Origin of the sequence: Streptomyces sp. NPDC046915 (genome assembly GCF_040644935.1) — a bacterium.
Lineage (GTDB): Bacteria > Actinomycetota > Actinomycetes > Streptomycetales > Streptomycetaceae > Streptomyces.
In genome coordinates, this window is sequence record NZ_JBEYXB010000008.1 from 57672 (window position 1) to 114112 (window position 56441).

Sequence of the window (56441 nt, forward strand, 5' to 3'; positions counted from 1 at the left end):
TAGGCGAGATCGACCTCAGCCACATGAAGGTGGAGAAGACCGGCGAGTACGACGTCTCCCTCACCTCCGAGGGGCCGACGACGATGAAGGGCTTCGGCGACGGCTCGGGCGGCGCGAAGGAAGCGGAGAAGTCGCTGCTCTCGCAGTTGATCGAGAAGTTCAACGAACGCTTCGGCACCGAGTTCACCGAGCAGGACGTCATCCGCCCGTTCGAAGAGGCCAAGGCAGATCCGAAGGTGCGGGCGGCGGCCGTCGTCAACGACGAGGAGAACTTCGGCCTCGTCTTCGACAACGTCTTCGCGGACAAGATGGCCGACCACATCGACACCATCGCGGGCATGGGCCGCCAGTACTTCGGCCCCGACAAGGGCTTCAAGTCCAGCCTGGACCGCAGCGCCCGCAAGGCCGCCTGGCGGATGATCCGCCGGGAGGAGGGCCTGGACGACGAGGTCTGATGCGTACGCCCCGGCTGGTCATGCCGGCCAGGGCACGCTTTGTGCTCCGTACACCGTAGCCGTGCGGAGAAGCCAGCTGACGAGTTGGTACGGGCTGCCGCGGCCTTCTACCCCCCAACTACGAGACGCCACTTCAGGAGCGGGCGATGGATAACGAGATTCAGCTGATCAGTGACGGCGATGGACTGGCGGTCATCGGGAATCCGACGGATGTCGATCGCTTCCTCGTCCCGGAGGGACTGTCATCGAAGGACCTCGGACTGCAACGGCTCAAGTCCGTTTTCGGCACCGGGGCTGCAGTCGCGCAGGCGGGTTCGGAGATCGCCGCCAACTCCGGTCGCTGGGTGAAGCTGACTCCGAAGTCGGCGGGGCTTGTCAAGAAGTACGGGCTGAGGGAAAGCTCGAAGACGGGTCTCAGCACAGGCGTGGTGAAGGGGCAGAAGGGCCAGATCAGGGGATTCGTCGAATTCGTGAAGTCGCCCCGGTCGCTTCTGACCAACCCGGCGATTCTTGCTGGTGCTGCGGGGATCATGGCGCAAGTTGCGATGCAACAGACCATGACCGAGATCACCGACTATCTCGCCACGATCGACGAGAAGGTCGACGACGTGCTGCGCGCCCAGAAGGACACTGCGTTGGCCCGCATGATCGGAGTGGGCTTTGTCATCGAGGAGACCATGACCATCCGCGAGAAGAGGGGCAGGGTCGACGAGATCATGTGGTCGAAGGTGCAGACCGCGCCGACTACGATCGCAGACACCCAGGCGTACGCATTGCTTCAACTCGACGCACTCGCGGAGAAGATGGAGCGCAAGAACGAGATCGGCGCTCTCGCCACGACGGCGAAGGAAGCCGAGTCCGTGGTTCGGGAATGGCTCGCTGTTCTGGCTCGCTGCTTCCAACTGCAGGACGCGATCACCGTGCTCGAACTCGACCGGGTGCTGGACGCGTCTCCGGAGGAACTGGACGGGCATCGCCTCGGACTGAAGGCTGCCCGGCAGAACCGACTGGAACACATCTCGCGGAGCACCGAGCGTCTGGTGGCCCGGATGACTGCGGCTGCCGGCACGGCCAACGCGAAGGTGCTGCTGCATCCGACCAAGTCCCCGGCTCTAGTCCGGTCGAGCAACCTTGTCGCGACCGGCGTCCATGACTTCCACGGGCGGCTCGGGATCGAGTCCGGTCGCCAGTCATCCGAGGAGAGACGATGGGTGGACGCGGCCACGGAGGCGAGGGACAAGGCGCTCGAGACAGGAGCAAAGGGCGTCGACGCCGCCATCAACCTCGGCAACGGGAGCCTCGACCAGGCCGGCTCGGCCATGGGCAAGCTCTCCAGCGGGATCGCCTCGCAAGCGCGCCGTTGGCTCGGGAACGAGGAGGAACGCAGCGAGAAAGGCTGAGTGAGCGCCGACCGTCTCGGCCAACCGGGCAAGTCGTGGGTGCCCAGCCGTCTGTGCGACTGGGCACCCACGAAGGCCACGAATGTAGGGCTCAGACGGTCTGATCGGCGGCCAGCCCGACGAACCCGGCCCACGCCTCAGTGGTGACCGTCAGAACCGGCCCGGATCGGATCTTCGAGTCCCGGATGTGTATGCCCTCGACGGCGGCTGCGATCTCTACGCAGTCGCCCCCCTCAGCGCCGCTGTAGCTGCTCTTGAACCAGGCGAGTTCCAGAGCGGCAGCCGAGCTGTCTGCGGTGTTCATAGCTCTCCCAGCAACTTCTCGATAAATCCCAGGGACTCTCGCGGAGTGAGAGCCTGGGACCGGATGATTCCATAGCGAGCGGCGGCGAGACGTACCTCTTCTCGGTCCGTCAGGAGGCTGCTGCGCCCTTGGACCTCCATGTACGTGAACTGCTCTCCGCCCTTTCGCGTAAGAACCGTGAACGGGCCGTCCACGCCGGCGTTGTCCTCACGGTCGAGCGGCATGACCTGGATCTCCACATTGCGCTTCTGGCCGATGAGCAGCAGCTGTTCGAGCTGGCCTCGCAGCACCACCTTCCCACCGAGTGGCTTACGCAGCACGGACTCGTCGAGCACGAAGCTGAGTAGTGGAGCGGGCCAACGCTCGAAGATCGCCTGCCTGGCGAGCCGCGCTGCCACCCGCAGCTCGATCGTCTCCTCGTCCAGCAGCGGGCGCCGCATGGAGAGCAATGCCCGCGTGTACTCCTCCGTCTGCAACAGCCCCTTGACCACGTGGGAGTCATAGGAGCACACCTCGACCGCCTCCGCCTCCAACCGCGCCATGTCCCGGAAGAACGCCGGATACTGTGCCCGCCCCACCTCCTCCTTCAGCGCCTTGAGGACGCCCCCGGCGTCCAGCACCTCGTCGGCGCGGTCGATGAACCTCGGCGAGGGAATGCGTCGCCCCTGCTCGAAGGAGGCGATCGACTGGGCCGCGTAACCCGTGAGCCTCCCGAACTCCGGCCGTTCCAGGCCCGCCCGTACCCGCAGCAGCTTCAACTGCCGTCCGAACGCGGTCACCACGCCGGATCCCGGCTCGTCCTCCGGCCTCGGCCCGGCGTCTTCCCCTGCACTCTCGGACTCGCCCCGCTCCACCGACTCCACCGCCTCCCCGGCCCCGTACCCCGGCCCAACGCGCCCGCCCCGAGCCGGTCACGTGGCGCGCCTCGTACAGGCCCCGCCCCGTCGCGTACAGCCGACACGCGACGGTGCGTCACCACTGTTCACGCTACGCCACCGCCGGGACCGTTGGGGCATGAACAGTGAGACCGCTCCCCCGGACTGCCTCCCCTTGCCTACCAGCACCACAGGCCACTTCGAGATGCGCTTCAGCTCCACCCCGCGCGGCGCGCGGCTGGCCCGGCGTCTTGCCGGGCAGCGGTCGACGTGTGGGGCATCCCGTACGACTGCGACACGCACCACCCGCTGACGCTGATCGTCGCCGAACTCGCCGCCAACGCCGTCCGGCACGGCCGGGTCCCCGGCCGCGACTTCCACCTCTCGTTGGCCCGCGGCGCCGCGACCTTACGGATCGAGGTCACCGACACCCGCACCGAAGGCGTACCGGTCGTGGCGACGCCCGCGGACCTCCTCGACACCGGCCGTGGCCTGCTCCTGGTGGAGCACCTCGCCGACCGCTGGGACTGGCACCCACGCCAGGGCGGACCCGGCAAGACGGTCTGGGCGGAGTACGTCCTGTCGGCGGGAGGCCCACCGGCCGCCGCGCCCTCCTGCCCGTCGTCCACCGCCACGCGCGTGCCCGTGTAGCACCGCGAGCTGCCCTGGACGGCAGCTCGACGCAACGGTCACACTTGACCCCTGACCGTGACTGTTCATCACGCAACCGGGGGCAAGGTGCCGCAGGAGGCGATCTCCGACCGTTACGAACTCCTGGAGGAGCTCAGCCACGGCGGCATGGGCGACGTGTGGCGCGGCTACGACGCCGTGCTCGACCGGCCCGTCGCCGTGAAGCTCATCCGGCAGGCGTCGGTCACCTCCCCACAACTGGCCGAGGAGTTCGCCAAGCGCTTCCGCCGCGAGGCCCGCATCACCGCGCGCATCCAGCACCCCGGCGTGCCGCAGGTCTACGACGCCGTGCTGGACGCGTCGTACGAGCGGCTGTTCCTGGTGATGGAGCTCGTGGACGGCGTACCGCTGTCCGCCTACCTCGACCCCGACCGGCCGCTGCCGGTCAGCTGGGCGGCCGCCGTCGCCGCGCAGGTCGCGACCGTGCTCTCGTACGCGCACGACGTGCCGGTCATCCACCGGGACCTCAAGCCGGGCAACATCCTCGTCGCACGTGACGGCACCGTGAAAGTCCTGGACTTCGGCATCGCGGCGATCCTGCGCACCGACGTCACCAAACTGACCGCAACCGGCAGCCCCATCGGCACCCACCAGTACATGTCACCCGAGCAAGTCCGCGGCGGACGCATCACCCCGCAGACGGACCTGTACGCGCTGGGCTGTGTGCTGCACGAACTCCTCAGCGGGCGCCTCGTGTTCGAGGCGGAGAGCGAGTACCTGCTGATGTACCAGCACGTCAACGCGGCTCCCACCCCGTTGCGACAACTGCGACCCGACGTCCCCGAGGCGCTGGAGGAGCTGGTCCTGCACCTGCTGCGCAAGGCGCCCGAGGCGCGGCCCGCCGACACGCAGGAGGTGTACGCGCGGCTGCTGCCGTTCCTCCCGCCGCCAGGCCAGGAGCCCGGCACGGCCGATGCCGGGCCGGCCGGCGCACCCGATCCGACGGGCGTGTTCCGTCGCCCTTTCGCGCCCCGCGCCCGCGCCGAGGCCCCCGCACCCGGCGGTTCGACGCCGACAGCCGTCCTGCCGGGGGTCCAGCCGGTGCCCGTCCCCGCCCGGCTGCGCGAGGACATCAAGGCGGCGTACGCCCACTCCGACGCCCTGCTGGAGGAGGAGCGGTTCGCGCAGGCCGCCGAAGTGCTCGGCGAGGTCATCGAACCCGCGGCCCTCGCCCTCGGCTCCGAGAGCAAGCAGGTCCTGGCGCTGCGCCGTCAGCGTGCGGCGATCCGCCTCCTCGGCGGCGACTACCGGGCCGCACTGCCCGAGTTCGACGCCCTTGCCGACGCGTACGCCCGCGCCGCCGGCCCCACCGGCGAGCAGGCCCGCGCCTGCCGCGCCCAGGCGGCCCGGTGCCGCGCCGAACTCGGCCAGGTCACCGACGCGCTGGCCGCGCTCCAGGGCGTGCTGAACGTCGTGCGGGCCGTCGACAGCGACGTGAGCGAGGAAGCCGTGGAGCTACGGCACAACATCGGGATGCTGCTGCTCGCCCAGGGCCGGGCCGTCGAAGCCCGGCAGGTCCTCGAACCGCTCCACCAGGACATGTGCATGGTGTTCGGCCCCGACGACGAGATGGCCGTCGAGATCGCCGAGGCACTCGCCGTGATCCGCCTCGACCTCGACGGATCGGCTTCCTGACCCGCTTCGTCCGGAAGCGGCATCGGCCGAACCCGTGCTGCTCGCGACGCGTTCGAAGCCGCGCCGCACCGGTGACCACAACTTTTGAGCCGGGTTTCCCGGGTGAGCGACAGCCTGCAGGCGCATGAGTCCTGCGGGCCGCTGTCCCTGACTCCTTACAGATCCCACTCGTCGACCAGCAGCCCCAGGAGTCGCCGCTGCCGCCTCTGCAGCAATCCCGGCGCCCACTCCTGGTGTTGCAACACCTGGCTGGTCAGGGCGAACGTGGATACGCCGTGCCTGCCGGTGAAGTACTTGGCCTTCTTCTCGGTGAAGTCGTAGTTCTGGGCGTAGGCGTTCTTCGTCCGGTTGAGCAGGACGAGGTTGCCCAGTCGGTGCGTCCACTCACTGCGCTGCTCGTCGGTGAAGTGTCGCAGCCACTGCGACTGCTGCTTAGGATTCTGCGGTAGCACGTGCTCGACGGTGATCAGGGTGTGGTCGTAGGAGACTCCGGGCTTTCCTGCCAGCATTTCGTCCAGGCGCAGCAGGACGTACTTACGGGTCTTGGTGACGAGGTAGATGTCCCCGTCCAGACGCGCGAGAGTCTCGGCCTTCTCCGTGTCCGTCAGGGCGAAGGACGTCGCGTCCAGGCCCTCGCCGGCGTTGAGTTCGCGCAGGAGGTCCGCGTAACGCGTGACGCGGGGAGTGGTGTAGACGCGGCGGATGAACATGCTGGCCGCCAGCCGTTCCAGTGCGCCGAAGAATCTGTCGAGCCAGGCCGGGTCGTCGCCGTGGTTACGCAGCGCCCACAGGGCCGCGGGCCGCCAGTCATTGTTGTCGATCTGCTGGAGGCGTTTGAACCAGGCGTTGACCTGCTCCGCTCCAGAGGCCGCCGCGTAGCCGGCGTCACGGATCTGCACGTAGGCGTCCGCGTACGGCACGACTACGTCATTGACGAACGACTCGGCCTTGCCGGGCAGGTAGCGGCTCAGCACCTGCCCGGGAAACTCTTTGAGCAGTTCCCGCTCTGCCCGTTTCATGGCGAACACCATGCGCAAGTGAAGAAAGAGGTCGGCGAAGTCGTCCCGGCCCAGGGCCTCCTCCGCGTCCTCCCACTTGCGGGCGCACTCCTCCGAGGTCTTCTCGTCCAGAGCACCGATGATGTGCGACTTGAAGATATCCGTGGGTGAGAGGTCCATGCCCCGGGAGTTCATCACGCTGAAGATACGGTGCGCGCTGTCCAGATCGGGGGTGCTGACGACGACCAGGAAGGTGCGCTCACCAAGCATCAGCACGAGGTCCAGCCGCCGCTCCTCCGACCAGTCGGCCAGTAGCGCGTGCAGCGCCTTCGCGTTGCGCAGGACGGCCTTCTGCGCGTCCGTCGGCAGCGTCTCCTCCTTCAGGATCCGCAGCGCCTCGGTGGCTCCTTTTGTCTGGACGTACTTCTGGAAGAAGCCGGCGTCACGGATTCGCAGGGTGAGCCTGGGCTTGGGATCGAGCCGGCGGACCTTGTTGCCGGGCTCCGTGACCAGTCTGTCGAGATCGCTGCGCAGGTCGGTGTCCGCCGTCAGGTCGCGAAGGAGGGCGAGCAGGATGGTCAGGGTGGTGAGGCGCTGCTGGCCGTCGATGACCTCGGCGGGCGCGTTGCCCTTGGCCTTGACGAGCACGATGGAACCGAGGAAGTACGGCTCGTCCGTCCCCCTGTCCAGCGACTCCTCCAAGTCGGTGAGCAGTTGGACGGCCTGCTCGACGTCCCAGGCGTACGGCCGCTGGTAGTCCGGAATCCTGAAGTCGTAGTCACTGCTGAAAACCTTGTGCAGGGACACTTCCTGCGCCTCGAGTTGCTGCATGTTCCAATGATGTACGGGCTGTTGCTGCCACGTCCCAGGGATCCCGTGAGCTGAGCCATGCACGGGGCCCTGGTCTGGGCACAGTAACGTCACGGAGCCGTGGGAGCGGGGGCTGGATAGCGTCGCTGCCGCACGAGTGCGGTTGCGTCGGTCGGTCCCAGATCGGCCTGGGCTCATTGCGTTGGCAGATCAACTCGGGCCACTCCTGCGCCCGGCGGCCCAGGCAGCGTGGCCGCGCAGATGACCGATGACCCCGGCCCCCTGCTTGTGCGGGGCCTTCGGCGCCCCCAAGTGGTCTGCGGTGCTCACCGTTTCAGCGCCCCCACCCGGTCTCAGCCGACTCCCCAGACGGCGTTCCCAGCGCCTGCGAGGGGCTTTCCTGGGAACGTCATGGGAACGGAAGGCCGTGTGAAGACGGGGAACGATCAGACAAGGGCGGAAGACCGCACCCCGCTGACCAGCAGAAACAGGCAAGCCAGAGAAAAGCCAACACAGACAGGGCAGGTCATAAGGCCTCTCCTAAAGCGGGTGTCGCAGGTTCGAATCCTGCCGGGGGCACCAGTTCAGAGGGCCCTTGCCTCCCGAATCCGGGAGGCAAGGGCCCTCTGACATCTACATCTGACACGTCTGACATCGGTGGTGGCGGTCCAGCGTCTGCCCGTAGCACGGTCCACGGACTGCTCAGCCTCGCGCCCGCGTGCGGCGGGGCTCCTGGACGGTGGCCGTGTCGGCATCGCTCTCCCCCTCCTCAAGCGCGGGCACGGCGACCCGTCTCGCTCCACGCCCTCCGCCAAGCCGAGTACAGCTGCCAGGCCGCCGGGCAGTCGGGGCGATCGCCCTGTGGGCGGTCAGGGTCGGGACGGCACCTCGGACATCGCATGCAGTGTTCAGCGAGGTCACTGAACGCCTGGTATGACGGCGTCACTGTGGCGGTCAATGGCCGTCCTCCACATCAGCGTCGGCAGCCTTGTTCAGCTCGTGCCATCCGGCGGCGATCAACCGCGCAACGGTGAGCGGGGCACACAGTGTTGCTGCCGAGGCCAAGGGAACCGACCAATACGAGGCCGCCGCCGCGTCGGGCTCTTCTACGTCCAGTCTCGGCACACCGAGGTATACGCAACGGCCCAGGCAGTCGACTTCCCGCGTCCGCCACTCCTCGGCTGCCTGATGCCACGTCCGGGGCATGCTGGCCGGCACGAGCGCGTAGTAGCGGTGACCGTGCGGGTCGCAGATGACGGGGCCACCGTCGAGGGCCTCGCCGAGGAACTGGTCGACCTCTCTCGAGAGCATCCTTTCACCGGACACGGCAAGCACGAGACGCCCAGGGAGTCGTACGGCTGAGAACAACGCCCCCAATGGCAGCACAGCGAGCCTGTATCGCTCCCACTCCTCGATGGCTCGGGGCCGGGAACGCTCCGGGAGAGTCGACAACAGCCAGTGCTCGACAGCCAGGCGGTGGTCGGCTCGGAGATGGTCGACTTCCCCCGGACGTCCGTCCGCATAGCGCAGCACGCCGGTCCCCAAGTGCGCCCCAACCTGCTGCGGTCGCGCGCGGCCTCACATGCCCTACGTGAGCGGCTTCCAGTCGTGTTGGATAGCGATGAACTCTCGTCGCGCGGGCGGCGGGAACTGGAGAGCATCCGGTACGCGATCCGCCTCGCCGAGGCGTGAGAGGAGCCCGACGGTGTCCGACGACCTGACCCCGGTAGCGAACTTCCTGTACGAGGCGGGCACGCTGAAGCACACCGCGCGCACCGGATGATGGATGGCAGGCGTACGCGCCCCCGAGACCGTTGCGGAACACTCCTGGCGCACCGCGCTCATCGCGTCGATCATCGCGAAGCTCGAAGGCGCCGACCCTGCCCAGGCCGCCTACCTCGCGGTCTGGCACGACTCGCAGGAGACCCGCACCGGCGACGTCAATCACCTCGGCAAGAAGTACGTCGCCGGCGAGGCCGACCCCCGCGACGTCACGGCCGACCAGATCGCGAACTTCCCCGAGGGCCTCGCGCAGGCCGTGCGGGAGTTGGTGGCCGAGTACGAAGCAAAAGAAACCCCAGAAGCCCTCTGCGCCCGGGATGCCGACAAGCTGGAATGCATGATCCAGGGCATCGAGTACAAGGCACAGGGTCATGAGAACGCCCAGCGGTGGATCGACAACAGCCGCAGCCGGATCGTCACCAAGAGCGGCCAAGCGCTCGCTGACACAGTCCTGGAGACCGGCTCCCTGAACTGGCTGCGCACCGCCCTGGGCGAGAAGCCCAGCTAGACCGAACAGGACGAAGGCCGCCGTACGACCGGCGAGAGGCAGAGGCAACGCTCGATCTCACCGTTCAGCACGACCCCAGCCCCTCCCTGCACGCGCCGATCCGACGCACCCAGCCAGGCCGAGGCAATCGACGTCAGGCATCAGGTGAAGCCACTGCGTCAAGACCGAGACAACGCGCAGGGCGGTGTCGGTGACATCGACGCTCACCACCGTGCGAGCGTCGCCCGCAGCGGAGCCGGGAGCTCACAGTCCCGGGGCTTGCCCCGTCCAGGAGCAGTAGCTAGTCCGATTTACTGATCTATGTAAGTTTTTCCGCATGGCTGCACCTTTGCTTCAGTCCGCGCCCGTCAGGCTCGCACTCGGACTCGGGGAAACACCCGAAACTCTTGGACAAAGGAGCAACCACATGAGTCCTGACCACGGGACGGCCTCGCAATTCGAGCCAGCGGCTCAAGGCGGGTCCAGGAACCTCCGAAGGCTCGCCGCGATTGCGGCGGCGGTGACGTTCGCGGTAGGGACCCCTGCGGTGGCGGTCGCCACCAGCATGACCGCTCAGTCGGGCACGACCTACGTCACTGGCCCCCACTGCGACTACGGCAAGCCGAATCACGGCGACTGCCCGACCAAGACCCCCAAACCTACCGTCACGGTCACCACAACAGCGACGGTGACGGCAACCGCGACGGTGACGGCAACCGCGACCGCATGCGGTACGGGCGTGGACTCGACGAAGCCGAACGGCAACGAGCAGTTCCTCGCCGCGCTGAGAAATGGGATTCCCTTCGCCGGCAGGCGTACCACCAACGGGAACAACCCGGACAACCCGAACATCGTTTCAGGTCCGGCCAACACTCCCGGCTGGACCGACCTCAGCACGATCGCCGGCTTCCCGACGAACTCCACGGTCTGCGGCGTCTCGGTCGACGCCCAGGGCAACGACGCGTTCTACAAGATCATCACTCAGGGCGGCACGGTCTACACGCTGCACTGTGCGGCCACCAACGCCCTCGTGTGCCCCGCTCCGGCGCAAGGGCAGCTCCCTGCATCGCAGTGGGTCGCGGTGACACCTCAGCCCTGATCGACGCCTGGCGCCGACGGCGACCGCAGGCCTGAGGACGGCGACCATCGCCACAGGTGAGAGGTGATGGGAACCGCAGGGAGCCACGGGCGCGAGTGGGCGTCGTACAGGACAACAGCCCCCGACCTGGCCGGTCAGGGGCTGTTGTCCGATGCGATCAGAAAGCACCCGTGCCCCGGCGAATACGTGAGGACCCCTGGCCGCCGGCTTGCGGCCCCCGGTCGAGAACCCAGGTCAGGGGCCGTTCTCAGGTCGTGCTCGGTCAGCGGGACGCGGGTGGGATGCTCTGGTCGTACTGGAAGACGTTGCGGGGGTCGTAATCCGCCTTGATCCTGCGCAGTCGGTCGAAGTTGGATCCCCAGTAGGCGGTCTCCCAGTCCTGCATGCCGATGTTCGGCACGTTGACGTAGGCGCCGTCCACGTAGGGGCGCAGTGCCTGGCTGAATTCGGCGATCCAGGCCTGGGCCTTCGGGGTGAGCGGGTCGCAGACGCCCGGCTGGTCACTGCGCTTGCCCCAGCCGGCGCCGGGCTCGGCGTAGAAGAGCGCGTCGCGGTGCGGGAACGCCGTGCCGCCGCGGGGGCTCCTCCTGACCGCACCCCCGAACGCCTGAACGAAGTAGTTGCTGTCGTCCGTGGGCGCGTCCTTCATGAACGAGGCGATCACGTCGATCGCCTTGGCCGAGAACGGCTTCTTGGTGAATTGCGAATGGAACTTCCAGTTCGCGGGTTCGACCGCGATCGGGGTCTGGAAGCCCGCATACACGTCGCCCCAGTTTCCCACCTGCACCGTCACCTTGGGGCTGCCGATCGACAGGACCGGGGCCAGCAGCTTTTTCGCCTCCGCGGGTATTCCTTCCGCGAGGACCGCGAACAGCAGGATCTGGTTCGGGTGAACTTCGAGTTGGGTGCCAAGGCGGTTGTCGACGTACGGCGCCGTGCGCTGGTAAGCCTCGAAGATCCTGCGCAGGTCGCCGACTCCGTCCCACGTGACCTGCATATAGGTGACGCTCTTGAGCGGGGCCAGTTTGTAGGTCAGTGAGGTGACGATTCCGAAGTTGCCGTTGCCCGCTCCGCGCAGCGCCCAGAGCAGGTCCGCGTTGTGGCTCGGATCGGCCTTGATCGCCTTGGCACACTCGCCGCCTTCCGCGACGACGATCTCGGCGCCGATCAGGCTGTCGCAGGCCATGCCGAGCCAGCGGGTGAGGAAGCCGAAGCCGCCGCCGAGCGTCGCGCCGGCCAGGCCCACGCTGCCTTCGGTACCGGTCGTCACCGCGAAGTTCTGCTTCGCCAGTGTGGTCACCGCTTCCAGCTGGTTGAGCCCGGATCCCACCGTCGCGACGCGAGCGGCGCCATCGATGTGGACCGACTTCAGCTCGCTGATGTCGATCACAAGGCCGCTGTCGACGTTCGACCAGCCCTCAAGGCTGTGACGGCCGCTCCGGATCCGCAGCGCGACGTCGCTCTGCCGCGCCCAGGTCAGGGCGTTGACCACGTCCTGGGTGTTCTGAGCGAAGACGATGACCAGCGGATAGTGGGAGAAGAGCCGGTCCCAGCCGAGGCGCGCATCCGTGTACCCGGGGTCGTCGGGGCGGACGATGCGGCCGGTCAGCTTCGCCGGCGGGCACTGTTCCCCGTACCCCTCGCTCACACCGGCCTCGGTCACGGCACTCGTACCGGGGGCTTCGGCCGCCGCAACGGCCGGCACGACGACCGCGCCGGCACTTGCGACCGCCGTCGTCTTGAGCAGTCTGCGACGGGAAAAGTCGTTCACGGTCCGCGTCCTCTCGCTCACCAATAGTTACAAATATGCCCCTTATGGACTATTTGCGCGAACCGGACGTAAGCGAGGGCGCTCCGTTCGAATCCTGCCGGGGGCACACGACGAAGGGCCAGTTCAGGGGCATGACGCCCTCGAACTGGCCCTTCGCCGTGATCACGGCCGTGCCACTCTCGTGCCACAAAGTCCGCTGCGGCTGGGGCGGTCGGCTCCGCGATTTCAGCCAGCCGCTTTGGCGCGAGCCTCGAAGATCACGGCCCCAACGTCGTGCTTCAGCCTGCCAACGCCCCGGCAGGCAAAACGGTCCGACGGGCGAACCGCCGGACCGCCGGACCGCTATGAATGATCAGCCTTTGAAGGTGATGATGTAGACGGGGCTGTTGGTGCTGCCCTCGTTGTGCACCACCGGGCAGGACGACTTCTGCTCGCTGTGCTCGGTCTTGACCTGAATTCCGCAGAAGGGCGAATCGTCCCAGTTCAGCGTGTTGATGTTGCTGAGCACGGGGATGTTGTCTCCCCCGCTACCGGTGTTGGCGCTGGCCCCGCCGATGCCGGCGAAGAGGATTCCGCAGGTGGCTACGGCCACCGCTGCGATCTTCTGGACGTTCCTCACGTGTTCTCCTCCGCTGCTCTGCCCCAGATCGGGCAGACACCTGGAGAACGATGCACAAATAGGATCAGAGCGTAACGTCATTCATGTTTTGATCACTCCTGCGGCCGTACACATCAAGGCGGGCGCCTGTCTGCTCGTGATCGATTCTCCGGGCTGCACGTGGATGCCTACAGGTTGACGATGAGTCAGAGCTGGTGCGCGGATATCTCACGTTCCACTCATGCGGTTGCGGCGGTCCCGGCTCGCCCAGGTCCATGACAACGTGGCTAGTGTGATCAGGTGACGGAAATCAGGATCCTCGGTGACCGCAAGGAATGGCTGAAGGACTTCGAGCAGCAGCTGCACGCTCGTTACACGGCGGCCGGACTCAGCGCCGTCGCGGCGGAGCGCAAGCTCGACAACGTACGCACCGATATCGGTGACTGGACCGTCGCCGAGATCACGGACGCCGGGACCCGGGTGGGATACGTCGCCGTGGTCGTGGCCGAGGACAACGGCGTGCTCGCGGGCCGTATCGGCGACCTCCGGGTGGACGCGCTGCACGCCGGCCAGGGGCACGAGCAGACCGCCCGGGACTGGGCTGAGGAATGGTGTGCAGAGCGCGGCGCGCGTCGGCTGGGCGTACTGCTGACCGAGCCCGCGGGCGAGTTGTTCAACGGTTACGGCGTCCGTGGCCAGCTCAGGATGCGGCGCGTCGGTTCTCCGCCGGAACCGCTCGACGGCGTCACCGCACGACCGATGACACAGGCCGAATATCCCGAGTGGCTCGCCTCCGAGAAGGCCGGCTACGTCAGCGGCATCGTCCGGGCGGGAGCTCTGAGCCCCGAGGAGGCCGTCCGCAAGTCCGATCGCGACTTCGCGAAGCTGATTCCCGAGGGCCTGGCGACGCCCGACAACACGTTCCTGGTGCTCGAAACGGCTCGCGAGCGGATCGGCACCGGCTGGCTGAAGCACGGGTACCTCCCGGGGGTCACCTACGGCTACTCGCTGCACATCCAGGAACAGCACCGCGGCAAGGGGTACGGCCGGGCCGCGATGACGGTCGGCGAACAGGCGGCACTCGCCGCCGGTGACTCGGCGCTGATGTTCACCGTGTGGGGCGGCAATGAGGTGGCGATGAGCCTTTACACGAGCGCCGGCTACCAAGTCATGGAAGAACACCGTTCCATTGACCTCCCCGGCTCCGCGGCCTGACGCGACTCACCACGACTGGGTGCTTCGGTGGCATCGTCACGCGCCGACCGCTGAGGTTCGTGCCACGACCGTGCCAGGATCGGTTACCCGCGTCGATGAGCCGCACTTGGCCGGCTTGCGGCCACCAGTACGACCGTGATGCTGATCAGCAGGGACCAGGCGCCGAACTTCTCCACGCCGACGGGCTGCCAGCCGTGGAGCTGGTAGGGGTAGCGCCAAGCGCCCACGTAGGTGGCGAGGTTCTCCGCCACCCACAGGAAGAAGCCGATCAGGACGAACGACAACGCCAGCGGCATCTGCCGGCGTGTCCCGCGCACCGTGAACCGTGCGGAGGTGCCCGCGGTGACGGCCACCAGCAGTGCGGCCAACGGCCAGCGCACATCGGGCAGCCAGTGGTGACTGAAGAAGTTGAGGTAGATGGCCGCGGCCACCGCCGCTGTCGCCCTGGGCCGGTAGCGGGTCAGTTCAAGATCGAAGAGATGCCAGGCCCGGCAGATGTAACTGCCTACGGCCGCGTAGAGGAACCCTCCGTACAGCGGTACGCCGGCGAACTTCAGCACGGCCGGCTCCGGGTAGCTCCACGAGCCGAGGGACACCTTCACCAGCTCGAAAGCCAGGCCGATGACATGGCAGACGGTGATGACAGCGATATCCCGCCCGCTCTCCCAGCCGCGCAGCCAGAACAGCAGGGTGAGCAGCACGCCGTAGACGACGAGCAGGTCGTATCGGGCGACCGGGAGGCCGGGCAGCAGGGTGGACACCGCCACACCGGACAGCAGCGCGATGGCGAAAGCGCAGGCTCTGGTCTGTGTCCAGGCGAAATGGAACAGCTGGCGAACCGATGAGGGCAGGGGGCCGGTGACGTATGCGCTGAAGCTGAACATGTTGCACTGGAGGACGAGCGTGCATGGAGGGAAGGTTCCAGTGAGCCCACGGCAGCGCCGGGCAATGCAGCCCGTCCAGCGCACTTGCATGCCACTGAGCAGCGCATCTACGGGAAGTGGCGCGTCGGTACGTCCTACTCCTCCGTGCGCAACAGGTGGACAGGAACTCGTCGACGCCGTCGAGGGCCACCTCGTCCGGCAGCTGCTGCGTCGATGCGGCCGACCAGGCCAGCAGGGCCTCGCGCTCCCGGGGCGCGGCCGGGGCGTCCTCCAGCGTGGACGACCGTTCGTCGATCAGCAGCAGCAGGTCGGGGAACTCCAGAGTCTTTTCCGGGGCCGTTCCACATTCATTTCCACCGCGGCCGTCCATCGCCTTGCTCCTACGACAGGGCAGCGATTTTCATGGCCGGCGCGGCGGCAGTGACCGGATCTCTGAGTTCCGGCCGTTCTGCTGGGACACCCTGGATGCCTCCTGCCCGTTGGGTCCCGGCCGGAGTGGGTCTATCGTCGGAATCATGGGGCCAGGACGAGGAGGACGGCCGGTGATGCCGCAGGACGAGGCCGTGATCGGCTGCACGGGGAAGGTGCTCATCGGAACGCGCGGTTCCACGGGCCCCGGCGAAGTCCTGGTGCGGGTCAGAGGCGGCTCCGAGACGTTCCTCGCCTGGTCGGAGGAGCCCCTGCCCGTGGGCGCGACGGTGCTCGTGATCGAATCACGGGGATGCCGCGAGGTCGGCGTCATCGAGTGGGTGGATCCATTGGACGCGCTCGGCGACAGCGCCGAGGCCGGCTGAGGAGTAACAGGAATGTTCGGATACCGCGTACCCGCTCCCGACGAGGCGATGTTGATCTCGGGGGGCAGGCGGGGACTGGGGGGCGCGCCGTTCCGAGTGGTCACGGGGCACGGCAAGTTCGTGCTGCCGGTCTTCCGGAAGGTCCGGTTCCTCACGCTGTCCATGTGTGAGTCCGAGGTCACCGAGACCTGTGTGACCAGGCAGGGCATCGCGCTGCACGTCCGCGCGGTCATCGCCTTCAAGGTCGGCAACGACCACGAGAGCATCATCAACGCGGGCCAGCGGTTCCTCTCCGACCAGGAGCAGATGTCGGTGCTCACCGGCCGGATCTTCGCCGGGCACCTGCGGGCCATCATCGGCTCGATGACGGTCGAGGAGATCGTCACCGAGCGGCAGAAGCTCGCCGCGGAGGTGCTGGACACGTCGAAGACGGAGATGGCGAAGATCGGACTGATCGTCGACTCGCTCCAGATCCAGTCGATCGACGACGGCGACACCGGCTACATCGACGCGATGTCCGCGCCGCACAAGGCGGCCATCCAGCGGCAGGCGCAGATCGCCCAGGCGCAGGCCACGCAGGTCGCGGTCGAGGCGGAGCAGGCGGCGGCCCGCAAGCAGGCCGAGTACGGCCGGCAGACCGCCATCGTCAAGGCCGAGTACTCGGCCGAGGTGGACCGCGCCCAGGCGCAGGCCGCGCAGGCCGGTCCGCTGGCGCAGGCGCACGCCCAGCAGGAGGTGCTCGCCGCCCAGACGGAGCTGGCCCAGCGCCAGGCCAAGCTGCGCCAGCAGCAGCTGGTGGCCGAGGTCGTGAAGCCCGCCGAGGCCGAGGCCGAGCGGGTCAGGATCCTCGCGGCCGCCGAGGCGCAGCGGATGAAGATACAGGCGGAGGCGGCTGCCTCGTACGACCGGGTCGCGCTCGACCGGATGCTGATCGACCAGCTCCCGCAGATCGTCAAGGAGGCCGCCGGCGGCCTCGCGGGCGCCAACGTCAACGTCCTCAACGGCGCGGACGGTCTCGGCGAGATCGCCGCCGGTCTCGTCTCCCAGGGTCTGACGATCCTCGACTCGGTCCGGCAGAACCTGGGCGGCCAGGACTCCGACGGCAACCGGTCCGACGGCAATCGATCAGACGGCAACCGGTCCGGCGGCGACCGCCGCGGAGAGAGCGGTAGCAGCGGTCTGCTCCAGCTGCCCACCGGCAAGGGGCGGAAGTCGGACGACGGTCCGGTGGACGTCGACTAGTCGACCAGGAGCGGCGACAGTTCTCCGGCCGCGCCCGCCTGCCGGCCTGCTGCCCGCCCGTCCGTACTGCGTGCTCGCCCGCCCGTACTGCGTGCTCGCCCGCCGGCCGATCAACGGCCGTCGGCGCCGAGTCGGCTGTGTGATGATGCACGGACGATGACCGGCCCTGGGGAGGGACCGGGTGTATGGGAGGGGACTGAGCCACCGTGGGCAAGGGCGGGTCGTCCATACCGGACGAGGAGTGGGAGCGCTTTCTGAGGGAGGCCGAGGCCGGGACTCAGGGGGCGCCCGAGGAGCCGTCGGCGCGGGCTCGGATGGTGGCGCGGCGGTTGCAGGAGGAGAACGGCCGTCCGGAGGGGTGGCGGACTCACCAGCCGGCCCGGCGGCGCCGGGGCAAGGGCTGGTACGCGGTCGGGCTGATCGTCGCGGTCGGCCTGCTGGTCGTGGCACTGGCTCCTGGGCGGGTGGCCGGCTGGTTCGGAGGCGGGAGCGGCGACGGTGACAGTGCGCCGCTCGCCGTCGAGTCGAAACGTCCGGATCAGGCGCCGCCGACCGAGGCCGCGGCCCAACTGCCCACGCTGAAGGAGCCGTTCAGGGGTTCACCCGCGGTGCGGTGGGGTGACGGGACGGCGGGGATCGGTATGCCGGCGGCCCGGGCGACCGGCTGGATGAGCAAGGAGCAGGTGACGCAGGCGCTCGATCGGACCCGGGACTTCCTCGCCGAGTCCAGTCTGGATCCTGGGGTGCTGCGCGGGGAACGGCCGCGGAAGGCCATCGCGTTGCTCAATCCGCATCAGCGGGACACCCAGGACTACCTCGCGACCGCGTTCCGCGCGCCCAGCAAGGAGGACGATCCCTTGCTGCTGTTCAGCCGGTTCCAGAAGGCGAAGGTGAAGCTGGTCGGGAACGTGGTCAAGACGCGCGGGCGGGTCACGTACCGGGAGGGCAAGCGTGGTGCGCTCGAGGTGACCACCGATGTCACGTACGTCTATCCGGTCGTGCGCGCCGCGGCGGGCAGCGACGAGGTCGTGCGGACCATCGTGCGCCGCGAGGTCGTGATGAGCTGGGACGACCCGGCGAAGGTGGTCATCGAGCCGGGGACGTTCTCCCTGCTCTCCTACAAGGTGGACACCACCAACGGCGGTTGCGACACCTTCACCGGCTACCTCACCCCCTCCTTCGGCGCCGACCGCGCGACCAAGAGTCCCGGAGACGGTCCCGAGGTCGACCCGTACGACCGCAGCAAGTCGCTGGACGCGCGTATGCGGGAGGGCGGCGACGCGGGGTGCGGTACCGCCTCACGGTCTTGAGCGAGGGGTGCCCCCTGGGCCTCCCTGGCCCCCCTGGCCCCATCTAAGTCATAGGCGGAACGACCCAGAGCCTGACCGTCCTGTCGTTGCTGCCGGAGGCGAGAACGCGGTTGTCGCCCGAGAACGCCACGACGGTGACGGGCTTCAGGTGGCCGGCCAAGGGCGCACCCAACTGCTTGCCCTGACGGACATCCCACAGGAGGACTTTCCTGTCGTTCGCGCAGCTGGCGAGGATGCGCCCGTCGGGAGAGAACGCCACGGAATTCACGCGCCTGCTGTGGCCGAGGAGGGGGTCACAGATCTGTTGACCGTCTTCCACGTTCCACAGCCGCACCGCCCTGTCGTTCCCGCAGGCGGCCAGGGTGCGACCGTCCGGGGAGAGGGCGAAATCCTCGAAGCAGACCTCTTGCCCTTTGAAGAACAGGGATGTCAGCAGATTGCCGCAGTGGACCGCGTCGCGTAACGGCGTTCCGGCAGCCTCTCCGCTCACGACGTCGAAGAACAGGATGTTGGTACGGGCCCGGTTCGTCGTGGCGACGAACCGCCCGTACGGCAGGTAGGCGAGCAGCGCCTTCCCCGGCGAGGTGGTACCACTGTCGGCCTCCGGCCCCAGGACCCGGTACCGCTTACCGGTGCTGATGCTGAGCAGGTGAACACGCCAGTCGCCGGCCACTCTTGCCGCGAGCGTCTCTCCGTCCGGCGAGAAGGCCAGGGCCTGCACGTTCGATGCGGTCTCGAGACGTGCGATCGGCTGCCCCGTGTCGAGGCACCACAGCTCCACGACGCCATGGCTGTCGGCGGCGCCGATGGCGAGGATGTCGCCTGTCGGTGACAGGGCCATGGCTCTTCCGAAAGCGGTGATGGGCCCGCCGGTCGGCTTCAGATCGACGGCGTTCCAGAACCGTACGTTCCCGTCCCCGTCGCAACTGGCGACGCTGCTGTCATCGCCCAGGAACCCGAGGGTCGCAATGGACGCGCCATGGCGGCGAGACGTGACGAGCGGGGCATCGCATCCCTTGTTCCAGACGTCTGTGAGGATTCCGCCCGCCAGCGCGCCGCTCTTGTCCGGCACGGCTTCCGCACTCGACTCCGACGTATTCGACTCCGCTTCCTTCTTCAAGGAGGGCAGATATATGTGCTGAATCAGCTTGCCGATCTGAGCGGCGGCCACGAGGGAGGCACCGTCGTGGTGCGCCGCGGTGACGCCACCGTCCGCCGGAGATCGCGGGCTTGGATCGGCCGGCCCGCTCAGCCCTGGGGCGGGTCCGGCAAACGAGGGTGGGCGAGGTGGACTCCTCCATGCACGACGGCGGCGGCGATGCCGTTGTCCGCCCTGATGTTCACGTCCCGGTGAGCGGCGACGCCACCTGGTGCGGACACGGTCCCGGCAGCGGCCGCCACGTACTCGCCCAGCAGGGCCCGCAGTTCGGTCGCGACCCGATGCCGTTCGGCCTCGCCCAGATCCTCCAGCAGGTCCGCGAAGCGGCCGCGCCAGGCCGCCTCCTCCTGGATGCGCAACGCCTCGGCTTCTTGGCCGCGAGCGGCCACCAGGGCGCCCGCGGTTCTGTCCAGCCGCTCCTCCACGGTCCGCTCGCGTCCGGAGTCCCCGCGGCCGATCAGCCGCACGAGTCCCTGTCTGAGACCCGACCACGCATCCGTCCCCGCTGCCTGCACCACGGCGGCACCACCTGCCGTGGCCAGCGCCGTGAACGCCTCAGCCAGCATCGCTCACCGTCCCCCTCCGCTGCCATGCGATGTCCGGACGATACGCCCGCACTCCGGGCGTGAGTGCCGTTTTCCACCAAGTCCCGCCACGGGAGGGGAGTGTGGGCCTACCTTGCCTCTCGCGGCCGGCTCGGTCAGTTAACTGTAAAGAACCTTGACAGTCTATTGGTCTAGTCCAAAGATGGGCGCGCCCCGCTTGCCCTTCCATCCTGGGAGCGTCAATGAGACGAGCTGGTTCTCTTCGCGCACTGCTGTCCTGTGCGGCCGTCACCGCCCTGTCCGCCGGACTCGTCGCCCTCGGGGGCGGTGGTGCGGTCGCCGCGCAGGGCGCGTCCTCGCGTCCCGCCGCGCCCAAGCCCATGCCCGCGCATGTCGCGGCGCCGTACGTCGAGACGTGGACCGGGGAGAGCCCGGCCGCGCTCGCCGCCGCGTCGGGGAACAAGTACCTCACGATGGCGTTCCTCCAGACGGACACCGCGGGCTCGTGCACGGCGTACTGGAACGGCGCCTCCGCGCAGCCGATCTCCCGGGCGAGCTTCGGCAGCGACATCGCCGCGATCCAGGCGCGCGGCGGCAACGTCATCCCGTCCTTCGGCGGCTACAGCGCCGACACGACCGGCACCGAACTGGCCGACAGCTGCACCAGCGTGGACGCCATCGCCAAGGTGTACGAGAGCCTCGTCACGACGTACGGCGTCACCCGGATCGACCTCGACGTCGAGGCCGACTCCATCAACAACACCGCCGGCATCGACCGCCGCAACAAGGCCATCGCCGAGGTCCAGCGCTGGGCCCGGCACACCGGCCACCGCGTGCAGTTCTCCTACACCCTGCCGACGACGAACACCGGGCTCGCGCCGAACGGTGTGGCGCTGCTGCGGAACGCCGTCGACAACGGCGCGCGCGTGGACGTCGTCAACATCATGACGTTCGACTACTGGGACGGCGCCACCCACGACATGGCCGCCGACACCGAGACGGCCGCCGCCGGGCTGCACGGCCAACTGGCCGCGCTCCACCCGAAGAAGAGCTCCGCGAAGCTGTGGAGCATGATCGGCGTCACCGAGATGCCCGGCATCGACGACTACGGCCCCGAGGAGACCTTCACCACGCGGGACGCCGTCACGGTGAAGAAGTGGGCGGTCGCCAAGGGCATCAACACCCTCTCCTTCTGGGCACTCCAGCGCGACAACGGCGGCTGCGTGGGCACCGCCGGCGCCAACTCCTGCTCGGGCATCGCCCAGGACACCTGGTACTTCAGCCACACCTTCGAACCGTTCACGCGTGGCGCCGGCCGGTGACCGCGCCGACCGGTGACGGCCGGTGACGGCCGGTGACGGTCAGGGGATCCTCGCAGGAGCGTCACACAGGCTGCACACAGTCTTTCGAATGACTCGTTAGCGTGCTGGACATCCGATCCCACGTGTGAGCGTGACCCGCTCGCGGCTCGCTGGGAAGACAGCACGTCAACTCAGGAAGACCGCAGACAGATGGACTACTGCTCCTCGTGCCGTCGGCATCTGAACGGCGCCCTGATGTGTCCTGGATGCGGTGCCTACGCTCCGGACCTCGCCGCCGACATCGCCGTCCTCACCGCCGACACCCGCCCCACCCCGGCTCCGGCTCCGGCTCCCGCCGCGATGACGGGAACCGCGCCGTGGGAGGCCGTGGACGAGGCACCGCGGACCGACCCGTCGGCCGGCCTTCAGGACGTGCCGCCCGCGCCGCAAGGGCGGGCGGCACGGCGTCGGCAGCTGGCCCGCTGGAAGAAGAACCAGCGCCGGGCCGTGGTCGCGACCGCCGTCGCACTCGTCGGAGGCGGCCTGACCGTCTCCGCGATGGACCGGCACTCCACCGACCGGGCGCAGGCCGCCACGGCGCCGGACACACCGAGCATGCCGACCACGCCCGCCGCGGACGAACCGACGTCGCGGGACACCCGCTCGGATGCGACCCGGCCCGACGCCCATCGGTCCTCGCCCACCCGTTCCGTCCCGTCCCCCGCGACCGGGCTGCCGCAGGGGCGGTCGACCCAGGTCCCGCTCCGTACCACCCTGCCGGGCGCCGATTCCCTGCCTCGTACGACTCCTACGACTCACCCGGCTCCGGCGGCTCGTACGGCGGCGACCCCCGCCCCGCAGCAGCACGCCGGCTCTCCGTCCTCCTCGGGCGGAACGGCGGCCGATCGCACCGGCACCTCCTCCCAGCAGACCTCCGCGCCCGCCTCCGGCGGCGGCACGGACCCGGGAACGCCTCAGGCGACCCCGTCCCCCGCAACGCCCTCGTCCCCGGAACTCTGCCTGCTCGTGGTGTGCCTCGGCTGACGTCGCGACGTTGCGCTGATCCTGCTCGGATCCTGTCACCGCCGCGTCACAGGTCGCCGGCCGGTAGAACCCCCGTGCCCGGCCGGTCTGTCTGCAAGGGCAGGTGCCGGCAGGACCGGTACCCCGTGCGATCCGAATTCGGGGGACGACATGCAGTACACCAGGGGCATCCGCAGCACCGTGCTGGCGATGGTCGCGGCCTCGGCCGCCGTGATGGTGGCCGGGTGCCAGTCCGGCGGGGGCGGCGGGGGCGGCGCGAAGGCGGACGGGTCGCCGTCCGGCGCGGCCGGTACGTCAAGCACGTCGAGCGCATCGGCCGCTCCTTCCGGTGCTCACTCCGGTGCTGCCTCCGGTGCTCCTTCCGGGTCGGCGAGCTCCGCCGTCCCGGTCGTTCCGGCGGCGAGCGTCTCTTCCGGATCGGGGGCCGGGTCAGGGGCGGGGTCCGGATCCGGTTCGTCGGGCGGAGCCGTGAAGAGCTGTACGGCGAGCAGCGTCGAGGCGGCCGCGTACCAGGCCGCCGATCGTCCGGACGGCACGGGGACCGGAGCGGCGATCGTCGAGTTCAGCAACGTCTCGAGTCACCCGTGCGTCCTCAAGGGGTATCCGTCGGTCGCGGGGGCCGGTAACGGCTCCCCCGAGCACAATTCCCCGCTGTCCGTGACAGCCACGGGACCGGCGGCGCCGGTGCGGGTGTCCCCGGGCGGCAAGGCCTGGGTGAAGCTCACCTTCGTACAGGTCCAGGGCGAGGCCGACGGCTATTGCGAGTCCGGCGCGGACCCCGTGGTGTACCCCACGCTGGTGGTCGGCCTGCCGGGTGCGGGGTCACATCAAGTCGCCCTGACTGACGGACAGTTCGCCGAGTGCGACAACAAGGTGACGGTCACCGCCGTGTCGGCGGCCAAGCCGTCCTGACCGATGTTTCCGGGGCGGGCGGTGCACCCGGCTACCGCCCCCTCCGGCGGCGCTTCCGGTTCGGCCGGTGGGGTCGCTGGAGGGTGTCCAGTGCGCCGACGGCCGCGCGCGTGTGGTCCGGGTCCTTCGGGTCGGTGCCGCCCGCGCACCACCACGCCGGGCCGTCGGAGTCCCGCCCGTCCTGCCCGCCCTGCCCGCCCTGCCCCACGTGCATCCCCAGGTTGTGGACGGGGCAGACCGGCCAGGCCTGCCAGAGGAACTCCATGACGGTGTCCTGGGCGGCTTCGGCCACGGCGGAGACGGCGGCATCGAGGCTGGTCGCCGAGCCGGGCCACAGGGGTTGGCCGTGGTAGGAGGCGCCGTCCGCGAGGGAGACGTACACCTGCTCCGGTTCCCCCTCCGCCCAGGGGGCGTGGGCCAGCAGGCACAGGGGCCGCCAGTCCGGGAGGGTGGCCGCCAGATCGCGGTTCACCAGGGCCAACGCCTGGTCCCAGAGCGGGCGTTCACCGGGGAGCAGCGGGCGCGGCGGCGGGGTGTCGAAGGGCACGTAGCAAGTGTGCGGCTTCTTTACGCATTCCTGACGCCTTCCGGCGCATCCAACGGCCCCTCGGCCGGTGTCCTCATCCGTGTCTCATCCTTGTCTCGAACGGTCGAGTCAGCCGAGGGAATGGAGTGCCATGGAAGGCACCGTCGTCGCAGTCGTGGCCGTGGTCGCGCTGGCCCTGTTGGTACTGCGCAGTGGGATGCGGGTGGTCAACCAGGTCGAACGCGGGGTCGTGTTCCGCCTCGGCAAGGCGCTGCCGGCGTACCGGCACCCGGGGATCACCTTCCTGATCCCGTTCGCCGACCGCATGCGGAAGGTGAACGTGCAGGTGGTGACCATGCCGGTGCCCACGCAGGAGGGCATCACCAAGGACAACGTGTCGGTGAAGGTCGACGCCGTCGTCTACTTCCGGGTGACGGACCCGCTGCGGGCCGCCATCGAGGTGCAGGACTACACCTTCGCCGTCGGGCAGGTCGCCCAGTCCTCCTTGCGGTCCATCATCGGCAAGAGCGACCTGGACGACCTGCTCTCCGACCGGGAGCGGCTGCACGAGGGCCTCGCGCTGATGATCGACAGCCCTGCCGCCGGGTGGGGCATCCACATCGACCGCGTCGAGATCAAGGACGTACAGCTGCCGGAGTCGCTGAAGCGGTCCATGTCCCGGCAGGCCGAGGCCGAGCGGGAACGGCGGGCGCGGGTCATCACCGCGGACGGTGAGTTCCAGGCCGCGCAGCAGCTGGCCAACGCCTCCCGGATCATGTCCGACACCCCGGAGGCCATGCAGCTGCGCCTGCTCCAGACCGTCGTGGAGGTCGCCGCCGAGAAGAACTCGACGCTGGTGATGCCCTTCCCGGTGGAGCTGCTGCGCTACTTCGACAAGGCGGCCAAGCAGTTCGCGGCCCCTGCGGACCCGGCGGCTGCGACGAGCCCGGTGACTCCGGTGACTCCGGTGACTCCGGCGGTCCCTGCGGCGGCCGAGGAAGCTCCCGCGATCCCGCCCGCTTCGCCGATCCCGCCCGCTACGCCGGCTGAAGCCGCTCCGGCGCCGCTCGCCGAGCAGCCGTAGCCAGCGCCAGCGTCACCCCGGTCGAGGCGACTGCCATGACCGTCATCGCCGTGGCGGGCGAGGTGAGTTGTGCCACCGAGCCCGCCAGCGAGGCGCCCACGCCCTGCATCGTCAGCATGCCCGCCGAGTGCAGCCCCAGGGCGTGCCCGCTGAGTTCGTCCGGGGTGAGGGCCATCAGGCGCTCCTGTTGCACCAGGCTCGCCCCGAAGCCGACGGAGGCGACGGCGGCCAGGGCCGCGGCGAGCGGCAGGGGCGGGTGGCCGAAGAAGACGAGGTACGGCGCCGCCAGCAGCAACAGCAGCGGTACGGCCAGCCGCGCCCGCACCCCGGGCGGCACCAGCCGGCCCACGGTCACGTCCCCCACCAGCATCCCCAGCGCGGCGCAGGCAAAGAGCGGGCCGGCGGCGTCGGGGTCGTAGGAGACGAAGAGGGACTCGCAGCCCACCACCAGGCCGTTGGGGATCCACAGGTTCAGATAGACCAGCCGGCGCGGACGGGCCGACCACAGCAGGGCGTTGGTGCGCCAAGTCGCGGCGACGGAGGGACGGCCGGCAGTCCGGGGCGGGCGCCGGGTCAGGCCGAGGCGGGCCACGAGGGCCGCCGTCAGATAGAGGGCCGCCGACGTCAGCAGCGTCACGCGCGGGGACAGCGCGGCCACGAGGACGCCGCCGGTCGCGTATCCGGTGATCTGGGCGATGCCGCTCATCATGTTGAACACCGAACGGCCCAGCAGGTAGCCGTCCTTGGCGAGGATCTCGTTCAGCAGGCCCCAGCGCACCCCGCCGCCGAGCGAGGCGACCAGCCCCTGGGCCAGCAGGACGGCGAAGACCGCCGTCACGGGCAGGCCGGGCAGCGCCAGGAGCGCGGTGCAGGCGGCGAAGGCCAGCGGGAGGCCCGTCATCGCCGCCCGCGGCGGCAGCCGGTCCGCGCCCGACAGCAGCAGGGTCGCGCCCAGCACCTGCGCCAGGGAGGGGCCGAACATGCTGACGGCGGACAGCAGCGGCGAACCCGTCGTCCGCAGCACCAGCGTGCCGAGCGCCAGACCGCCCACCGTCTGGGCGGCCGTGTGCGCGGCGGAGGACAGGAAGAGCGGGGTGAACTCGGGCGTGCGGAACAGGTGTCGGTAGCCGCGCGGGGTCAGGGGAGGCATGCGGGGAGTCTCCGGAGCTGCGCCGCCGGGCGTTATTGTTTCGCGCCCACGCGAAACCTCCGGAGGTGCCCATGGGCTGGTGGCAGCTCAACGCCGACACGCTCGCCCGCAGCCGGTTCGTGCTCTCGCCGTACGTGGAGACCTTCGCGTGCCTGCAACTGCTGCACGCGGGCGAGGCCGCGCACCCCGGGGAGCGGGACTGGCTGCGCGCGCACCTGCCCGCCTACCGGGCGAGGCTGGCCGCCGACCCGGTCACCGCGCTCCTGATACGGGCGGGCCTGGGCCGGGTCTGGATCGCCGACTTCCTCACGCCGACGCCCCGGGACGCGGAGCCCTTCGCCCAGGCCGTCGCCCGGGTCCGCGCCACCGACCCGGCCGAGGCGCGCGCCCACCTGCGGATGGCCCTCGCCGGGCCGCTCCCGGACGCCCTGGACCGGGACGACCTGCCCGAGCGGGCGGCCACGCTGCTCACCTACGTGTGGACCGAGGCCGTACGACCGTACTGGGACCGGCGCCGGCGGATCCTGGAGGCGGACGTGGTCGCGCGGACCGCGCAGGTGAGCGGGGGCGGCTGGGCGGCGGTGCTGGACTCGCTGCGGCCGGGGCGGACCCGGTGGCTCGGGGACAGCCGGCTCCAGGTGAACCTGCACGAGTACCCGCCCCGCGAGATCTCCGGTGCCGAACTGCTGTTCGTGCCGGTGACGCCCCAGCGGCACGGCTGGGTGTCGTGGGAGGAGCGCACCCGGTACGCGATCGTCTACCCGTGCGCCGGCGCGCTCGCCGACCGAGGCGGCCGGGCGGTGCCCCGCAGCCTCGGCGCGCTGCTCGGCACGGCCCGTGCCGAGGTGCTGGTGCTGCTCGACTCCCCCATGTCCACCACCCAGCTGACCGCCGTGACCGGGCAGGGCCTCGGGTCGGTGGGACGCCATCTGAAGGTGCTGCGGGAGGCGGGGCTGGTGGAGCGCCGGCGGGCGGGGCGGTCGGTGCTGTACGCGCGGACGGCGGCCGGGCAGGTCCTGATGGAGGCGGGCGGGGAGGGAGGCCTTGGGGAGGCGGTCACCGGCCCGACACTTACCGGAGCTAGCATCCGCTTATGACGACTACCGACGACAACGGCTCCGTACTGGACACCGAGATCGGCGCCCTCAAGGGCGGCTCCGCGGACCTCTCCCAGTACGCGGGCAAGGCCGTACTCATCGTGAACGTGGCCTCCAAGTGCGGGCTGACCCCGCAGTACACCGGTCTCGAGCGCCTCCACGAGCGCTACGCCGAGCAGGGCTTCACCGTGCTCGGGGTGCCGTGCAACCAGTTCCTCGGGCAGGAGCCCGGCAGCGCCGAGGAGATCGCCGAGTTCTGCTCCGCGACGTACGGCGTGACCTTCCCGCTGACCGAGAAGGCCGAGGTGAACGGCGAGGGCCGGCACCCGCTCTACGACCGCCTGACCGGCTTCGCCGACGCCGAGGGGCACAGCGGGGACATCCGCTGGAACTTCGAGAAGTTCCTGATCGGGCGGGACGGCCGCGTCGTCGCCCGCTTCTCCCCGCAGACCGAGCCCGAGGCGGCCGAGGTCGTGGCGGCGGTCGAGGCCCAGCTGGCCCAGGGCCTGGGTTGACCTTGCCCCTGGGGCAGGGGTGAGCGTCCTTGTCACCGGGCGGGAAGGACCGCCCGGTGACGGAGGATTCCGGTGTGGACGAGGAACTGCTCACCATCGGGGCGTTCGCGGCGCGGGCCAGGCTGTCGGCCAAGGCGCTGCGGCTGTACGACCGCCTCGGGCTGCTGGCACCCGCGCACGTCGACGAGGCCAGCGGCTACCGCTACTACCGCGCCGGCCAGGCCGAACGGGCCCGCCTCGTGGCGCTGTTGCGCCAGCTGGACATGCCGCTCGCCCGGATCGCCGAGGTGGTCGAGGCGGACGGCGCCGAGGCCGCCGGGCTGCTCACCGCGTACTGGGCGGGCGTCGAGGCGCGGGTGGCGGGGCAGCGGACCCTCGCCGAGTACCTCCGTGGACGACTGTCCGGGAGGAGCTCCGAGATGTACGACAGGTTCGTGGTCGAGACGGTGGACGTGCCCGAGCAGGTGGTGATCACCGAGACGCGGCACACGCTGGCGGACGAGCTGCCCACGTGGATCGGGGCGTCGCTGGGGCGGCTGGAGGCGGCGGCCCGGGAGTGCGGGGGTGTCGTGGCGGCGCCGTTCGTCGTGTACCACTCCGAGGTGTCCATGGAGAGCGACGGTCCCGCGGAGTCGTGCGTACCGGTCGCGGACGCGGCGGCGGCCCGGGAGTGGGCGGAGCGGCGGGGGCGGGCGTGGGAGACGGCGGTGCGGGTGGAGCCGGCCCGGCGGCTGGCCTTCACCCGGATCACCAAGGCGCAGGTGGCCCATCCGCAGATCCTCGCGGCGTTCGAGGCGGTGGAGGAGTGGATGGCGCGGGAGGGGCTGGAGGCGGCGGGGCCCTGCCGGGAGGTGTACTTCGCCGACTGGGATGCGGCGGGGCCGGGGGACGCGGTGTGTGACGTGGCGTTCCCGGTCACGTGACGCGGGGCGGGGAGGCGGCCCCGGCGGCACGGCGGTCCGCGGCCGGGCGGGACGGCCACGAGAGCAGAGGTGAGCCCCCTCGGCAAGGACGGCGGGCTGGTCGAGAGGGCTCTGGGTGGTGCTTGTGGAGTTGTGGTCGTCGGGAGTCGGGTGGGCGAGGGTCAGGGAGGCCCCCTACGCCTTGACCGAGGCCACGAAGGCGTTCCACGCGTCGGCGGGGAAGGCCAGGGTGGGGCCCTCGGTGACCTTGGAGTCGCGTACGGCGAGTTCCGCGGTCGCGGGCGACTTGACCTCGACGCACGCCCCGTTCCCGGCGGAATAGGAGGACTTCGTCCACGTCTCGGTGGCGCCCTGAAGCAGTGCCATGTCCACTCCTGTTGCGAGTTGCTCTGTAGTGCGATTCACGCCAACCATGTCGACCGGTTGGCGTGATCGACGCTACTCGGCAACATCCCTTCCTGGAGCACTCCTTCACTCGACCGGGTGGCATATTCCCCTGGGGACTTACGCTGGGACGTGGCACAGGTGTATGATCCGCCGCCCCTTACGCCGGAAGGCTCAGCGGGCGTACTCTTTGGCCACATCCGAGATACATTGGCGGGATTGGTCCACATTCAGGGACTGCGCCCGCAGATGTTCGTACATCACGGCGTATTTCTGCACGTCCTGCGCCTTCTCCAGATACAGGTCACTGGTGACGCCCTCCAGGTACACCACGCTGGAGTCGGCCGCGTCGGCGAACTCCAGGATCGCGTACTGGCCGTTGAGCCCGGGATGCGCACCCACCTCGAACGGCAGCACCTGCACGGTGACGTGCGGCAGCTGGGACATCTCGATGAGGTACTCCAACTGCTCCCGCATCACCAGCTTGCTGCCCACCACCCGGCGCAGCGCGGCCTCGTCGAGCACCACCCACAGCCGGAGCGGGTTGTTCTCGGCGGTGATACGTTCCTGTCGCCGCAGCCGCACCTGTACGCGCTTGTCGATGTCGGCCGTGGAGGTCTCCGGCAGCGCCCCCTGTACGAGCGCCTCCGCGTACGCCCGGGTCTGCAACAGGCCGGTGACGAGCTGGGGTTCGTACACCCGCAGCGACTCGGCGTCCGTCTCCAGGCCGATGTAGACGCTGTACGGGATGTCACCGAACGCGTGCCACCAACCCTGCTGGCGGGAGTCGCGGGCCATCTCCATCAGGGAGTCGACGATCCGCTGGTCCTCGACCTCGTACACCCCGCACAGGTCACGGACGTCGCGCTGGCTGATGCTGCGCCGGCCGTTCTCCAGGCGGCTGATCTTCGACTGCGACACCAGCAGTCTTTCCGCCACTTCTTCGGCCGTCATGCCCTTGAGCTCGCGCAGCCTGCGGAGCTCCTGGCCCAGCCGGCGCCGCCTGACGGTGGGATTGACATTGGACGCCACGGGACGTGCACCTCCGGCTGAATGCCTGTACCTACCACTTTGCGTATCTGCTGTTGAGCAGACTGCCACCAAGGAGCTTCCTACCGCTGGGAAACGGTGGATATGCGGCGCGTACGCGTCAGTTCGGGCGCAAGAACGCAAGGAGAAGCGGTCGAGCGGGGTGGTGGGACCCCAGGGGGTCTCACCACCCCGCTCGAACCAGCGGCTCCCGAACCGGGTCTGGGGACGGCTGTGCGGCGGTGCGGTTTGCGGCTGTGCGGTTGTGCTGCTTGGTGCGTGGGTGTCGTGGTACTGCGGCTCAGTGGGCCACGACGCGCGCCATGGACCCGTGACGCGGTTGCATCGGAACGCCACGGGCGGGTTCCGGTGCGGGCCTGGCTCCTGGTCCGGCCTGACGGCCGGCGGGGGCCGGGCTGCGGCGCGGCTGGGCCGCCGCACCGTTCTGGACGTCCATCACGGCGTGCGCGACGAGACCGCCCATGGGGTCGTGCCTGATCAGATCCCTGAGCCTGGACCGTGAGGAGCGTCCCTCATTGCCCGGGTACAGGTGCTTGCCGAGGCCGACCGCGTGCGCCAGGGCGGCGAGCGCCGCGGTCCGCGGGTCCGGCGGTACGCCGGTGCGGATCGCGGAATCCAGCCGGGCACGGATCTCCCGGCTGATGGCGGTGTCCGTCGCCTGGTAGCGAGTCGTCGGCAATACCCCGCACATCTGACCCGGCACGGCGGCGACCATGCCGCACCGCTCCAGATGCGAGAGGTAGACCTGGCGGAGCCCGAGACGCGGCCCGCCGATCCAGTGGACGGCCCGTACCGGAGCGCCACGCCTTCGCAGCAACTCCAACGCGCAGTCCAGTGTTGGATCTCCTGTCGGCCGTGGTGCCACCACGGCGATACGATCCCCGTCTGGGGCTATCCGTCCGGCCAGCGCCAGCTCTACTAGCTGCGCTCCGGCCAGACCTAGGTCGAGCGACTGCGGCTGTGCAGTGGTACCCGTGGCCGGGTCCAGTGCCAGCAGCAGAAGCTCCTCCGGAATTGTTCTGCGGCTCCTGCCCATCCATGCCTCCCCGCGTGGATGAATGACAGGGTGACCCCTCTCACAATGGTCTGTCGAGAGTGCGTGACCTGTTTGTAAGGGAACCAGTAGGTATGTCGTTCTCGTCTACCGCAGGGGACAAGCCCGCACACAGGACACTGGTACATGGTTCGGACAGTGGCGGGGAGGCGTTGTCCGGTTGGGTGTTCGGCCGTCGGACGGCGGTCGGGTTCGGCAGGCGTACGGTGACATACGTCACATGGAGGAGGCATCGGTGGCGGGCGAGTCCCCCGACAGGTCGAAGCAGCGCGAATCGTCGGTAGAACCGACGTCGGGGAAGGCGGGTCCGGTTCCCGAAGCCCGCGATCCGCGGCTCGGGGTCTCCCGCGAGTCCGACGAGCGCGGCGGCGTGGACACGGCGACCAGGGTCCTCTCGACCCGGGACCTGACCTCCGACACCGAGACCCCCGCCCCGCAGGAAGACACCCGCCTCCGCGAGGCCGTGGCCGCGTGGGTACGCTCCGGCGACTCGACCGACGGGGAGGAGCCGCCGGGAGCTTCCTCCCGCGCCGAGACCTCCGGTACGGAGGACGACGGGGCGAAGCCGGCTGGCGCCAAGGCTGCGGGGGCGGAGACCGCGGGGGCGAAGGCCGCGGGGGCGAAGGCCGCGGGGACGGATGACGCCGGGTCGGATGACGCCGGGTCGGATGACGCCGGGTCGGATGACGCCGAGGCGGAGACCCCACGGGCGGATGACGCCGAGGCGAAGACCGCGGGGGCGAAGGCCGCCGGATCGAAGGCCGCGGGGACGGATGACGCCGGGTCGGATGACGCCGAGGCGAAGACCCCACGGGCGGATGACGCCGAGGCGGAGACCGCGGGGGCGAAGGCCGCTGGGGCGAAGGGCGCTGGATCGAAGGGCGCCGGGACGGAAGACGCCAAGGCGAAGGCCGACGAGGCGGAGGACGGCGGGGCGAAGGCCTCTCGGGCGGAAGACGCCGAAGCGGAGACCGCCGGGGCGAAGGCCTCTCGGGCGGAAGACGCCGAAGCGGAGACCGCCGGGGCGAAAGCCGACGAGGCCGATGACGCTGAGGCGGAGACCGCCCGGCCGAAGGCCTCGGAGAAGGAGACCTCCGGCGCGGAGGACACCGGAGCGAAGGCCTCCGCGACGGAAGACGCCGAAGCGAAGGCCGTCGAGGGCGAGAAGACCGAGGTCGACGACGCCGAGGTCGACGACGCCGAGAGCGCTGCGCCGGCGGCCGACGGCGGCGAGGCCTCGCAGGAGGACGCGGACGAGGACGGCGAGGCTGCCGCGCAGGCCGGCTCGGACGCCGGGACCGACGTGGCGGACGAACCCGAGGACGCCGCCGCGGACTCGGCCGATCCCGCGAACTCCGGCGAGCACGAGGAGCCTTCCGCGGACTCGGACAAGCCCGTGAACACCGACGAGAGCGACAGCGCCTCCTCGGACTCGGCCGAGCCCGCCGACGAGCACGAGGACGCTGCCGCGGACTCGGCCGAGCCCGCTGACACCGAGCCGGAAGCGGACACCGACGCAGCCGGTGAGGCCGACGCTGCCTCCGAACCCGCGGCTGCCGACGGCGATTCCGCCCCGCAGGGACCACCCGCAGCCGACGACGAGAGCCGCACGGGTGGTGCGGGTGGGAACACGAAGGCCGAAGGCGAAGCCGAGGCCAAGACCAACGCCGAGCCGGCGGCCGCCGAACGTGCGGGTGGGAACACCAAGGCCGAAGGCGAAGCCGAGGACAAGTCCAAGTCCAAGGCCAAGCCCGTCGATCAGCCCACCGCCGTCTTCAAGGCCCCCAAGCGGCAGGTCGATCAGCCGACCACCATGCTCAAGGTCGGCGGCAAGCCGAAGACCCCCGAGTCGGACCCCGAGCGCACCAGCAAGTTCGTCGCCCTCAAGCCCCTCGACGACCCGGCCACCCGCAAGCCGACCGCCCCCGCGGCCAAACCCGCCCCCGCCGCCAAGCCCGCGGCCGCGGCCCCCGCGCCCGCCGACGCCACCACCCCCGTCCCCCAGCTCGGCCCCGAGCGCACCACCCAGCAGCCGCTTCCCCCGAAGCCCCCGCTGGACCTGCTCGCCGAGCTGACGAACACCCCTCCGCCCCCGGAGACCCCGGTCCGCACGATCGTGCGCCGGGTCAAGATCTGGACCCCGCTGGCCCTCCTGCTGGTGATCATCTTTGCGGTAGTACAGGCTATGCGCCCGCTGCCCGCCCCCACCCTCGCGCTGACCGCCGAGGAGACGTACACGTTCGACGGCAAGACCAGCCTCCCGTGGCCCGCCGAGGGCCAGGGCTGGATGGACGGGGCCGGTATCGGCACGATGGGCGGCTTCGGCAAGCAGACCCCGGTCGCCATCGGCTCCGTCGCCAAGACGATGACCACGTACATCATCCTCAAGGAGCACCCGCTGAAGGCGGGCGCCGAGGGCCCGTCCATCACGGTCGACGCCACCGCCGAGAAGGAGGGCGGCTACAATAAGGCGGGCGAGTCCACCCTCGACACGGTGAAGGAGGGCGACAAGCTCACCGAGAAGCAGGCGATCTCGGCTGTCATGATCCCGTCCGCGAACAACATCGCGCGCCTGCTGGCCCGTTGGGACGCGGGCTCCGAGGCGGCGTTCGTCAAGAAGATGAACGCCACCGCCAAGAAGCTCGGCATGACGCACACCACGTACACCGACCCCTCGGGTCTGAAGGAGACCACGGTCTCCACCGCCGAGGACCAGGTGAAGCTCGGCAACGAGGTCGTGAAGAACCCGGTGCTGACGGCCATCACCAGCGCGGCCAGCTGGGACGACCCCACCCACAAGAACTGGCCGAACCCCAACACGCTCCCCTACGTCATGGGCGCGATCGGCATCAAGACCGGCAGCACCACCGCGGCCGGCGGCAACCTCCTCTTCGCCGCGCGGAAGGAGGTCGGCGGTGAGACGGTCACCGTCGTCGGCGCGATCCTCGGCCAGCACAAGGCTCCGATCCTCGGCACGGTCAACGACGTCAGCAAGACCGCGCTGACCGCCGCGAAGAACGCGCTGACCTCGGCGAAGATCCTGAAGAAGGGTGACGTCGTCGGTTATGTGGACGACGGTCTCGGCGGCCACACCCCGGTCGTCGTCACCAAGGACGTCACCGCGGTCGGCTGGTCCGGCCTGAAGGCGAAGCTGTCCTTCGCCGCCGACGAGGTACCGCACACCGCGAAGGCCGGCACCAAGGTGGGCACGCTCACCGTGGGCGACGGCAAGAGCGGCGCGGTGAAGGTGCCGGTGGCCCTGAAGAAGGACCTCACCGAGCCGGGCCTCGGCAGCAAGCTGACCCGCCTCGGCTGACCCGCGGCACCCGGTTCGCCGCCCTCGCACCCCGCCGACCAAGCCCCTCGGCGGGGTGCGTGCTAGCGTCACGAAACGGGGCGGGTACCCGGCCGAGGGGAAGCGGCCGGGAACTGGACAGGAAGCGGCCGGGAACACCGAGGGAAGCGGCCGAGAACAGAAGACGGGACACGGGGAGTGCCTTCAGGTGGCCACTGCGGAGCCGACACGCGCCGACGACACCGATACGGGCCCGGGGACCGGCCCGCGAATACGCCTGCCCGCGGCTGACCCGGCCACGGCCGGCCCAGCCGGACGCCGGGCGCGGCTGCGCGCCGCCGCCGAACCCCTCCGGCAGCGGCTGCTCCTGCACCCCGCCCTGTCCATGACCGCGCTCTCCGGCGTGCTGCACGTCATCTGGTTCTTCACGTTCGCCAACAGCGGCGGCGACCTCGCGGCGCAGGACGCCTGGGCGGAGTTCGTCGGCCGGCACCCGGACTCGGCGTACAACCTGGCCTGGTACGGCGGTATGCACCCGGTGTCGTACAGCGTGGTGTCGCCGTATCTGATGTCGGTGCTCGGTGTCCGTACGACGATGATGATCGCGGGGACGCTGTCGGCGGGCCTGCTGACGATGGTCCTCATCCGCAGCCGGTCGGTGAAGAACCCGCTGTGGGCCGCGCTGGCCGGGGTGTTCGCGCTGATCTGCAACGCGATCTCGGGCCGGGTGACCTTCGGCCTGGGCACGGTGTTCGCGCTGGGCGCGGTCGCCGCCGTGTTCTGCTGGCCGTACCGCTGGCGGCACAAGCGCTGGGCGAAGGCCCTGGTCGCGGGGCCGCTCGCCGCGCTCGCCACCATGGCGTCGCCGGTCGCGGGCCTGTTCGTGGGGCTGGTCGCGGCGGCGCTGTTCCTCCAGAAGCGGCGGCCGGGCGCCTGGGCGCTGGGGCTGGCGCCGTCGGCGGTGGTCGCCGTCTCGGCCTGGCTGTTCCCGTTCTCCGGCACCCAGCCGATGCGGATCGGCTCGGTGATCCTGCCGCTGCTGTACGGCCTGCTCTGCCTCTTCCTCGTCCCCAAGGAGTGGAAGACGGTCCGGCTGACCGCCGGGGTCTTCAGCCTCGGTGTGGTGCTGGTCTGGCTGGTCAGCTCGCAGATCGGTTCGAACATCTCGCGGCTGCCGATGATGTTCGCGGGGGTGACGCTGATCGCGGCGCTGCCGTTCACGGTCCCGCGCTCGCGCAAGTGGTACCTGACCGTGCTGGCGTTCCTCGGTTTCGTCGGCTGGATAGGTTTCAAGTCGGTCGACGACATCGTCCACACCACCCCGGCCGCGTCCTGGGCGCGCGAGCTCGCCCCGCTCGTCCACGAGCTCCAGAAGGTCGGCGCCGAGAAGGGCCGTGTCGAGGTGGTCCCGGCCCGCTCCCACCGGGAGGCCTCCGCCCTCGCGCCGTACGTCAACCTGGCCCGCGGCTGGAACCGCCAGGCGGACATGGAGCGCAATCCGCTCTTCTACGACGAGACGCTCGACTCGGCCAACTACCACGAATGGCTCCAGCGCTGGGCCGTCCACTTCATCGTCCTGCCCAAGGACCAGCCCGACGCGGACGGCGGCGGCGCCCTGGAGCGGACCCTCGTCCAGCGCGGCATGCCCTACCTGACGCAGGTCTGGGGCGACGGCAACTGGCAGCTGTTCCAGGTGACCGACCCGGCCCCGCTCGCCGAGCCGAACGCGATCGTCGACCGGGCCGAACAGGGCGAGATGACGATCGAGGTCCGCAAGGCCGGCCGTATCCTCATCCGCATCCCGTACTCGCCGTGGCTGAGCGTGGTCGACGCGAAGGGCAAGAGCCTGAAGCCGCCGCGGGAGACCCAGGCGTCCAAGCACCGGGCCGAGGGCACGCCGAAGACGTACGACAACGTCAACGGCTGCCTGATGGAGACGCCGGAGGACGCCAAGGGCGACAAGTGGACGATGCTGCTCGCGCCGAAGACGGGGACGTACCGGCTGGCCGCGCCGTACCAGCTGCCCAGGGGTACGCCGTGCCCGGACGAGCTGAAGGGGCGGTGAGCCGCCCCGGCCCGCCGGGCCGCTGACGTTCAGCGGAGCTTGTCGACGTACCTGTCCGTCCCCGGCACCGTCGGGATGAACGGCGCGACCAGCTCCACCCGCCCCAGCCCCGACTCCGCCACCTGCTCGTCGAGCCCCGTGAAGTACCGCTCCCAGCACTCCCTCGGGTCCGCCTCCAGGAACCACAGCAGGGTCAGGCGGGTGTCGACGCCCTCGACCTGCTTGACGTAGGTCATGCGGTCGCCGGGGAGCGGGGTGGGCCGGAAGACGGTCACCATCGCCGCCGGGGAGCCCGCGAGGCGCTTCGGCAGATGGCGGGAGCGCAGCCACTCCAGCAGTTCGGCGCGCTGCCCGGCGCCGTCGGCGTCGACGACCTGGAGGACCAGGCCCGGGTACGGGTGGTCGAGGGCGTGGAAGTCGCGGGGCCCGGCCGCGCCGTCCCGGTAGACCGTGGCCTCGTGGTCCTGGAAGGCCGTGAAGACGTGGGTGCGGTCCTGGTAGACGCGGGCGTCGCGGTTGAGGCGCCGGTTGATGGCGACGGTCCACTTCATGTGGTCGTCGTAGCGGCCGTCGGTGACCCAGTAGGTGGAGAGGTAGCAGCCGGCGGCGACGGGCTGGGCCACCGCCGACTTCTCCGGGTAGCGCAGGAGCTGGAGGTCCCGGGTCGCCACCCAGCGGCGGCCCGCGTACATCCAGGGCATGGCCATCGCGCCGGCGTAGTAGTGGTCGTCCTCGTACCAGCGGTTGTACGCGTACTCGTGGCCCGGGTGCGGTTCGACCATGGTGATCAGGGCGTGGCCGGGGCGCACTCCGTACGGGCCCACGGCGGCCAGTTCGGCGTACGTCTCGGCATACGTCTCGCTGCGGGTCTCCTCGCTCATGCCGTTCCCCTTCCTTCCTCTTCCTTCCTCCGCCGGACGCCCATACTCTGACGCCCCGTCAGATGATTCGCCATCCCCCGGGAGGCCCGGATGTCACTGCTCGAGGGCAAGACGGTCGTCGTGTCGGGCGTCGGGGCCGGGCTCGGCCATCAGGTCGCCGCCGCCGTCGTACGGGACGGGGGGAACGCGGTGCTCGGCGCCCGCACCGAGGCGAACCTCGCCAAGAGCGCGGCCGAGATCGACCCGGAGGGGACCCGGACCGCGTACCGGGCGACCGACATCACCGACGAGCGGCAGTGCGGGGCGCTGGCCGCTCTGGCGCGGGAGCGGTTCGGCGGGCTGGACGCGGTGGTGCACGTGGCCGCCTGGGACTCCTGCTTCGGCGGACTCGAGGACGCCGACTTCACGACCTGGCAGTCGGTCATCGACGTGAACCTGCTGGGCACGCTGCGGATGACCCGGGCCTGCCTGCCGGGCCTGAAGGAGGCCGGCGGCGGTTCGGTGGTCCTGATCGGCACACAGTCGGCGGTGGCCGCGCCCACCCAGGTGAAGCAGGCGGCGTACGCGGCCTCCAAGGGCGCGCTGACCAGCGCGATGTACTCCCTGGCCCGGGAACTGGGCCCGCACCGGATCCGGGTCAACACCGTGCTGCCGGGCTGGATGTGGGGGCCGCCGGTGCAGGCGTACGTACAGTTCACGGCCCATACGGAGGGCGTGCCCGAGGCGGAGGTACTGGGCCGGCTGACCGAGCGGATGGCACTGCCCGACCTGGCGACGGACAAAGACGTGGCCGACGCGGCGGCCTTCCTGGCCTCGGACCGGGCGCGGGCGATCACCGGCCAGTCGCTGCTGGTCAACGCCGGGGAGCTGATGCGCTAGCCACCGTCCATTTCCAGCCATTCGAGCTGTTCATATAGATGAACTAAGGTCAGCGAGTCGAACATTTTTGCTTGCTCTTGACCTTACGCTCGCTTGTCGTGCCCTCATAACCCCACCCACGATGAGCGGGCACTTCGCGGCCTTCCCCGTCCCCGCTCCGCTTATGCGAAGTGCCAGCCAGCTGAGCGGAGTTCACAAGGTGGACCCTGGAAGGGGGGCACATGAACAGTCTCGACTGGACCGTGCTCATCGGCTACTTCGGCGTGATGGTCGCGATCGGTGTCTGGTCGCACAAACGCGTGGACAACGTCAGCGACTTCTTCACGGCGGGCGGAAAGATGCCGTGGTGGCTGTCCGGCATCTCGCACCACATGTCGGGCTACAGCGCGGTGTTGTTCACCGGATACGCGGGCATCGCCTACACCTACGGCATCACCTCCTTCGCCACCTGGTCCTTCCCGATCGCCCTCGGCGTCGCGATCGGCTCCAAGGTGTTCGCGCCGCGCGTCAACCGGCTGCGCTCACGGCTCCACGTGGCCTCGCCGCTCGAATACCTGAAGAACCGCTACAACCTCCAGACCCAGCAGGCGCTGGCCGTGTCCGGCATGCTGCTGAAGATCGTCGACGTGGGCGCGAAGTGGGCCGCGATCGCGACCCTGCTGTCCGTGTTCACCGGGGTGACCCTGAACCAGGGCATCCTCATCACCGGCGCCATCACGGCCGTCTACTGCACCATCGGCGGCCTGTGGGCCGACGCGCTCACGGAACTCGGCCAGTTCGTCATCCAGTTGCTGGCCGGCATCTCGATGTTCGTCGCGGTCGTACTGAAGCTGAACGACAAGGGCATCGGCTTCTTCGACGCCTGGAACGAGCCCGCCCTGCACGGCCACGGCAAACCCCTCGTCGGCCCGTACGGAACCGTCTTCCTCCTCGCCTTCCTCTTCATCAAGCTGTTCGAGTACAACGGCGGCATGCTCAACCAGGCCCAGCGCTACATGGCGACGGGCAACGCGCAGGAGGCCACCCGCTCGGCCCGCCTGTCCGCGGCGCTCTGGCTGGTCTGGCCGGTCGTCCTCTTCTTCCCGATGTGGATGTCACCGCTCCTGGTCCACGCCCAGAAGCCGGACGGCTCCGACTCCTACGGCCTGATGACCGAACAGCTCCTCCCGCACGGCCTGCTGGGCCTGGTCGTCGTCGGCTTCTTCTCCCACACCATGGCCATGTGCTCCTCCGACGCCAACGCCATCGCCGCCGTCTTCACCCGGGACGTGGCACCGGTGGTGTCGGCACGGGCCCGAGGGTGGGGCGAACGCTCCGGGCTGATCGCGGCCCGCGTCACCACGGTGGTGTTCCTCGGCCTGTCCATGGCGGTGGCGACGCAGGTCAACTCCCCCACCCTCAAGGACATCATCACCGTCGTCATCAAGTGGGTGGCCGGCCTGATGGGACCGATCGCGATCCCGATGATGCTCGGCCTGCTCCGCCCCTTCCGCCGCTCCGGCCCCACGGCCGCGCTCACCAGCTGGGCCCTGGGCCTGCTGGCCTTCTGGCTGGTCAACTACCCGATCAACTGGAACGTCGACGGCGGCGTCCCGCTCCAGTACCAGGTCTCGGTCCCGCTGGCCGTCTCCCTGGTCCTCTACATCGTCATCGGCTACATCAAGCCGGAGGACACCCCGGAACGCCTCGCGGTCATCGAGCGGATCAACACGGACGACGACGGCGCGATGGCAGCGGTCCCGGCTCCCGCCGGCGCGGGCGACGACATGGTCGGCGCCCCGGTCAAGGACTGACCCCGCGACTACCCGCCCCTGGGGTAGCGGGCCAGCCACCCCGGCGCGGACCCCGCCGGCCCGTGCAGCGCGGGACCCTGGGTCATCTCCATCGCGAAGTCGTCGGCCAGCTCCAGGATCGTCGGACGGCCCTCCAGATCGGCCAGCCAGGCCGGCGGGAGGGCCGTCTCGCCGTGCAGGGCGCCGAGCAGCCCACCGGTCAGCGCACCGGCGGCACCGGAGGGCCCGCCCTGGTTCACCGCCAGGCACAGCCCGTGCCGTACGTCCTCCCCCACCAGCGCGCAGTACACCGCACCGGCCAGCATCCCGTCCGCCGCCCCGTCCCCCACCAGCTCCTCCACCCGGGCCGGTGACGGCATCCCCTGCCGTACGGCACCCAGCGCGTGCTGAAGCGCGTCGGACACGGGCTGGTGCCCCGGCCGGGCGGCGAGCAGGGCCAGTGCCCGCTGCACGGCGCCGTCCAGACTCTCGCCGCGGGCCAGCGCGTGCACGATCACCGCGTACGCGCCCGCCGACAGACAGGCGGTGGGGTGCCCGTGGGTCTGGGCCGCGCACTCCACGGCCAGCTGCACCACCAGCTGCGGCTCCCAGCCGACCAGCAGCCCGAACGGCGCGGACCGGGCCACGGCCTCGGGGCCCAGCTCCCCCGTGTTCTTGGGCGACTCCAGCGTGCCCATGTTCTCGTCGCCGAGCCCCAGCAGCAGCGCCCGCGCGGGGTCCCGCCGCGCGTACAGCCACTCCTCCCGCGCCAGCCACCCGTCGTCCTTGCGCCGCTCGTCGGGACCCCAGTCCCGCTGCGTCGCCGCCCATCTCAGATACGCCCGGTGCAGATCGGTCGGCGGATGCCAGGCCCCGGTGTCCCGCCGCACCTGGGCCCGTATCAGCCCGTCCACGGTGAACAGGGTGAGCTGCGTGTGATGGGTGACGGAACCGCGCCGCCCGTACCCCACCGCCAGGTCGACCAGGCCCTCCACCCCGTACCCCGCCCGGATCTCCTCCACCCCGAGCTCGTCGACCGGCGCCCCCAGCGCATCCCCGACGGCAACCCCCAGCAGCGTCCCCCGCACCCGGCTACGAAAGTCCTGCTGCTCGGCACGCCCCCAGACGGCCCCGGATGCCGCACCCATCCTGACCTCCCACGTAGCACCGTCCGTACGTACGACGCTGTGCACTGTAATCGAACGGGGACGGTCGGTAGAGGGGCCGGATCGGGGGGCGGGGTGTGGGTCGAGTGAACGTGAGAGGCCGGGTCGAGTCAGGGGCGGGCGTGCGGGATCGCCCTTGCCGGTCGGGGTGCCTCTGCCTCCGCCGCCTCCCGGATCGCGAGGATCTCGGCGATGGCCTCAGCGGGATCCAGTTCGCCGGCGTCCACAATCCGCTCCGGGTCTGTTGAGCGTTGGTCGCGGCCTCGAAGAGGTGTTGCGCGAACGCAGGGAGCCGGCCCGGGGCGATCCGGGCGACCGCGTCCCTGAGCGCGTCCGGAGTTGGCTCCGGCATGGGGATCACCGGTCCGTGCGGGCCGTCAATCCGACCGTGAAGTGGCGCACGAGGAGAGTGGTTTGGGTGCTTTTCCTGATTCACGTCACTCAGTGTTGTCGCTTCCTCCTACCCTGAACAACACCGAAATCAGCACGGAGAGCGACCGTACGGACACGTCCCGGGGTCGTCCGGCCGAGTACACGGAGGTGAACGGTATGGAGGACGAGGAGGCCACGGCCGTACTCAAGGCGGTCGGACGGCAGATCAAGATCTGGCGCGAGGCCGCCGGGATGCGGCAGGCCGAGTTCGGGGCCGCCATCGGGTACAGCGAGGAGACGGTCTCGTCCGTGGAGCGCGGGCGGCGCGTCCCCAGGCCGGAGTTCCTCGACAAGGCGGATGAAGTGCTCGGCGCGGGCGGGAAGCTGGCCGCGATGAAGGAGGACGTGGAGAAGGCCCGCTATCCGAAGAAGGTGCGGGACCTGAAGCGGCTGGAGGACGAGGCGGTCGAGCTGGGCGCGTACGCGGCCCTCCACATCCACGGTCTGTTGCAGACGCCGGAGTACGCGCAGGCGTTGTACGAGATGCGGCGACCCTCGTACACGGAGGACGAGATCGAACGCCTCGTCGCCGCGCGCATGGCGAGGAAGACCCTCTTCGAGCGTGTGCCGCGGCCACTGGTCACCTTCGTCCAGGAAGAGGTGACGCTACGGCGGCCGGTCGGGGGGAGAATGACACTGCGGCGGCAGCTCGAACACCTTCTGTCCGTAAGTGAGTTGCGGCACGTAGAGGTGCAGGTCATGCCTACGGATCAGGAGGATCACGCGGGCATGATGGGCTCGTTCCGACTGCTGAAACTCCCGGACGGCAAGACGCTCGGGCACTCGGAGGGCCAGCTGCACGACCGAGTGATCAGCGATCACCGCGAGGCCCAGATCCTGGAGATGCGCTATGGAATGATCCGGGCGCAGGCTCTCACGCCCCGCGATTCACGGGCGTTCATCGAGAAAGTGTTGGGAGACGAGACGTGACCTCCGCCCTGAACTGGTTCAAGAGCAGCTACAGCGGCAACGACGGCCCCGACTGCGTCGAGGTGGCCATAACCCCCGCCGCCACCATCCACGTACGCGACTCCAAGAACAACCAGGGCGCCCAACTCGCCTTCACCGACACCTCGTGGGCCGAGTTCGTGGCGTTCGCGGGTCATTCCGCGTAGCGGGCCTGAAGGGCGTCGCGGGCGTCCGTGACCGCTGCCAGGTGGGCGGTGACGCGGGGGCGGTCGGTGCCGGGGCTGTGCAGCAGTTCGGTGAGGATGGCGGCCAGGTTCGCCAGGTCGTCCCAGCCGGAGTCCATGGCCAGGACCTCGGTCAGGCCCTGGTCGGCTTCGGACCAGTCGGCGAGGGCGCAGCCGATGAAGCACCGTCCCTGCCGACGGTGCACATCCTCCAGCTCGCCGTCCTCGTGGACCAGTCGGGCCAACTCCCGCCAGAGCGCTTCGGCGGACCGCACCCCCTCGGACCGGCTGACGGTCAGCGCCAGTTCGAAGGTGCCGATCAGCGGCTCCCTCTCGCGCAGCCGCTCGGCGATCCGTCGGGCCTGCGCCCACTGCCCGGTGTGCCGGTGCAGCTCGACGCGCAGATCGTCCAGGTCGTCGTCCGGCGTCGCCGCCCGTTCCGCGCCGGTCAGCCGCGCGGACGCCTCGTCCCAGCGGTCGCAGAGCATCAGCAACTCGATGCCCGTGCGGCGCGCCCAGTCCGTCCGCGACTCCAGCTCGACGCACCGGTCCAGATCGGCCAGAGCCTGCTCGGTCCGCCCGGCCGCCAGACGGGCTCGCGCGCGCCGGACGTAGGCCCACCCGTATTCCGGGTCGGCCGCCAGGGCTCGGTCCAGGTACGGGAGAGCCTCCGTATAGGCCCTCCGGGCGAGGTGGATCGCTCCGAGGCCGGCCAGCGCGATGTCGTAGTCCGGATTCCCTTCCAGGACGCGCTGGAAGACGGCGACCGCCTCGTCGTACCGGCCCGCGCCCCGGTACGCCACGCCCAGTTCGGCGCTGATCCAGTCGACGTCCGGCTCCGCCTCGACGGCTCGGCGCAGGTCCTCGAACATGCCTGCCTGGTCGCCCGACCGGTCCTTAACCCGGGACCGCATCACCAACGCCCAGGCGTAGTCGGGGACCAGCTCGACGGCTCGGTCGAGGTCCGCCAGCGCCTCCTCCGCCCGGCCCAGTTCGTGGAGAGCCGCCCCACGGCTCGCCAGCGCCGAGGCGTAGCCGGGCTCGAGGGAGACGGCCCGGCCCAGCTCGGTGACGGCTTCCTCGAACCGGCCCACGAGCCGATACGCGTCACCCCGTTCCGACGCGACCCAGGCCACATCGGGCGCGAGGGAGGCCGCCCGGTCGAAATCGGCGAACGCCTCGGCCGGCTCCCCCCTGGACCGGCGCAGGCGGGCCCTGCGCACCAGCGTCCACAGGCCGTCCTCGTCGATGCTCAGCGCACGGTTGAAGTCGGCGAGCGCTTCGTCGTACCGCCCGAGAATGTGGCGGCACACCGCGCGCCCGGTCAGGGACCCGGCATCGGTCGGATCGAGGGCGATGGCCCGGCTGAAGTCGGTGACGGCCTCCTCGAAGCGGGCCGCCAGCCGATAGGTCTCCGCGCGCTCGGCGATGATCCAGCTGGTGTCGGGGGCCAGTTCGTCCGCCCGGTCGAGGGCGGCCAGCGCCGCCGGGAAGTCGTCCATCAGCTGATGGACGAGGCCACGGCCGTAGTGCGGCAGGGCCAGTTCCGGATCGAGCTCGATCGCCCGGTCGTACTCCTCCAGGGCCCGTCCGTAGTCGCCGGCGTGGCGCAGCTCCCTGCCCCGCAGCGTGTGGGCCGTCGCCCGGCCGCCCGGGTCCAGTCCGGGGCGGGCCAGGAGCAGGTCCATCGCCCTGGCCACCCCTCGCTCGTCGTCGGCGAGCACCCCGCCCAGTTCCCGGCCCCACTCCCGCAGGGTCGAGTCGTCCACCGCGTCGCCCGCGTCCTCCAGCATCCGTGCCCAGCGGCGGCCGACCACCTCGTCCTCGCGGCAGGCCCTGACGAGGAGCCGCAGCGCCTCGCCGAGCGCCGCGGGCGGCCGGGCGCAGAGCAGGTGGTACGTCTCCTCCAGGCGCAGCTCACGCCACTCCTCGTCCGCCCACAGTTCCTCGTCGTCCCGGCCGGCCCCGACGTCGGTGCGCCACTCGGCGAACGCCGCCGCCAGCCGCCGGTGCCGCCCCACCCACTCGCGCCGGGACTTGCGCCGCTCCAGCCGGAGCATCGGCACCCGTACGACGTCGTGGTACTGCACCCGCTCCCCGCGCTCACCGACGAACGGCAGCTCCGTCAGCCACTCGTACAGCGCGTCCACTTCGTCGTCCGGGCGGTCGACCAGGACCCGGACCACGTCCGCGTCCAGCCATCGGGGCAGCGCGCAGATCCGGGCGACGTCACGGCGGACTTCCGGTTCCGATCTCAGGAACCGTTTCACGGCGGCGGTGCTCGGGTCGTGTACGTCGTCCGGGGCACCGGGGCCGTTCTTCGCGAGCGTCGACACGAGGACGGGCAGACCGCCCGTGAGGCGCAGCACCTCCTCGACGACCGGTTCGGCCACGACCCCCTTCCCGGCGAGCAGCCGGCGTGCCTCGGCCTCGGTGAACGGTGCGAGGGGTACTTCCGCCACGGAGTCCACGCCGCTCCACCGGGCGGTGTCCAGGGGGCGCTGTCCGGCGGTGACCACGACCAGGGTGGCGGGCAGTGCGCCGTCCGCCTCGTCACCCGTGACCATCTCGTGCAGCCACGGGTCGAGGTACGGTCCTGTCCGCTCGTACGTGTCGAAGAACAGGACGATCCACGGGACGGCGGAGGCGGCGTCACGCAGTTCGCCGAGCAGGACCGGGGTGAGCGCCTTCTCCGGTGTCAGTACCAGGTCGATGTCGTCCGGGTTGCGGAAGCGGGCGCTGAGACCGGCCCGCAGGAGGTCCGCGCCCTGGGCGAGCCGGTCCGCGGGGAGGGCGCTCGCGAGGAGGCTGCCGCCCGGCACCATGGCCTCCGCCGCGGCGATGCCCAGCCCCACCGCGGCCCTGCTGCCGGCCGACGGTGTCTCCGGCTCCGGCACGAGCGCCGCCGCCTCCGCCTCGCGGCGCCGCTCCTGGTACGCGGTCAGCCGCCGCTCCAGGCCCTTCAGCCTGCGTCCCTGGGAGGCGAACTGCCGGCAGAGCGCCCCGAGGACCTCCGGCACGCTTCCGGCCGACTCGTCCACGTACGCCGTCAGCGCCCCTCGTTCGCGCGCGAGGCGCCTCAACTCCTGTACCAGGAAGGTCTTTCCGATGCCGGCGTTGCCGTGCACATGGAAGCGGAAGTGGTACCGGTCGTCCCCGGGCGGAAGGTCGAAGTTCGCCAGGAATGCGGCCCGTTCGGCGTCCCGGCCGACGAATCCGGCCCGACTGCGCTGCTGGATCAGCTCCTGCAACGACGGCTGCGCCTGTGCCATGCGTACGTCCGTCCCCTCGCTCCGGCCCGTCCTCATTCTGGCTCAATGTGGACGGGACGCGGTGGCCGCACGGGGGAAAGAAACCGGTCATGACCACATCAGCCACACGTGCCCCATGGCTCGCCGCCACCCTGCTGACCGGCACGGTCGCCCTCTACATCGCTCTCGTCGCCTTCGGCAACATCACCGACTTCGGCACCAACCAGCAGTTCGTCCGCCATGTGCTCGCGATGGACACGACGTTCAAGGACGACGACCTGATGTGGCGTGCCATCACCTCGCACGCCTTGGAGGACGCCGCGTACGTGGCGATCATCGTCTGGGAGTCGCTCGCGGCGCTGATCCTGATCGCGGCGACGTACCTGTGGGCCCGCCACCACCCCCGCGCCCGGCAGGCCTCCACCATCGGCCTGCTGATGCTCCTGCTGCTGTTCGGCGCCGGGTTCATCGCGATAGGCGGGGAGTGGTTCTCGATGTGGCAGTCGAAGACGTGGAACGGCCTGGACGCGGCCACCCGGGTGATCGTGCTGACGGGGGTGGCGCTGCTGGTGACGTATCTGCCGGGGGCGTCCGCGGAGAACGACTGATCGCCTTCGCACGCCCTGAGCGACACGGCGGCGGCACCCCGATCGACTTCGGAACACGTTCCGAAGTAGCGTCGGCTCATGTCCACTCCCATGGTCTCCTTCTCCGAGCTCTCGAAGAATTCGAAGCGCGTCGCCGAGACGCTGGACCGAGCCCAGCGTGTTCACATCACACGGCGGGACGGGGAGGACCTGTACCTCACGACGGCTCGCCATGACCATCAGCGCGAGGAGACCGCGGACATCACGGCCCGCCTGCTCGCCGCACTCATACGGAGCGACGACGGCGGGCGGGCCATACTGCGAGCGCTCCCCGCCGTGTTCCCGTGGGTACGCCATCTGTCGGCGGAAGAGATGAAGCAGTTCGTCGCCGAACTCATCGACGCCACCCACGACGTGGCCCAGTTGGACGTCCACTCCAACCTGCACCGAGTCGTCGTCGAATGGCGTGCGACGGCGCGCATCCTCGCCGACCCGGAGCTCACGGACCAGCTCACCCGTCGGCTGCCCGACAAAGACCATGGCGAGGTGACCGAGCCGTGAGTCCGAAGCGTGGCGACGACGTCGCGCCACCACCGGTCGGCAAGGAATGGCGCCTGCGGTTCGCGACGAACGATGCGGCCAAGGGATGGGGTGAACTGAGCGCCGAGGCGCCGGGCAACACCCGGCGCTGTTTCGAGGCAGCCTGGGCGGTCGGGAGTACCCCCAGTGGGAGTACGAAGTGACGGCAGGGGGTCGTGTGCGCTATCTCGTGGACGAGGAGAGCCGCACCGTGTACCTCGTGTACGCGGCCACGCGCCACCCCAAGGACACTGACCAGCCGCGCAGGGCGAACTTCTGCAAGGGCCCTAAGGAGAGCGTCAGTTCGCGGCCCGAGTGGCTCATTGGCCGTTCTCGGTGAACATCTTGATCAGGTCGTGGGCGCTGTTGTGTTCGGAGTCGATCCGGTAGCGCTCGCCGTCTTCAGCAGCGGCGACCTCGGCGCTACGGCGGAACATGTCCTGCTCGTACGCGGTGAGCGCGGCCTCGATGTCGTCGGGGTGCGCGGCGAGGGCCTGGCCGAGTTCGGCGCCGTCGAGCATGGCCAGGTTGGCGCCCTCGCCGTTCGGGGCCTGTAGGTGGGCGGCGTCGCCGAGCAGGGTCACCCCCGGCACCCGGTCCCACCGGTGCTCGGCCGGCAGGGCGTGGAGAGAGCGCAGGACCGGCGCGGTGTCGCCGTCGGTGATCAGCGCGGTGAGCTCCGGGGCCCAGCCGTCGAACTCCGCCGCGATCCGCGCGACCGCCGCGGCGGCATCGGCGAAATCGATGCCGTCGAACCAGTCCCGCGGCTTGGACAGCCCCACATAGGCGTGCAGGGTGCCGCCGCTCTCCCGGTGGGCGAAGATCTCCCGGCCCGGCGAGGGCGCCATCAGCGCCCCGCCGCCGACCGTCTTCGCGGCGGCCGGGTGCCGGGTGTCGGCGTCGAACAGGTAGGTCTCGACGACCGACGTGCCGACGTACTCGGGTATCACGTCGGAGAGCAGCGGCCGCACCCGTGACCAGGCGCCGTCCGCGCCGACCAGCAGGCGGGCGTCGACGGTGCCGCCGTCGGCGAAGGTCACCTCGTGGCGACCGTCGCCGAGGGTGCGGACGCCGCTGACCTTGTGCCCCCACCGGACGGTGCCGGCCGGGAGCGAGTCGAGCAGGATCCGTCGCAGGTCGCCGCGCATCGCCTCGGGGCGTCCGCCCGTGCCGTCGTCGTCCTGTTCGAACAGGACCGTCCCGTCCGTGTCGAAGACCCGCATCGCCTGGCGGCCCTCCAGGACGATGGCGCGGAACTCGTCCATCAGGCCGGCCGCCTCAAGAGCGAGCTGCCCGTTGTAGTCGTGGATGTCGAGCATCCCGCCCTGCGTGCGCGCCGATGGGGAGGCATCGGCCTCGTAGACCGCGGCCGGGATGCCGTGGACGTGCAGGACGCGGGCCAGCGTGAGTCCGCCGAGTCCGGCGCCGATGATCGTGACTGGGGTGTACATGATGGCTCCTCGGGATCGGGCCGCCCGGTGGCTCCGGGCGGCCGTCTCCAGAAAGGTGCCAACTACCGCCGACGAGCCGCCGACATCCGACCGACAGCCCTCCGATGCGCGACCGACACCGCAGATCGGCGGTCAGTCCAACACCGGCAACAGCTCCGGGAGATGGCCGTCCGAAGCCGTCGCCGCGCGCTGCCGTTCCTCCGGTACCTCTCCGTACAACGTGGTACGGGGCCTTGCCGGGCGGCCCGCTGCCTCGGCCACGGCGATCAGGTCGCGGACCGATTTGTAGGAGCCGTAGGAGGAGCCCGCCATGCGGGAGATGGTCTCCTCCATCAGGGTGCCGCCCAGGTCGTTCGCGCCGGAGCGGAGCATCTCGGCCGCGCCCTCGGTGCCGAGTTTCACCCAGCTGGTCTGGATGTTGGGGATCCAGGGGTGGAGGAGGAGACGGGCCATGGCCGTGACGGCGCGGTTGTCCCGAGTGGTCGGGCCCGGCCGTGCGATGCCCGCCAGGTACACGGGCGCGTTGGTGTGGATGAAGGGGAGGGTGACGAACTCGGTGAAGCCGCCCGTCCGTTGCTGGATGCGGGCGAGCGTGCGGAGGTGGCCGAGCCAGTGGCGGGGCTGGTCCACGTGGCCGTACATCATCGTGGACGAGGAGCGGATGCCGAGCTCGTGGGCTGTCGTGACCACCTCGATCCAGGTGGCCGTGGGCAGCTTGCCCTTGGTGAGGACCCAGCGGACCTCGTCGTCGAGGATCTCCGCCGCCGTGCCCGGGATGGAGCCGAGGCCCGCCTCCTTGGCGGCCGTCAGCCACTCGCGGATGGACATCCCGGTGCGGGTGGCGCCGTTGACTACCTCCATCGGGGAGAAGGCGTGTACGTGCATCCCGGGGACGCGGGACTTCACCGCCTTCGCGATGTCGAAGTACGCCGTCCCCGGCAGGTCCGGGTGGATCCCGCCCTGCATGCACACCTCCACCGCGCCGACCTCCCAGGCCTGCTGGGCCCGGTCGGCCACCTGGTCCAGGGAGAGGGTGTAGGCGTCGGCGTCCGTGCGGCGCTGGGCGAAGGCGCAGAAACGGCAGCCGGTGTAGCAGACGTTGGTGAAGTTGATGTTCCGGGTGACGATGTAGGTGACGTCGTCGCCGACGGCCGACCTGCGCACGTCGTCGGCGATACGGGTCAGCGCGTCCAGCGCCGGGCCGTCCGCGTGCAGCAGGGACAGGGCCTCCTCGTCGGTGAGGCGCGTCGGGTCGGCGGCCGCCGTGCGCAGGGCCTGCCGTACGTCGGTGTCGATGCGCTCCGGCGCCATCCCGGGGGCGGCGGCCTCGCGCAGGGCGGCCCAGTCGCCGTACACCTCGTCGAAGTCGTCGCGCCGGTCGGACGTACGGCCCTCGGTGTCGATCGACGCGTGGAGATCCGTACGGCCGGAGGCCACGAACGCCTCCTCCGGCTCCTGCCACGGAAGCCCCTGCGGAAGAACCTCGGAACGCGCCAGCCCCGTCGCCGGGTCCGCCAGCGCCCGTACGTGCGGCAGCAGCCGCGGGTCCAGCCAGGGCTCGCCGCGCGTGACGAACTCCGGGTACACGCAGAGACGTTCCCGCAGCTCGAACCCGGCCGCCGCGGACTTCCGCGCCAGTTCCTCGATCTGCGGCCAGGGGCGTTCGGGGTTGACGTGGTCGATGGTCAGGGGCGACACCCCGCCCCAGTCGTCGATGCCCGCGCCGATGAGGCGTTCGTACTCGGAGTCGACGAGGTTGGGCGGGGCCTGGAGGCAGGCCGCGGGCCCCATGATGTGGCGGGACACCGCCACCGTGGCTACGAGGTCGTCCAGTTCGGCGTCCGGCATGCCGCGCATCGCCGTGTCCGGCTTGGCGCGGAAGTTCTGGATGATCAGCTCCTGGATGCCGTGGTAGGCCCGGGAGACCTTGCGGAGCGCGAAGAGTGACTCCGCTCGCTCCTCGTACGTCTCGCCGATGCCGATGAGGAGCCCGGAGGTGAACGGGACGGACGAGCGGCCGGCGTCCTCCAGGACGCGCAGGCGTACGGCCGGTTCCTTGTCCGGGGAGCCGTGGTGCGGGCCGCCGGGCTCGGACCACAGGCGGGTCGCGGTGGTCTCCAGCATCATGCCCATGCTCGGCGCGACCGGCTTCAGGCGCTGGAAGTCCGTCCAGGTCATGACGCCGGGGTTGAGGTGGGGCAGCAGCCCCGTCTCCTCCAGGATGCGGATGGAGATGGCGCGGACGTAGGCGATGGTGTCGTCGTAGCCGTGCGCGTCGAGCCACTCGCGCGCCTCCGGCCAGCGGTCCTCGGGCTTGTCGCCGAGGGTGATCAGGGCTTCCTTGCAGCCGAGCGCGGCGCCCTTGCGGGCGATGTCGAGCACCTCGTCGGGGGACATGAACATGCCGTGGCCGGCCCGGCGCAGCTTGCCGGGCACGGTGACGAAGGTGCAGTAGTGGCACTTGTCCCGGCACAGCCGGGTGAGGGGGATGAAGACGCTCTTCGAGTACGTGATGACACCGGGCCGGCCCGCCGCATCGAGGCCCGCGTCCCGCACCCGGGCGGCGGACGCGGTGAGGTCATCGAGGTCCGCGCCGCGCGCCTGGAGCAGCACGGCCGCCTCGGCGACGTCGAGAGCGACGCCCTCCCGGGCACGTTTGAGGGCGCGACGCATGGAGTTCTCGGTGGGGCCGGTTCCGGAGGTCGCGGAAGTCGTCATCCTTCGAGCATACGAGTGCGGTGATCAGGGCGGTCAGGGCCGCCCCGCGCGCCACCCGCCGCCGCGCTCAGTGGAGGGCGAGCCAGCCGATACCGACGGCACACGTGAGGCCAGCGGCGATCATGTCGGCCGGTGTGTGGCGGCGCAGTGCGGACCAGATCACCAGGGCGGCGAGCAACACGGCGACCGTGCCGAGCGTGCCGACCAAAGCCCCCTTGCTGTAACCGAATTCGTTGATGTGCACCGCGAAGCGCACCAACCAGAAAAGCCTCATGACGCGACCGTGCCCAAGTGAAGTCTCTCCCCCGTTTCCCGCTGTGATCGGCGATGGTCAGAAGCCGATCCGATGCGGACCCGAGTCGAGATCTTACGGTTGGATCGCGTCGAGCGCGCGCAGTACCTCCGTCTCCCCCGCCGGCGGCAACTGCACCACGACCTCCTCGATGCCGAGTTCGGCGTAGTGCGCGAGCTTGCCCGGGGTCGGCTCGACGGCGTACGGCACGATCTGGAGGGCGGCGGGGTCGCGGCCGGCATCGGCCCAGGCGGCGCGCAGCACGGGCAGCGACCCGGTGAGCCCGCGTCCGCCGATCGGCAGCCACCCGTCGGCATACTCCGCGATGTGCGCGAACAGCTTGGGCCCGGCGGCCCCGCCCACGAGCGTCCGGGGTCCGACGACCGGTCCGCGCGGCTTCTGTGCGGGCTTGGGGTGGGCGTGGCTGGCCCGCACGCCCCCGAACTCGCCCTCGTACCCGGTCGGCTCCTCGGTCCACAGCGCCCGCATGAGCGCCATCCGGTCCCGGACCAGTTCCCGCCGCGTGCCCCACGCCACGCCGTGGTCGGCGGCCTCCTCGACGTTCCAGCCGAAGCCGATGCCGAGGGTGAGCCGGCCGCCGGAGAGGTGGTCCAGCGTGGCGGCCTGCTTGGCGAGGTCGATCGGGTCGTGCTGGGCCACGAGGGTGATACCGGTACCGAGCCCCAGCCGCTCCGTCACGGCTGCCGCCTGGCCGAGCGCGACGAAGGGGTCGAGGGTACGGCCGTACTCGCGCGGCAGCTCGCCGCCCATCGGGTACGGGGTGGTCCGCTCGACCGGGATGTGGGTGTGCTCGGGCAGGTACAGCCCGGCGAACCCGCGCTGCTCCAGCTCACGGGCGAGCCGGGTGGGGGTGATGGTCTCGTCGGTCAGGAAGATCGTGACGGCGATTCGCATGTCCCACATGTAGCGGGGTGGGGGGCAACTGTCCATACCGACTGGTCGGCACATCCATCCGCAGATGCGTCCATGACAAGCTGTCAACTCGCCCTTCCCTTGCATACGAGGAGAGTTCACGCCCGCACAGGACGGTGGCCCCATGTGTGATGACGCGCACGGCATCGGAAGACGCGCCCTGTTCGTGACGGGAGCGGCGGCCGCGCTTACGTTGGGAAGCGTGAGCTTCGCGGCGGCGGACGACCAAGGCCAGGAGACCCGGACGGTACGCGGCACGCTGCCGCCCGGCTCCCCGGACTTCGTGTACGTACCCGTCGAAGTCCCCCAGGGCGTACGGGAGATCAAGGTCTCCTACACCTACGAGAAGCCGACCGTCCCGGCCGGCACCCAGGGCAACGCACTCGACATCGGCATCTTCGACCAGCACGGCACCGAACTCGGCGGCCGGGGCTTCAGGGGCTGGTCGGGCGGCGCCCGCACCGAGTTCTTCATCCGCGCGGACGACGCCACGCCGGGCTACCTCCCGGGACCGGTGCGGGAGGGCACGTGGCACATCGCCCTGGGCCCCTACACGGTGGCGCCGCAGGGCCTGGCGTACGAGCTCACGATCACGCTGACGTACGGCGAACCGGGGACCACGGCACCCCCGGTGTACCCGCCCTCCCGGGCCAGGGGCCGGGGCCGGGCCTGGTACCGGGGCGACTGCCACCTGCACTCCTGGTACTCCGACGGCCGCCGCACCCCGGCCGAGATCGCGGCCCTCGCCCGTGCGGCGGGCCTCGACTTCATCAACTCCTCGGACCACAACACCCACTCCGCCCACGCCCACTGGGCCGACCAGGCGGGCGACGACCTGCTGATCATGCTCGGCGAGGAGGTCACGACGAGGAACGGCCACGTCGTGGCCCTCGGTACCGACCCCGGCACCTTCGTCGACTGGCGCTACCGGGCGCGGGACAACCGCTTCGGGCGTTTCGCGAGCCGCATCCGCCGGGCCGGCGGCCTGGTCGTCCCCGCCCATCCGCACGCCACCTGCGTGGGCTGCGGCTGGAAGTTCGGCTTCGGCGAGGCGGACGCCGTGGAGGTGTGGAACGGCCCGTACACACCGGACGACGAGGTCACGCTGGCCGAGTGGGACAACCTGCTCGTCGCGTACGTCCGGGAGGGGCGGGCGGGTGGCCGGGTGTGGCTCCCGGCGATGGGCAACAGCGACGCCCACCGCGACCCGGACGTGGTCGGCAGCCCCCAGACCGTCGTCCTGGCCGACGACCTGACCCGCGAGGCCGTCCAGGAGGGCATCCGCGCCGGCCGCTCGTACATCGCGGAGTCCAAGAACATCTCCCTGACCTTCACCGCGACGAGCGACCGGGGCCGGCACGCGGGCATCGGGGAGCGGCTGGAGGTCGACCCCGACACCCCGGTGACGGTCCGCCTCGAGATCTCCGGCGCCCCGCGCTGCACGGCCCGCATCATCACCGACCAGGGCACGCTGCTGACGAGCGACCCGCTGCCGGTGTCCGGCTCCGGGGTGGTGGAGTGGCGCACGACCCCCGCCTACGCGGCCTACACACGGGCCGAGCTACGCCACGAGACGGCAGCGGGGACTGTGCCGGGGGCGCTGGCCGCCCTCACCAACCCGATCTTCCTCGGGCGGTGGGGCGGGTAGGAGCGACGCCGGTCGAGTCGTGAACGTGGGGCCGCCCGGGAAGCGGGGGCCCGGGTGGGGGCCTCGTCAGGCCGGGGTTTCGGCGGTGGCGATCAGGACCGCGCGGCCGAGGGTGTGACCGGCCATGGTGAAGCCGAGGACGGCCGGGGTGGCGTCGGCCGCGACGCCGATCGTCTCGACGTCGAGGGCGTGCACCACGACGAAGTAGCGGTGCGGGCCGTGCCCGGCCGGCGGGGCGGCGCCGATGAAGCGGGCGGCGCGGGCGTCGCCCGGCAGCTGGAAGGCGCCCTCGGGCAGGCCCGAGCCGGTGTCGTCGCCGGCGCCCTCGGGCAGCTCGGTGACGGTGGCGGGGATGTCGGCGACCGCCCAGTGCCAGAACCCGGACCCGGTGGGGGCGTCGGGGTCGTAGACGGTGACGGCGTAGCTCCTGGTGCCTTCCGGGGCGCCGCTCCAGGACAGCTGCGGGGAGACGTCCTTCCCGCCGGGGACGCCGAAGATGCCGGAGAACTGCTCGGGCGACCAGGCGGCGCCGTCGGTGACGGTGGTGCTGGTGACGGTGAAGGAGGCCGCCTCGGGGAGGCGGGCGAAGGGGTCGTTGGCGCTCATCGCGTCGTTCCTTTCAAGCAGTGCTGTCGGGAAGTGATGGATCGACGATAACACTAATAATCGATTATTCAGGGGATCGTCTATGCTGACCCTCATGACCCAGCCGGCCCACAGCCCCGTCCCGTCGGGGAAGCAGATGCTCTCCGAGCAGGTCTACGCACGTCTGCGGGACGCGATCATGCGCGGGGACTACGCCCCCGGTGACGCCCTCAAACCGCAGGACCTCGCCAAGGAGCAGGGCGTGAGCCTGGCCGTCGTGCGCGAGGCGCTCGTGCGCGTGGTCGGGGACGGTCTCGCCGACCGGCTGCCCAACCGCGGTTTCGCCGTCCCGGCCTTCTCCGACCGCCGCTGGCAGGAGATCGCGGAGGCCCGCCGGACCATCGAACCGGTCATGCTGCGCATGTCCGTCGAACGCGGCGACGTCGACTGGGAGGCCCGGGTACGAGCCGCCCACCACCGGCTGGCCCGCACCCCGGTGTACGCGCCGGAGGAGAGCGAGTACTACAGCGGCGCCTGGGCGGAGGCCCACCGGGTCTTCCACCGCACCCTGCTGGAGGGCTGCGGCAACCCCGTCCTGATGGAGACCTTCGACCGGATGTGGACCGCGAGCGAACTGGCCCGCCGCCTGTCGACGCTCCGCCACCCCGACCGGGACGGTGTCGGCGAGCACCGCCGGCTGGAGGAGGCGGCGCTGGCCCGCGACGCCGACACCGCAGCCGAGGTACTGGCCCAGCACCTCAGCCAGACCGCGGCCGGACTGACCGACCGCACCCCCGGGAACCCCTGAGGACAGTCACATGCCCGGCAGCGGCAGATCGTCCGTGTAGCCGTTCACCGGGCGCGGGACCTTCTTCAGGGTCCGGGCGTCGAGGGCGGCCGGGGCGCTGCTCGTACCCAGGGTGCCGCCGGGGTGCCAGGCGCCTGTGACGGCGACCCAGGTGTTGGCGGAGGGGGCCTGGGCGCCGTAAACGCGTACCTTCACCGTCTGGGCGTCCGCCGCGCAGCACGAGATGATGATCCGGGTCAGGTACCAGCCGCCGCCCTTGCCCGCGGGCGTGACGATCCCCGTCATCCGGACGGTGCGGCCCTTGACGGCCTGCCCCCGGTCCTGCTGGACGCGGCGGGTGAAGTCGGTCAGCGTGATCGGCAGCGGGGAGGTCGCGGGCAGCGGGTCGAAGTGCGACTGCCGGGTGACCTCCTTGGCGGCCGCGTGGGAGGCGGTGTACGCGCCGAGGGCCGGCGGGGCGTAGAGGAGCAGGCTCAGCGCGGGGAGCAGCAGCAGCCATGCGGCGCGGGGGACGCCCGCATGGTCGTGCCCGTGTTCCTCGTCATGGTGCTCCGCGCCGCCGTGGTCGTCCGCGTCCGGCTTCCGCCAGGACCAGGCCTCCGCCGCCGCCAGCGCGAGCAGCACCACCCCCGACGCGACCAGCATCAGGTGCATGCCCGGCCGGACGTACCGCAGGTACACGTCGGTGAAGAGCGAGGCGTACAGCAGGCCCGCGCCGGTGAGGGCGAGCAGGATCACGGGCAGCGGGCGCTTCACAGCAGGACTCCCCCGATCAGGGCGGCGCACAGGACGGCGACCACCAGCGTGGCGGCGGAGAAGCGGACCGCGAAGGCCCGGCCGAACGTGCCCGTCTGGAGGGCGATCAGCTTGAGG

The 56441-nt window shown here is 70.3% G+C and carries 50 protein-coding genes and 3 pseudogenes (2 of these 53 cut by a window edge); 29 read left to right on the top strand and 24 right to left on the bottom strand.

Features of this window, described 5'->3' with window-relative positions; genetic code table 11:
• Both ABZ915_RS21485 and ABZ915_RS21490 read left to right on the top strand, forming a co-directional pair.
• Positions 1-455: the final stretch of a type I restriction endonuclease gene (locus ABZ915_RS21485; protein WP_361805248.1), read on the top strand. 2746 nt of this gene lie to the left of the window's left edge; only the last 455 of its 3201 coding nucleotides appear in the window; its start codon lies off the left edge, out of view; its stop codon occupies positions 453-455.
• Between the two features lie 146 nt (positions 456-601).
• Entirely contained in the window at positions 602-1855 is a 1254-nt protein-coding gene (locus tag ABZ915_RS21490; protein WP_361805251.1) for a hypothetical protein, read from the top strand.
• Between the two features lie 91 nt (positions 1856-1946).
• Here the strand turns inward: ABZ915_RS21490 and ABZ915_RS21495 are convergent, their stop codons facing one another.
• Positions 1947-2159, bottom strand: a complete 213-nt coding sequence (locus tag ABZ915_RS21495) for a DUF397 domain-containing protein (protein WP_361805254.1) — start codon at positions 2157-2159, stop codon at positions 1947-1949.
• Positions 2156-2941 carry a helix-turn-helix transcriptional regulator gene (locus ABZ915_RS21500; protein ID WP_361805257.1) on the bottom strand — a complete coding sequence of 262 codons (786 nt, stop codon included), beginning with the start codon at positions 2939-2941 and terminating at the stop codon, positions 2156-2158. The genes ABZ915_RS21495 and ABZ915_RS21500 overlap by 4 nt, the downstream gene beginning before the upstream one ends.
• 232 nt (positions 2942-3173) lie before the next feature.
• Here ABZ915_RS21500 and ABZ915_RS21505 point away from each other — a divergent pair.
• A pseudogene (locus tag ABZ915_RS21505) lies at positions 3174-3685 on the top strand (ATP-binding protein).
• Between the two features lie 87 nt (positions 3686-3772).
• Positions 3773-5359, top strand: a complete 1587-nt coding sequence (locus ABZ915_RS21510; protein WP_361806275.1) for a protein kinase — start codon at positions 3773-3775, stop codon at positions 5357-5359.
• Between the two features lie 155 nt (positions 5360-5514).
• On the opposite strand, the gene ABZ915_RS21515 is transcribed toward ABZ915_RS21510, so the two are convergent.
• The gene (locus tag ABZ915_RS21515) at positions 5515-7188 is read right to left on the bottom strand and encodes a DUF262 domain-containing protein (protein WP_361805260.1); all 1674 of its coding nucleotides are present in this window, start codon (positions 7186-7188) and stop codon (positions 5515-5517) included.
• 933 nt (positions 7189-8121) lie between these two features.
• Positions 8122-8478 (bottom strand): hypothetical protein, encoded by a 357-nt coding sequence (locus ABZ915_RS21520; protein ID WP_361805263.1) that lies wholly within the window; start codon positions 8476-8478, stop codon positions 8122-8124.
• Positions 8479-8709: 231 nt separating this feature from the next.
• On the opposite strand from ABZ915_RS21520, the pseudogene ABZ915_RS21525 reads away from it, so the two are divergent.
• The 3 genes and pseudogenes from ABZ915_RS21525 to ABZ915_RS21535 form a co-directional block, all read left to right on the top strand.
• Positions 8710-8859 (top strand): annotated as a pseudogene (locus ABZ915_RS21525) (transcriptional regulator); the annotation flags it as partial.
• Between the two features lie 13 nt (positions 8860-8872).
• Positions 8873-9457 (top strand): annotated as a pseudogene (locus tag ABZ915_RS21530) (HD domain-containing protein).
• A 406-nt stretch (positions 9458-9863) separates the two neighbouring features.
• Positions 9864-10535 carry a hypothetical protein gene (locus ABZ915_RS21535; protein WP_361805266.1) on the top strand — a complete coding sequence of 224 codons (672 nt, stop codon included), beginning with the start codon at positions 9864-9866 and terminating at the stop codon, positions 10533-10535.
• A 262-nt stretch (positions 10536-10797) separates the two neighbouring features.
• Here ABZ915_RS21535 and ABZ915_RS21540 read toward each other — a convergent pair whose 3' ends face one another.
• Positions 10798-12306 (bottom strand): FAD-binding oxidoreductase, encoded by a 1509-nt coding sequence (locus ABZ915_RS21540; protein ID WP_361805269.1) that lies wholly within the window; start codon positions 12304-12306, stop codon positions 10798-10800.
• A gap of 352 nt (positions 12307-12658) precedes the next feature.
• Positions 12659-12925: a hypothetical protein gene (locus ABZ915_RS21545; protein ID WP_361805272.1), complete on the bottom strand. Its 267-nt coding sequence runs from the start codon at positions 12923-12925 to the stop codon at positions 12659-12661.
• Positions 12926-13204: 279 nt separating this feature from the next.
• On the opposite strand from ABZ915_RS21545, the gene ABZ915_RS21550 reads away from it, so the two are divergent.
• Positions 13205-14119 (top strand): GNAT family N-acetyltransferase, encoded by a 915-nt coding sequence (locus tag ABZ915_RS21550; RefSeq protein WP_361805275.1) that lies wholly within the window; start codon positions 13205-13207, stop codon positions 14117-14119.
• Positions 14120-14202: 83 nt separating this feature from the next.
• Here the strand turns inward: ABZ915_RS21550 and ABZ915_RS21555 are convergent, their stop codons facing one another.
• Positions 14203-15003 carry a DUF817 domain-containing protein gene (locus tag ABZ915_RS21555; RefSeq protein WP_361805278.1) on the bottom strand — a complete coding sequence of 267 codons (801 nt, stop codon included), beginning with the start codon at positions 15001-15003 and terminating at the stop codon, positions 14203-14205.
• Positions 15004-15548: 545 nt separating this feature from the next.
• Between ABZ915_RS21555 and ABZ915_RS21560 the strand changes: the two genes are divergently transcribed.
• From ABZ915_RS21560 to ABZ915_RS21570, 3 genes are all read left to right on the top strand, one after another.
• Positions 15549-15797: a hypothetical protein gene (locus ABZ915_RS21560; RefSeq protein WP_263209826.1), complete on the top strand. Its 249-nt coding sequence runs from the start codon at positions 15549-15551 to the stop codon at positions 15795-15797.
• A gap of 12 nt (positions 15798-15809) precedes the next feature.
• A complete protein-coding gene (locus tag ABZ915_RS21565) occupies positions 15810-17039 on the top strand; it encodes an SPFH domain-containing protein (protein WP_361805281.1) in 1230 nt (409 codons plus the stop codon).
• A 206-nt stretch (positions 17040-17245) separates the two neighbouring features.
• Positions 17246-18349: a hypothetical protein gene (locus tag ABZ915_RS21570; protein ID WP_361805283.1), complete on the top strand. Its 1104-nt coding sequence runs from the start codon at positions 17246-17248 to the stop codon at positions 18347-18349.
• A 43-nt stretch (positions 18350-18392) separates the two neighbouring features.
• Here the strand turns inward: ABZ915_RS21570 and ABZ915_RS21575 are convergent, their stop codons facing one another.
• Together ABZ915_RS21575 and ABZ915_RS21580 are read right to left on the bottom strand one after the other, a co-directional pair.
• Complete coding sequence (locus ABZ915_RS21575) at positions 18393-19520, bottom strand: WD40 repeat domain-containing protein (RefSeq protein ID WP_361805286.1); 1128 nt, start codon at positions 19518-19520, stop codon at positions 18393-18395.
• Between the two features lie 77 nt (positions 19521-19597).
• Complete coding sequence (locus tag ABZ915_RS21580) at positions 19598-20074, bottom strand: hypothetical protein (protein WP_361805289.1); 477 nt, start codon at positions 20072-20074, stop codon at positions 19598-19600.
• Positions 20075-20295: 221 nt separating this feature from the next.
• Between ABZ915_RS21580 and ABZ915_RS21585 the strand changes: the two genes are divergently transcribed.
• From ABZ915_RS21585 to ABZ915_RS21595, 3 genes are all read left to right on the top strand, one after another.
• Positions 20296-21375, top strand: a complete 1080-nt coding sequence (locus ABZ915_RS21585) for a chitinase (RefSeq protein ID WP_361805292.1) — start codon at positions 20296-20298, stop codon at positions 21373-21375.
• 189 nt (positions 21376-21564) lie between these two features.
• Entirely contained in the window at positions 21565-22398 is an 834-nt protein-coding gene (locus ABZ915_RS21590; protein ID WP_361805295.1) for a hypothetical protein, read from the top strand.
• Between the two features lie 468 nt (positions 22399-22866).
• Complete coding sequence (locus ABZ915_RS21595) at positions 22867-23310, top strand: DUF4232 domain-containing protein (RefSeq protein ID WP_361805298.1); 444 nt, start codon at positions 22867-22869, stop codon at positions 23308-23310.
• A 31-nt stretch (positions 23311-23341) separates the two neighbouring features.
• On the opposite strand, the gene ABZ915_RS21600 is transcribed toward ABZ915_RS21595, so the two are convergent.
• A complete protein-coding gene (locus ABZ915_RS21600) occupies positions 23342-23857 on the bottom strand; it encodes a hypothetical protein (RefSeq protein ID WP_361805301.1) in 516 nt (171 codons plus the stop codon).
• 130 nt (positions 23858-23987) lie between these two features.
• Between ABZ915_RS21600 and ABZ915_RS21605 the strand changes: the two genes are divergently transcribed.
• The gene (locus ABZ915_RS21605) at positions 23988-24920 is read left to right on the top strand and encodes a slipin family protein (protein WP_361805304.1); all 933 of its coding nucleotides are present in this window, start codon (positions 23988-23990) and stop codon (positions 24918-24920) included.
• Here the strand turns inward: ABZ915_RS21605 and ABZ915_RS21610 are convergent.
• Positions 24874-26070 (bottom strand): MFS transporter, encoded by a 1197-nt coding sequence (locus ABZ915_RS21610; RefSeq protein ID WP_361805307.1) that lies wholly within the window; start codon positions 26068-26070, stop codon positions 24874-24876. The genes ABZ915_RS21605 and ABZ915_RS21610 overlap by 47 nt on opposite strands.
• Positions 26071-26141: 71 nt before the next feature.
• On the opposite strand from ABZ915_RS21610, the gene ABZ915_RS21615 reads away from it, so the two are divergent.
• From ABZ915_RS21615 to ABZ915_RS21625, 3 genes are read left to right on the top strand one after another with little or no spacing between them, the layout of a single operon-like run.
• Positions 26142-27167: a helix-turn-helix domain-containing protein gene (locus ABZ915_RS21615; RefSeq protein WP_361805310.1), complete on the top strand. Its 1026-nt coding sequence runs from the start codon at positions 26142-26144 to the stop codon at positions 27165-27167.
• Entirely contained in the window at positions 27164-27682 is a 519-nt protein-coding gene (locus ABZ915_RS21620) for a glutathione peroxidase (protein ID WP_361805312.1), read from the top strand. The genes ABZ915_RS21615 and ABZ915_RS21620 overlap by 4 nt, the downstream gene beginning before the upstream one ends.
• 56 nt (positions 27683-27738) lie before the next feature.
• Positions 27739-28605 (top strand): MerR family transcriptional regulator, encoded by an 867-nt coding sequence (locus tag ABZ915_RS21625; RefSeq protein WP_361805315.1) that lies wholly within the window; start codon positions 27739-27741, stop codon positions 28603-28605.
• A 174-nt stretch (positions 28606-28779) separates the two neighbouring features.
• Here ABZ915_RS21625 and ABZ915_RS21630 read toward each other — a convergent pair whose 3' ends face one another.
• The 3 genes from ABZ915_RS21630 to ABZ915_RS21640 form a co-directional block, all read right to left on the bottom strand.
• The gene (locus tag ABZ915_RS21630) at positions 28780-28971 is read right to left on the bottom strand and encodes a DUF397 domain-containing protein (RefSeq protein ID WP_361443038.1); all 192 of its coding nucleotides are present in this window, start codon (positions 28969-28971) and stop codon (positions 28780-28782) included.
• A gap of 192 nt (positions 28972-29163) precedes the next feature.
• A complete protein-coding gene (locus ABZ915_RS21635) occupies positions 29164-30021 on the bottom strand; it encodes a helix-turn-helix transcriptional regulator (RefSeq protein WP_361805318.1) in 858 nt (285 codons plus the stop codon).
• A gap of 298 nt (positions 30022-30319) precedes the next feature.
• Positions 30320-31075 carry a GPP34 family phosphoprotein gene (locus ABZ915_RS21640; RefSeq protein ID WP_361805321.1) on the bottom strand — a complete coding sequence of 252 codons (756 nt, stop codon included), beginning with the start codon at positions 31073-31075 and terminating at the stop codon, positions 30320-30322.
• Positions 31076-31313: 238 nt separating this feature from the next.
• Between ABZ915_RS21640 and ABZ915_RS21645 the strand changes: the two genes are divergently transcribed.
• Together ABZ915_RS21645 and ABZ915_RS21650 are read left to right on the top strand one after the other, a co-directional pair.
• Positions 31314-34409: a D-alanyl-D-alanine carboxypeptidase gene (locus tag ABZ915_RS21645; protein WP_361805324.1), complete on the top strand. Its 3096-nt coding sequence runs from the start codon at positions 31314-31316 to the stop codon at positions 34407-34409.
• A 187-nt stretch (positions 34410-34596) separates the two neighbouring features.
• On the top strand, positions 34597-36453 hold the full coding sequence (locus tag ABZ915_RS21650; protein WP_361805327.1) for an MFS transporter: 1857 nt from the start codon (positions 34597-34599) through the stop codon (positions 36451-36453).
• A 29-nt stretch (positions 36454-36482) separates the two neighbouring features.
• On the opposite strand, the gene ABZ915_RS21655 is transcribed toward ABZ915_RS21650, so the two are convergent.
• On the bottom strand, positions 36483-37334 hold the full coding sequence (locus ABZ915_RS21655) for a hypothetical protein (protein ID WP_361805330.1): 852 nt from the start codon (positions 37332-37334) through the stop codon (positions 36483-36485).
• Positions 37335-37424: 90 nt separating this feature from the next.
• On the opposite strand from ABZ915_RS21655, the gene ABZ915_RS21660 reads away from it, so the two are divergent.
• Entirely contained in the window at positions 37425-38213 is a 789-nt protein-coding gene (locus ABZ915_RS21660; RefSeq protein WP_361805333.1) for an SDR family oxidoreductase, read from the top strand.
• A gap of 221 nt (positions 38214-38434) precedes the next feature.
• A complete protein-coding gene (locus ABZ915_RS21665) occupies positions 38435-40006 on the top strand; it encodes a sodium:solute symporter family protein (protein WP_361805336.1) in 1572 nt (523 codons plus the stop codon).
• A gap of 8 nt (positions 40007-40014) precedes the next feature.
• Here ABZ915_RS21665 and ABZ915_RS21670 read toward each other — a convergent pair whose 3' ends face one another.
• Positions 40015-41133: an ADP-ribosylglycohydrolase family protein gene (locus tag ABZ915_RS21670; RefSeq protein WP_361805339.1), complete on the bottom strand. Its 1119-nt coding sequence runs from the start codon at positions 41131-41133 to the stop codon at positions 40015-40017.
• Positions 41134-41700: 567 nt separating this feature from the next.
• Here ABZ915_RS21670 and ABZ915_RS21675 point away from each other — a divergent pair.
• Together ABZ915_RS21675 and ABZ915_RS21680 are read left to right on the top strand one after the other, a co-directional pair.
• Positions 41701-42513 carry a helix-turn-helix transcriptional regulator gene (locus tag ABZ915_RS21675; RefSeq protein WP_361805342.1) on the top strand — a complete coding sequence of 271 codons (813 nt, stop codon included), beginning with the start codon at positions 41701-41703 and terminating at the stop codon, positions 42511-42513.
• Positions 42510-42698: a DUF397 domain-containing protein gene (locus ABZ915_RS21680; RefSeq protein WP_361805345.1), complete on the top strand. Its 189-nt coding sequence runs from the start codon at positions 42510-42512 to the stop codon at positions 42696-42698. Before ABZ915_RS21675 ends, ABZ915_RS21680 begins: the two co-directional genes overlap by 4 nt.
• On the opposite strand, the gene ABZ915_RS21685 is transcribed toward ABZ915_RS21680, so the two are convergent.
• The gene (locus ABZ915_RS21685) at positions 42686-45988 is read right to left on the bottom strand and encodes a tetratricopeptide repeat protein (RefSeq protein ID WP_361805348.1); all 3303 of its coding nucleotides are present in this window, start codon (positions 45986-45988) and stop codon (positions 42686-42688) included. The genes ABZ915_RS21680 and ABZ915_RS21685 overlap by 13 nt on opposite strands.
• Positions 45989-46077: 89 nt before the next feature.
• Here ABZ915_RS21685 and ABZ915_RS21690 point away from each other — a divergent pair, with 89 nt between their 5' ends.
• The 3 genes from ABZ915_RS21690 (at position 46078) to ABZ915_RS21700 (ending at position 47297) form a co-directional block, all read left to right on the top strand.
• On the top strand, positions 46078-46575 hold the full coding sequence (locus ABZ915_RS21690) for a DUF2165 domain-containing protein (protein WP_361805351.1): 498 nt from the start codon (positions 46078-46080) through the stop codon (positions 46573-46575).
• A gap of 78 nt (positions 46576-46653) precedes the next feature.
• Positions 46654-47115, top strand: coding sequence for a prevent-host-death family protein (locus ABZ915_RS21695; RefSeq protein WP_361805354.1), 462 nt, complete (start codon positions 46654-46656; stop codon positions 47113-47115).
• Complete coding sequence (locus ABZ915_RS21700) at positions 47112-47297, top strand: hypothetical protein (protein WP_361805357.1); 186 nt, start codon at positions 47112-47114, stop codon at positions 47295-47297. Before ABZ915_RS21695 ends, ABZ915_RS21700 begins: the two co-directional genes overlap by 4 nt.
• A 156-nt stretch (positions 47298-47453) precedes the next feature.
• On the opposite strand, the gene ABZ915_RS21705 is transcribed toward ABZ915_RS21700, so the two are convergent.
• From ABZ915_RS21705 to ABZ915_RS21720, 4 genes are all read right to left on the bottom strand, one after another.
• Complete coding sequence (locus ABZ915_RS21705) at positions 47454-48584, bottom strand: NAD(P)/FAD-dependent oxidoreductase (RefSeq protein ID WP_361805360.1); 1131 nt, start codon at positions 48582-48584, stop codon at positions 47454-47456.
• 132 nt (positions 48585-48716) lie between these two features.
• Entirely contained in the window at positions 48717-51302 is a 2586-nt protein-coding gene (locus tag ABZ915_RS21710; protein WP_361805363.1) for a bifunctional FO biosynthesis protein CofGH, read from the bottom strand.
• A gap of 67 nt (positions 51303-51369) precedes the next feature.
• Positions 51370-51576: a hypothetical protein gene (locus ABZ915_RS21715; protein ID WP_361805366.1), complete on the bottom strand. Its 207-nt coding sequence runs from the start codon at positions 51574-51576 to the stop codon at positions 51370-51372.
• Positions 51577-51669: 93 nt separating this feature from the next.
• The gene (locus ABZ915_RS21720; protein WP_361805369.1) at positions 51670-52509 is read right to left on the bottom strand and encodes an LLM class F420-dependent oxidoreductase; all 840 of its coding nucleotides are present in this window, start codon (positions 52507-52509) and stop codon (positions 51670-51672) included.
• A gap of 142 nt (positions 52510-52651) precedes the next feature.
• Here ABZ915_RS21720 and ABZ915_RS21725 point away from each other — a divergent pair, with 142 nt between their 5' ends.
• Positions 52652-54175: a CehA/McbA family metallohydrolase gene (locus tag ABZ915_RS21725; RefSeq protein WP_361805372.1), complete on the top strand. Its 1524-nt coding sequence runs from the start codon at positions 52652-52654 to the stop codon at positions 54173-54175.
• A gap of 66 nt (positions 54176-54241) precedes the next feature.
• Here the strand turns inward: ABZ915_RS21725 and ABZ915_RS21730 are convergent, their stop codons facing one another.
• Complete coding sequence (locus ABZ915_RS21730; RefSeq protein ID WP_361805375.1) at positions 54242-54781, bottom strand: YbhB/YbcL family Raf kinase inhibitor-like protein; 540 nt, start codon at positions 54779-54781, stop codon at positions 54242-54244.
• A gap of 94 nt (positions 54782-54875) precedes the next feature.
• On the opposite strand from ABZ915_RS21730, the gene ABZ915_RS21735 reads away from it, so the two are divergent.
• Positions 54876-55568, top strand: a complete 693-nt coding sequence (locus ABZ915_RS21735; RefSeq protein ID WP_361805378.1) for a GntR family transcriptional regulator — start codon at positions 54876-54878, stop codon at positions 55566-55568.
• 6 nt (positions 55569-55574) lie between these two features.
• On the opposite strand, the gene ABZ915_RS21740 is transcribed toward ABZ915_RS21735, so the two are convergent.
• Both ABZ915_RS21740 and ABZ915_RS21745 read right to left on the bottom strand, forming a co-directional pair.
• Positions 55575-56324: a TIGR03943 family protein gene (locus tag ABZ915_RS21740; protein WP_361805381.1), complete on the bottom strand. Its 750-nt coding sequence runs from the start codon at positions 56322-56324 to the stop codon at positions 55575-55577.
• On the bottom strand, positions 56321-56441 hold the final stretch of the coding sequence (locus ABZ915_RS21745; protein WP_361805384.1) for a permease. Its footprint extends 917 nt past the window's final position; only the last 121 of its 1038 coding nucleotides appear in the window; its start codon lies beyond the right edge, outside the window; it ends in the stop codon at positions 56321-56323. The genes ABZ915_RS21740 and ABZ915_RS21745 overlap by 4 nt, the downstream gene beginning before the upstream one ends.

What these genes read in the sequence shown, in the direction of transcription:
- ABZ915_RS21630 (WP_361443038.1), bottom strand. Translation starts at nt 28,971, where the DNA reads ATGGCACTGCTTCAGGGCGCCACCGAGACGTGGACGAAGTCCTCCTAT.
- ABZ915_RS21675 (WP_361805342.1), top strand. Translation starts at nt 41,701, where the DNA reads ATGGAGGACGAGGAGGCCACGGCCGTACTCAAGGCGGTCGGACGGCAG.
- ABZ915_RS21585 (WP_361805292.1), top strand. Translation starts at nt 20,296, where the DNA reads ATGAGACGAGCTGGTTCTCTTCGCGCACTGCTGTCCTGTGCGGCCGTC.
- ABZ915_RS21645 (WP_361805324.1), top strand. Translation starts at nt 31,314, where the DNA reads ATGGAGGAGGCATCGGTGGCGGGCGAGTCCCCCGACAGGTCGAAGCAG.
- ABZ915_RS21705 (WP_361805360.1), bottom strand. Translation starts at nt 48,584, where the DNA reads ATGTACACCCCAGTCACGATCATCGGCGCCGGACTCGGCGGACTCACG.
- ABZ915_RS21605 (WP_361805304.1), top strand. Translation starts at nt 23,988, where the DNA reads ATGGAAGGCACCGTCGTCGCAGTCGTGGCCGTGGTCGCGCTGGCCCTG.
- ABZ915_RS21615 (WP_361805310.1), top strand. Translation starts at nt 26,142, where the DNA reads ATGGGCTGGTGGCAGCTCAACGCCGACACGCTCGCCCGCAGCCGGTTC.
- ABZ915_RS21730 (WP_361805375.1), bottom strand. Translation starts at nt 54,781, where the DNA reads ATGAGCGCCAACGACCCCTTCGCCCGCCTCCCCGAGGCGGCCTCCTTC.
- ABZ915_RS21665 (WP_361805336.1), top strand. Translation starts at nt 38,435, where the DNA reads ATGAACAGTCTCGACTGGACCGTGCTCATCGGCTACTTCGGCGTGATG.
- ABZ915_RS21580 (WP_361805289.1), bottom strand. Translation starts at nt 20,074, where the DNA reads ATGCTGGCTGAGGCGTTCACGGCGCTGGCCACGGCAGGTGGTGCCGCC.
- ABZ915_RS21520 (WP_361805263.1), bottom strand. Translation starts at nt 8,478, where the DNA reads ATGCTCTCGAGAGAGGTCGACCAGTTCCTCGGCGAGGCCCTCGACGGT.
- ABZ915_RS21655 (WP_361805330.1), bottom strand. Translation starts at nt 37,334, where the DNA reads ATGAGCGAGGAGACCCGCAGCGAGACGTATGCCGAGACGTACGCCGAA.
- ABZ915_RS21535 (WP_361805266.1), top strand. Translation starts at nt 9,864, where the DNA reads ATGAGTCCTGACCACGGGACGGCCTCGCAATTCGAGCCAGCGGCTCAA.
- ABZ915_RS21565 (WP_361805281.1), top strand. Translation starts at nt 15,810, where the DNA reads ATGTTCGGATACCGCGTACCCGCTCCCGACGAGGCGATGTTGATCTCG.
- ABZ915_RS21725 (WP_361805372.1), top strand. Translation starts at nt 52,652, where the DNA reads ATGTGTGATGACGCGCACGGCATCGGAAGACGCGCCCTGTTCGTGACG.
- ABZ915_RS21610 (WP_361805307.1), bottom strand. Translation starts at nt 26,070, where the DNA reads ATGCCTCCCCTGACCCCGCGCGGCTACCGACACCTGTTCCGCACGCCC.
- ABZ915_RS21515 (WP_361805260.1), bottom strand. Translation starts at nt 7,188, where the DNA reads ATGCAGCAACTCGAGGCGCAGGAAGTGTCCCTGCACAAGGTTTTCAGC.
- ABZ915_RS21590 (WP_361805295.1), top strand. Translation starts at nt 21,565, where the DNA reads ATGGACTACTGCTCCTCGTGCCGTCGGCATCTGAACGGCGCCCTGATG.
- ABZ915_RS21695 (WP_361805354.1), top strand. Translation starts at nt 46,654, where the DNA reads ATGTCCACTCCCATGGTCTCCTTCTCCGAGCTCTCGAAGAATTCGAAG.
- ABZ915_RS21710 (WP_361805363.1), bottom strand. Translation starts at nt 51,302, where the DNA reads ATGACGACTTCCGCGACCTCCGGAACCGGCCCCACCGAGAACTCCATG.
- ABZ915_RS21490 (WP_361805251.1), top strand. Translation starts at nt 602, where the DNA reads ATGGATAACGAGATTCAGCTGATCAGTGACGGCGATGGACTGGCGGTC.
- ABZ915_RS21495 (WP_361805254.1), bottom strand. Translation starts at nt 2,159, where the DNA reads ATGAACACCGCAGACAGCTCGGCTGCCGCTCTGGAACTCGCCTGGTTC.
- ABZ915_RS21560 (WP_263209826.1), top strand. Translation starts at nt 15,549, where the DNA reads ATGCCGCAGGACGAGGCCGTGATCGGCTGCACGGGGAAGGTGCTCATC.
- ABZ915_RS21640 (WP_361805321.1), bottom strand. Translation starts at nt 31,075, where the DNA reads ATGGGCAGGAGCCGCAGAACAATTCCGGAGGAGCTTCTGCTGCTGGCA.
- ABZ915_RS21555 (WP_361805278.1), bottom strand. Translation starts at nt 15,003, where the DNA reads ATGTTCAGCTTCAGCGCATACGTCACCGGCCCCCTGCCCTCATCGGTT.
- ABZ915_RS21735 (WP_361805378.1), top strand. Translation starts at nt 54,876, where the DNA reads ATGACCCAGCCGGCCCACAGCCCCGTCCCGTCGGGGAAGCAGATGCTC.
- ABZ915_RS21685 (WP_361805348.1), bottom strand. Translation starts at nt 45,988, where the DNA reads ATGGCACAGGCGCAGCCGTCGTTGCAGGAGCTGATCCAGCAGCGCAGT.
- ABZ915_RS21670 (WP_361805339.1), bottom strand. Translation starts at nt 41,133, where the DNA reads ATGGGTGCGGCATCCGGGGCCGTCTGGGGGCGTGCCGAGCAGCAGGAC.
- ABZ915_RS21660 (WP_361805333.1), top strand. Translation starts at nt 37,425, where the DNA reads ATGTCACTGCTCGAGGGCAAGACGGTCGTCGTGTCGGGCGTCGGGGCC.
- ABZ915_RS21690 (WP_361805351.1), top strand. Translation starts at nt 46,078, where the DNA reads ATGACCACATCAGCCACACGTGCCCCATGGCTCGCCGCCACCCTGCTG.
- ABZ915_RS21715 (WP_361805366.1), bottom strand. Translation starts at nt 51,576, where the DNA reads ATGAGGCTTTTCTGGTTGGTGCGCTTCGCGGTGCACATCAACGAATTC.
- ABZ915_RS21620 (WP_361805312.1), top strand. Translation starts at nt 27,164, where the DNA reads ATGACGACTACCGACGACAACGGCTCCGTACTGGACACCGAGATCGGC.
- ABZ915_RS21720 (WP_361805369.1), bottom strand. Translation starts at nt 52,509, where the DNA reads ATGCGAATCGCCGTCACGATCTTCCTGACCGACGAGACCATCACCCCC.